This window comes from Streptomyces sp. NPDC001157, assembly GCF_053598255.1.
The window spans coordinates 795,103-837,863 of the sequence record NZ_JBSFJW010000001.1; the positions used below are offsets into that span (position 1 = coordinate 795,103).

The 42,761-nt window shown below is 70.7% G+C and carries 34 protein-coding genes and 1 pseudogene (1 of these 35 running past the window's edge); 12 read left to right on the top strand and 23 right to left on the bottom strand.

Annotated elements, in window-relative coordinates; all coding sequences use genetic code 11:
- A protein-coding gene (locus ACWDAG_RS03535) for a gamma-glutamyltransferase family protein (RefSeq protein WP_450693887.1) crosses the window boundary here: on the bottom strand, positions 1-1,193 show its 5' portion. It extends 658 nt beyond the left edge of the window; 1,193 of the gene's 1,851 nt are visible here — the first part of the coding sequence; its start codon is at positions 1,191-1,193; its stop codon lies off the left edge, out of view.
- 247 nt (positions 1,194-1,440) lie between these two features.
- On the opposite strand from ACWDAG_RS03535, the gene ACWDAG_RS03540 reads away from it, so the two are divergent.
- The 4 genes and pseudogenes from ACWDAG_RS03540 to ACWDAG_RS03555 all read left to right on the top strand — a co-directional run.
- Complete coding sequence (locus tag ACWDAG_RS03540) at positions 1,441-2,070, top strand: DUF6230 family protein (protein ID WP_450693888.1); 630 nt, start codon at positions 1,441-1,443, stop codon at positions 2,068-2,070.
- A gap of 124 nt (positions 2,071-2,194) precedes the next feature.
- Positions 2,195-3,106, top strand: a complete 912-nt coding sequence (locus ACWDAG_RS03545; RefSeq protein ID WP_450693889.1) for a DUF6230 family protein — start codon at positions 2,195-2,197, stop codon at positions 3,104-3,106.
- A complete protein-coding gene (locus ACWDAG_RS03550; protein WP_450693890.1) occupies positions 3,099-5,135 on the top strand; it encodes a DUF6114 domain-containing protein in 2,037 nt (678 codons plus the stop codon). The genes ACWDAG_RS03545 and ACWDAG_RS03550 overlap by 8 nt, the downstream gene beginning before the upstream one ends.
- Positions 5,136-5,198: 63 nt before the next feature.
- A pseudogene (locus tag ACWDAG_RS03555) lies at positions 5,199-5,645 on the top strand (Dyp-type peroxidase); the annotation flags it as partial.
- 30 nt (positions 5,646-5,675) lie between these two features.
- Here the strand turns inward: ACWDAG_RS03555 and ACWDAG_RS03560 are convergent.
- The 3 genes from ACWDAG_RS03560 to ACWDAG_RS03570 form a co-directional block, all read right to left on the bottom strand.
- Positions 5,676-6,038: a hypothetical protein gene (locus ACWDAG_RS03560; RefSeq protein ID WP_450693952.1), complete on the bottom strand. Its 363-nt coding sequence runs from the start codon at positions 6,036-6,038 to the stop codon at positions 5,676-5,678.
- 78 nt (positions 6,039-6,116) lie between these two features.
- Entirely contained in the window at positions 6,117-6,677 is a 561-nt protein-coding gene (locus tag ACWDAG_RS03565; protein WP_450693891.1) for a DUF6232 family protein, read from the bottom strand.
- Between the two features lie 15 nt (positions 6,678-6,692).
- Complete coding sequence (locus ACWDAG_RS03570; protein ID WP_450693892.1) at positions 6,693-7,904, bottom strand: SH3 domain-containing protein; 1,212 nt, start codon at positions 7,902-7,904, stop codon at positions 6,693-6,695.
- A gap of 238 nt (positions 7,905-8,142) precedes the next feature.
- On the opposite strand from ACWDAG_RS03570, the gene ACWDAG_RS03575 reads away from it, so the two are divergent.
- Entirely contained in the window at positions 8,143-8,508 is a 366-nt protein-coding gene (locus ACWDAG_RS03575; RefSeq protein WP_450693893.1) for a response regulator, read from the top strand.
- Between the two features lie 14 nt (positions 8,509-8,522).
- On the opposite strand, the gene ACWDAG_RS03580 is transcribed toward ACWDAG_RS03575, so the two are convergent.
- Both ACWDAG_RS03580 and ACWDAG_RS03585 read right to left on the bottom strand, forming a co-directional pair.
- Positions 8,523-9,269: a LuxR C-terminal-related transcriptional regulator gene (locus tag ACWDAG_RS03580; RefSeq protein WP_450693894.1), complete on the bottom strand. Its 747-nt coding sequence runs from the start codon at positions 9,267-9,269 to the stop codon at positions 8,523-8,525.
- Positions 9,266-11,113, bottom strand: coding sequence for a sensor histidine kinase (locus tag ACWDAG_RS03585; protein ID WP_450693895.1), 1,848 nt, complete (start codon positions 11,111-11,113; stop codon positions 9,266-9,268). The genes ACWDAG_RS03580 and ACWDAG_RS03585 overlap by 4 nt, the downstream gene beginning before the upstream one ends.
- 359 nt (positions 11,114-11,472) lie before the next feature.
- Between ACWDAG_RS03585 and ACWDAG_RS03590 the strand changes: the two genes are divergently transcribed.
- The gene (locus ACWDAG_RS03590; RefSeq protein ID WP_450693896.1) at positions 11,473-12,465 is read left to right on the top strand and encodes a phospholipase D-like domain-containing protein; all 993 of its coding nucleotides are present in this window, start codon (positions 11,473-11,475) and stop codon (positions 12,463-12,465) included.
- An 18-nt stretch (positions 12,466-12,483) separates the two neighbouring features.
- Here ACWDAG_RS03590 and ACWDAG_RS03595 read toward each other — a convergent pair whose 3' ends face one another.
- Complete coding sequence (locus tag ACWDAG_RS03595) at positions 12,484-13,311, bottom strand: class I SAM-dependent methyltransferase (protein ID WP_450693897.1); 828 nt, start codon at positions 13,309-13,311, stop codon at positions 12,484-12,486.
- A 339-nt stretch (positions 13,312-13,650) separates the two neighbouring features.
- Between ACWDAG_RS03595 and ACWDAG_RS03600 the strand changes: the two genes are divergently transcribed.
- On the top strand, positions 13,651-14,310 hold the full coding sequence (locus ACWDAG_RS03600; protein ID WP_450693898.1) for a hypothetical protein: 660 nt from the start codon (positions 13,651-13,653) through the stop codon (positions 14,308-14,310).
- Positions 14,311-14,355: 45 nt separating this feature from the next.
- Here the strand turns inward: ACWDAG_RS03600 and ACWDAG_RS03605 are convergent, their stop codons facing one another.
- From ACWDAG_RS03605 to ACWDAG_RS03645, 9 genes are all read right to left on the bottom strand, one after another.
- Positions 14,356-15,882, bottom strand: coding sequence for an NCS1 family nucleobase:cation symporter-1 (locus tag ACWDAG_RS03605; RefSeq protein ID WP_450693899.1), 1,527 nt, complete (start codon positions 15,880-15,882; stop codon positions 14,356-14,358).
- Between the two features lie 150 nt (positions 15,883-16,032).
- Positions 16,033-17,052 carry a TIGR03842 family LLM class F420-dependent oxidoreductase gene (locus tag ACWDAG_RS03610; RefSeq protein WP_450693900.1) on the bottom strand — a complete coding sequence of 340 codons (1,020 nt, stop codon included), beginning with the start codon at positions 17,050-17,052 and terminating at the stop codon, positions 16,033-16,035.
- 11 nt (positions 17,053-17,063) lie between these two features.
- Positions 17,064-18,467, bottom strand: coding sequence for a dihydropyrimidinase (hydA, locus tag ACWDAG_RS03615; protein ID WP_450693901.1), 1,404 nt, complete (start codon positions 18,465-18,467; stop codon positions 17,064-17,066).
- A 94-nt stretch (positions 18,468-18,561) separates the two neighbouring features.
- Positions 18,562-19,404 (bottom strand): nitrilase-related carbon-nitrogen hydrolase, encoded by an 843-nt coding sequence (locus ACWDAG_RS03620; protein WP_390696003.1) that lies wholly within the window; start codon positions 19,402-19,404, stop codon positions 18,562-18,564.
- Positions 19,405-19,559: 155 nt separating this feature from the next.
- Positions 19,560-21,125, bottom strand: coding sequence for a PucR family transcriptional regulator (locus tag ACWDAG_RS03625; RefSeq protein ID WP_450693902.1), 1,566 nt, complete (start codon positions 21,123-21,125; stop codon positions 19,560-19,562).
- A 24-nt stretch (positions 21,126-21,149) separates the two neighbouring features.
- The gene (locus ACWDAG_RS03630; RefSeq protein WP_450693903.1) at positions 21,150-22,436 is read right to left on the bottom strand and encodes an aspartate aminotransferase family protein; all 1,287 of its coding nucleotides are present in this window, start codon (positions 22,434-22,436) and stop codon (positions 21,150-21,152) included.
- Complete coding sequence (locus ACWDAG_RS03635; RefSeq protein ID WP_450693904.1) at positions 22,433-23,275, bottom strand: nitrilase-related carbon-nitrogen hydrolase; 843 nt, start codon at positions 23,273-23,275, stop codon at positions 22,433-22,435. The genes ACWDAG_RS03630 and ACWDAG_RS03635 overlap by 4 nt, the downstream gene beginning before the upstream one ends.
- 179 nt (positions 23,276-23,454) lie before the next feature.
- Positions 23,455-25,611: a hypothetical protein gene (locus tag ACWDAG_RS03640; protein WP_450693905.1), complete on the bottom strand. Its 2,157-nt coding sequence runs from the start codon at positions 25,609-25,611 to the stop codon at positions 23,455-23,457.
- 147 nt (positions 25,612-25,758) lie between these two features.
- Entirely contained in the window at positions 25,759-26,010 is a 252-nt protein-coding gene (locus ACWDAG_RS03645) for a helix-turn-helix domain-containing protein (RefSeq protein ID WP_450693906.1), read from the bottom strand.
- A 32-nt stretch (positions 26,011-26,042) separates the two neighbouring features.
- Between ACWDAG_RS03645 and map the strand changes: the two genes are divergently transcribed.
- The gene (gene map / locus ACWDAG_RS03650) at positions 26,043-26,822 is read left to right on the top strand and encodes a type I methionyl aminopeptidase (protein ID WP_450693907.1); all 780 of its coding nucleotides are present in this window, start codon (positions 26,043-26,045) and stop codon (positions 26,820-26,822) included.
- A gap of 180 nt (positions 26,823-27,002) precedes the next feature.
- Positions 27,003-29,540, top strand: coding sequence for an ATP-dependent Clp protease ATP-binding subunit (locus tag ACWDAG_RS03655; protein WP_450693908.1), 2,538 nt, complete (start codon positions 27,003-27,005; stop codon positions 29,538-29,540).
- Positions 29,541-29,622: 82 nt separating this feature from the next.
- On the opposite strand, the gene ggt is transcribed toward ACWDAG_RS03655, so the two are convergent.
- On the bottom strand, positions 29,623-31,431 hold the full coding sequence (gene ggt / locus ACWDAG_RS03660) for a gamma-glutamyltransferase (RefSeq protein WP_450693909.1): 1,809 nt from the start codon (positions 31,429-31,431) through the stop codon (positions 29,623-29,625).
- A 143-nt stretch (positions 31,432-31,574) separates the two neighbouring features.
- Between ggt and ACWDAG_RS03665 the strand changes: the two genes are divergently transcribed.
- A complete protein-coding gene (locus ACWDAG_RS03665; protein ID WP_450693910.1) occupies positions 31,575-32,333 on the top strand; it encodes a hypothetical protein in 759 nt (252 codons plus the stop codon).
- A gap of 116 nt (positions 32,334-32,449) precedes the next feature.
- Complete coding sequence (locus tag ACWDAG_RS03670; protein ID WP_450693911.1) at positions 32,450-34,015, top strand: CocE/NonD family hydrolase; 1,566 nt, start codon at positions 32,450-32,452, stop codon at positions 34,013-34,015.
- 36 nt (positions 34,016-34,051) lie between these two features.
- Here ACWDAG_RS03670 and ACWDAG_RS03675 read toward each other — a convergent pair whose 3' ends face one another.
- Together ACWDAG_RS03675 and ACWDAG_RS03680 are read right to left on the bottom strand one after the other, a co-directional pair.
- The gene (locus ACWDAG_RS03675; protein WP_450693912.1) at positions 34,052-34,828 is read right to left on the bottom strand and encodes an amino acid ABC transporter ATP-binding protein; all 777 of its coding nucleotides are present in this window, start codon (positions 34,826-34,828) and stop codon (positions 34,052-34,054) included.
- A gap of 130 nt (positions 34,829-34,958) precedes the next feature.
- Positions 34,959-35,366: a DUF6278 family protein gene (locus ACWDAG_RS03680; RefSeq protein WP_450693913.1), complete on the bottom strand. Its 408-nt coding sequence runs from the start codon at positions 35,364-35,366 to the stop codon at positions 34,959-34,961.
- Between the two features lie 165 nt (positions 35,367-35,531).
- Here ACWDAG_RS03680 and ACWDAG_RS03685 point away from each other — a divergent pair, with 165 nt between their 5' ends.
- Positions 35,532-37,298: an SGNH/GDSL hydrolase family protein gene (locus ACWDAG_RS03685; RefSeq protein ID WP_450693914.1), complete on the top strand. Its 1,767-nt coding sequence runs from the start codon at positions 35,532-35,534 to the stop codon at positions 37,296-37,298.
- 293 nt (positions 37,299-37,591) lie between these two features.
- Here ACWDAG_RS03685 and ACWDAG_RS03690 read toward each other — a convergent pair whose 3' ends face one another.
- From ACWDAG_RS03690 to ACWDAG_RS03705, 4 genes are all read right to left on the bottom strand, one after another.
- Positions 37,592-38,371: an exodeoxyribonuclease III gene (locus ACWDAG_RS03690; protein ID WP_450693915.1), complete on the bottom strand. Its 780-nt coding sequence runs from the start codon at positions 38,369-38,371 to the stop codon at positions 37,592-37,594.
- A gap of 66 nt (positions 38,372-38,437) precedes the next feature.
- On the bottom strand, positions 38,438-39,073 hold the full coding sequence (locus ACWDAG_RS03695) for an MBL fold metallo-hydrolase (RefSeq protein ID WP_450693916.1): 636 nt from the start codon (positions 39,071-39,073) through the stop codon (positions 38,438-38,440).
- Positions 39,074-39,145: 72 nt separating this feature from the next.
- The gene (gene pcaDC / locus ACWDAG_RS03700) at positions 39,146-40,456 is read right to left on the bottom strand and encodes a bifunctional 3-oxoadipate enol-lactonase/4-carboxymuconolactone decarboxylase PcaDC (RefSeq protein WP_450693917.1); all 1,311 of its coding nucleotides are present in this window, start codon (positions 40,454-40,456) and stop codon (positions 39,146-39,148) included.
- Positions 40,457-40,592: 136 nt separating this feature from the next.
- Complete coding sequence (locus ACWDAG_RS03705; protein ID WP_450693918.1) at positions 40,593-42,233, bottom strand: hypothetical protein; 1,641 nt, start codon at positions 42,231-42,233, stop codon at positions 40,593-40,595.
- Between the last annotated feature and the right edge of the window lie 528 nt (positions 42,234-42,761).

Below are 42,761 nucleotides of genomic sequence, written 5' to 3' on the forward strand. Positions count from 1 at the left end.
GGCACCGGGGACGTGGTCGGCTTGGCGACCGTCGGTTCCCCTGCACCCATCGGGTCGAACCCGGGGTCGTCGGTGACAACCACGCGCGCGTGCCCGCTCAGCCGCGGGGTCCGCCCGCCGGGGCTGCCGGGACGCAGCTCGTAGGAGGCCTTTTCACCGATGAGATCGCGCCGGGCCGCGTTGTAGTCCGTCGACAGCAGTTCGCCGAGCGGGACCTCGGCGGCGTCCCCGTACCAGGCCTCCCGGTCGGCCATGGCGAGCTTGCAGCCCTCGATGAGCAGATGGACGTAGTCGGCGGATCCGTACTCGGGCAGTTCGGGCGGGAGCAGAGCGAGCTGCTGGAGGAAGGCCGGGCCCTGGCTCCACGGGCCGGCCTTGCACAGGGTCCAGCCGTTCCAGTCGTACGTCGCCGGGGTCTCGTAGGTCGCGGACCAGCCGGCGAGGTCGGCGGCCGTGAGGGTGCCGCTGTGGCGCTCGCCGCTGGTGTCCATGGTGGGCCGCTGGGCCTGCCGTATCAGGGCCTCGGCGATGAACCCGGACCGCCAGACCTCCCGCGCCGCCTCGATCTGCGCGACCCGGTCCCCCGCACCGGCGACCTCGGCGAGCAGTCGCTTCCAGGTGGCGGCGAGGGCGGGGTTGCGCAGCAGTTCCCCGGGGCGCGGGGCCTTCCCACCCGGCAGATGGACCTCGGCCGAGGAGGTCCACTCCGTCTCGAACAGCTGCCGTACCGCCTCGACGGTCGCGCCGACGTTCTCCACGGGCGCGTGGCCGTGTTCGGCGTACCCGATGGCGTACTTGAGGACGTCGGCGAGGGGTTTGGTGCCGTGGTCGCGCAGCAGGAGCATCCAGGCGTCGAACGCGCCGGGCACGGCGGCGGCGAGCGGTCCGGTGCCGGGGACGAGCTCCAGCCCGAGCCCCCGGTAGTGCGCGACCGTCGCTCCGGCGGGCGCGACGCCCTGGCCGCACAGCACCCGCACCTCGCCGCCCGCCGGGGCGAGCAGGATCGGCACCTCCCCGGCAGGCCCGTTGAGGTGCGGCTCGACGACGTGCAGCACGAACGCCCCGGCCACGGCCGCGTCGTACGCGTTGCCGCCGTCCTCCAGGACGGCCATCGCCGACTGGGAGGCCAGCCAGTGGGTGGAGGACACCATGCCGAACGTGCCCTGGAGGGTGGGACGAGTGGTGAAATGCATCTCTGACCTCGATGTCTGCGGGCATGGGCCTGGCCCATCCAACCCCAGACGAAACCCGGGAGAAAGGGCACGCGAGGCGCACCGCACATCCCGGGGCGCCTGCAGGCCGGGCTGATCGCTGCGGTCCGGTTCCGGTTGCCGACCTGCACACCCCAGGTTGCAATGAGGCTGTGGCCCGACGGCCGCAGCCAGCGGCGCAGGTGGTGTCCCACCCCCGCTCGGCCCCGCCCGAGCCGGGGAGGCAGTGATGACGTTCCCTGAGCCCGACCCCCGCCCCGCGGGTCACACCCGGTGGGGACGGCTCGGCCTCGTGATGGTGCCGACGCTGGTGGTGTCCGCGCTGCTCCTGGTGGGGGTCGGCAGCGGAATACTCCCTGTCTCGCTCGCGGTCACGGCACAGTCGATGGCGATCTCCGGACAGAACCTCGAGATCACCGCCGACCGGCTGGACGGCACCGGGTTCACCCAGTACGTCGGGACGGATCAGTCGAAGTCCCGGACGTACCCGGAAGCCATCGCCGGGATCGACTCGGCCGACCTGTACAACCTGTGCCAGTCGATGGTCGTCAAGCTCCCCGTCGTCGGCGAAACCACGCTGCGGATCGGGGCCGGCGGTGGTGGCAAGCCCGCACACGCGGACCATCTCGTCGTCCACACCGACGACCTCGGCGGCGATGCGGAGTTCCACAACATCGTCATCGGCCAGGATGCCTCGACCTTCGAGAACGGCTCCGGTGACCTGGCGGGAGTCTTCGGGCAGTCGGCCGACACCGTACGCATCGATCACCTGCGGCAGTCGACCCGAGAGGTGAAGGCGGCGACCTTCCGGCTCACCGGCCTGCACCTCAGCGTGAAGGCCGGATCCAAGCCCTGCTAGTCAATCCCCCCTCCCCCTCCCCCCTCCCCGTCCCTTTGCCTGACCCACGCGGGTGAATGCGTCCGTCCATTGGGGTCCCGCTGCTGTTTCCCGGAGTCACCCGCGGGTCCCGCCGGAGTTGGCGATGCGTACCGCCCGAGACTCGGGAATTTGGGGCTTCTCGGCCCGCTCATGGGCCGGCCCGGATTGTCTGACGGGGAGAGGGATGACGAGCAACGCCGACAGTGCCACCCAGACCACCGTGAGCACACGGCTCACGGGCCACACCCGATGGAGGCGCCTGGCCGTGGCCATGGTGCCCACCTTGCTGGCGTCCGCAGGGCTGTGCACGGCGGTGGCGCGGGGCGCCCTGGCCGCGTCCTTCGGAGTGTCACCCAACTCGTTCACGGTTTCCGGCGAGAGCTTCCAGATCTCGGCCAGCACGCTCGACGGGCAAGGGTTCGTTCAGTTCGGTGTGCTGGACCGCGGCGCTCATGCCTCGTACCCGGAGGCTCTTTCCGGCATCCGGTCCGCGGACCTGTACGACCTGTGCCAGTCCGTCGTACAGGACGTCCCCGTCCTCGGACCCGTGACCCTACGGCTGACCTCGGGCAGCGGTGGGAGTCCCGCGCACGCCGACCGGCTCGTCGCGGACAGCCACGACCTGAAGGGCGACGCGCTCTTCCACAACATCAACATCGGTCAGGATGCCGCGACCGTGCAGGGGGTGCCGGGTGTGCACGGCGCGCCCGGCGGCTTCGGCGAGCAGGCCGACACCGTACGCATCGACAACCTGCGGCAGCAGACGCGTTCGGTGAGTGCGGCGACGTTCCGGCTGCCGGGACTCCACCTGAGCGTGCAGGTCGGCTCGAACCCGTGTTTCGATGCCGATGCGGATCAGGGGGACGACGACTCTTCCGGTTCGGATCACGAAGGCCACGGCTCTTCTGGTGCCGATCACGGAGGCCACCACTCCTCGGATGAGGATCACTCCGGTCACCACTCGTCCGGTGCGGATCACGGACACCACCACACTCCGGGGGATCGCAGTGAGTAGTGCGTGGCTGCACCTCGGAGGCAAGGGGAAGGGAGAGGCTGACGGGCAGCGGCGCGGTGTGTGGAACGCCTTCCGCGACTGGCGGCGCAGCCGCCCGTTCTGGGCCGGGGTGTGGACGCTGCTCGCCGGGGTCGAGATCCTCTCCATCCCGTTCGCGCCGCTGCCGGTCATGATGCATGAAGGCGTCGCCGGCGTGGCGGGGTCGCTCATGGGGATCTTCCTGGTGGTCCTCGCGCTCAGCATGTGGCTGTCGCCCGGGCACCGGGTGTTCGCGGGCATCGCGACGCTGGTGCTCGCGGTGGCCTCGCTCGTGCTCTCCAATTTCGGCGGCTTCCTGATCGGGTTTCTGCTGGGCATCACCGGCGGTGCGATGGCGGTGAGCTGGGTGCCCTACGCGAGGCCTCCGCTCCGGCCGCCGATCTGGCCGGACTGGCGTCGTGGAAACGGCTCGGGCGGCTCCGGAGAACCTGGCGGCCCGGAGGAGCCGGACGGTCCCGGTGGCCCGGGCGACTCGGGCGGTTCCGGTGGTTCCGGTGGTTCGGGCGGTCCCGGTGGGACCGATGGCTCCGGCGGTTCCGGTGAACCGGACGGCTGGGGAGGCGGCGGAGGTCATGCAGTCGGCGGCGGTCAAGCCGGCGGCACCCCGCGCCCGAACGGTCTGACCTGGCGCACCAGCCGTATGCGGGCGCTCGGCGTGCTTCCGATCGGGGCTCTGCTGACCGGCGGGCTGCAACCGGCCCCGGCACACCTCCCGCGGGTCGTGCCGAGCCGCGCCGAACCGCCCAGCGTGCTCGGGAGCACCGTCACAGACACCGCTCTCCCGCACCTGACCGTCTGCTCCTTGCTCGGCGGACTGCTGGCCGGGGCGACACCTCCCGCGCGCGGCAGCACCGCAAGCCGTGTCCCGGGCTCAGGCGCCGGAGCGGACGGCCCGAACAGGCCCCTCGTCCCCCTTGTGCCGAAGCCGCGTACCGAGACGAACGACAAACCCAGGGCCGGACACGGACCGGCCTCCGTCAAGCGTGCACCCGCTCCCGCACCTTCATCCGGAGGGAGCCTCCTCGGCTCGGTCTCCGATCTGCTCGGCCTGCACGGTTCAGACGACGCACGCGACAAGCAGGACAGGGGCTCGGCTGCCCGGCACGACCGTGAGACGTCCGGGCCGACCCGCCTCACCGGCCGGCCCCAGCACAGTAAGCCCGACCACGCCACCGGGCCGGGCGCGTCGGACAAGCAGTCGGGCGGGTCCGACGGCGTCGCCGGCAAGGTCCCGCCGTCCGTCCTGCGCCTGGACGTCCCTCCCCTGCCTGCCGACGGGCGGATGAAGGGGCCGCTGTCGCTGCTGCCGCTGCACATCGATCTGGGCGCGGGCTCCGACCACGACGAGAAGTCGCCCTGGTGCCTTCCGCAGCCCTTGATCTCTCTCAGGCTGGGTGTCGATGCCGCCGCGTACCGCGTACGCACCGCCGCCCAGCCGTTCCGGGTCGTCACCCCCCTGCTGGTGCTCACCGGCCTGACCTACCACGGCATCACCGAGGTGCCGACGGCCTACGGGCCCCAGGAGGTCCTGGTCTTCACCGCGTACCGGGTCGACATTGCGAGCCTGCGCCAGACCGCCCCTCTCCTGGCCCCCGGATGCGGCCGCAACCAGCCCCCGCCGCCCGCCCCGCCCTTCCACGGCCTGCCCGGCCTCCGGCTGCCGCTGCTCGACATGGGCATCCCCGGCATCGGCCGTGTGGACCCGTCCGCCCCCGGCCCCTGGTATCCCTGCCAGGGCACCCTGGAGACGGACGCCCCCTCCAGCACGACGGTGGCCACCGGGCGGCCCGTGGTCCTGCTGACCAAGGTCCTCAGCGGGAACCTCCTCGGCCTGCTCCCCGTCACGTTCACCCCGAGCATGCCGCCCCCACTGCCACCGGGGCTCACCCTTCCCATCCCGATCTTCTTCACGAACGTCACCGCGTATAACCAGTTCCTCCGCGCCGACGAGTTGGACGTTCCCGGTATCCACCAGACGGCGTCTCGCTGACTTCGTCGTTGTCGGCGGCAGTGCGGCAGCGCAGGATTTTGGCCTCGGAATTACCCTCTCGCGAAGGTGATCCGCATCATCCGCATGCCGGTGGAGTTCTGGGACCGGGTCTCGCTGAGCGAACAGGAGTTGATGTTCGGCCGCCGCAAGGACACCGGCGCCCCGCTCGACGGCGCCAAGGAGACCGACATCCCCAACCACGCCAAGGACCCGCACGGCACCGCGATCCCGCTGGACGCCCACATCCGCCGGGCAACCCGCGCACGTCCAGGACCGACAACTCCCGTACCCTGCACCGCGGTTACAACTACGACCGCGGCATCGGCAACGTCGGCAACCTCGGCATGGGCCTGGTCTTCTGCTGCTACCGGCAAGACGTCAAGCGCCAGTTCGAAGCCACCCGGACCCGCCTGATCGACGAGTCCCTGGTCGACTACATCTCCCCCCACCGGCGGCGGCTACTTCTACGCCCTGCCCGGCGTCCGTGACACCAAGGACTGGTACGGCCGGGGGGCTGCTCGCGACCTGAGGCGGGCCCGCTCACATCCCCTTGACGAGTGCCGTGACCAGCGTCGCCACCCCGCCCTGCACCACCGCCAGCACCGCGTCCGAGGCGCCGCCCGCCACAGCACGCCCGAGCGCCCGCAGGCGCTCGGGCCGGGAACGCACCGCCGTGACGACCGCACCGGCGTCGGTGACGCTGCCGTCCGCCGCCACGACTCCCTCCCGGGTCAACTGGGCCACGAAGGCCCGCAGTTCACCGACGGCGGCGTCCAGCTCGGCGGGCGAGACCCCCTGGGAGTTGTCGATCCTGAAGGTGTTGCCGCTGCCGCCGGTCTGGACGTTCTTGTCGCGGCCGATCTTGTCGCCACCGAACTTGTCCCCGTAGACGTAGTCGGACATCTCTGGCTCCTTCTTTTCTTGTCTTCGCGATGGTGACGGTGATGTTGTTGGTCATGCGGGGCTGGTCATGCAGGTCGGTTATGCGGGGGATCCGCTCTGTACGTTCTTGTCCCGGCCCACCTTGTCGCCGCCGAACTTGTCGCCGACGACGAGATCCCCTCCCACGTGCAGGATCCGTTCCGTGGCCGGCGGGTCCTCGATCGCGGCGACGATCTCCGCCTGGATGCGGTGGATCTCGTCGCGTGCCGTCCCGGACAGCGCGGTGTACTGCGTGCCCGCCGTCTCGATGAGCAGTGCGTACCGCTTGCGCCGGAACAGCAGCCGGTAGAGCAGCACGCACAGCAGGTACGCGGCCCGAACGGCCAGCAGCGCGACGATGGCCGCGCCGATCCGCCGTACGGTCTCGGCGTCCGCGCCGCCGAGCCGGGACCCGGCGCGCTGCAGGACCAGGGCGATCGCGCCGCCCAGGAGGAGCAGGGCGGTGATCTCGCGGAGCGGGTAGAGCGTCGCAAGCCTGCCGCGCCAGACCACGCGCAGGGTCTGCACCCGCGAGATGTTGGCGAGCGGATAGGTCTCGTGGCCGATGGTGACGATCCGCTTGGCGATGCGGATCTCGCCGACCTTCTTCTTTCTGCTCATCGCTGTTCGTCGTCCTCATTCGGTCGCGGTCGAAGTCGGGGTCGGGGTGCCGTCGGACGGAGTGACCGTCACCGGGGCCGGGGACGTCGTGTCCGGAGCCGGGCCGGAGGGCTCGGCACAGGCGGGGAGCGACAGGACGTCGGGGCCGCCGGTGAGCGCGGTGGCCGTGACCCAGCCCGTGCCACCGGTGGCGCGGAGCAGCTCGACCCACAGATCGCTGTCGTAGCCGTGCGCCTGCACGCGGTCGCCGTGCGCCGCGCACAGCGCCTGGTACGAGCCGCCCTCCTCGACGTGGCTGATCTGCGTGTCGGCGGTGCTGGGCCCCGTGCGTACGGGTGCCGTCACGGCGCCGGTGACGGTCGAGGTCCCGGGAGTTGTGGTGTCGGTGGGCGTGTCCGTCGGCGTCGGTGTCGGAGAGTCCGTCGGTGGGTCCGAGGGCGCGGGCGGCGTCGTCACCACGTACACCGTCGTCGGCATCCGTCGGCTCGCGGTCACCCGGTCGCCCGGCCGGGGCGCGGCGTCGTCGGCGGGCGGGAGTTGTACGGTGCCGGCGGCGCCGGCGGTCGGGATGACGACCCTGGAGACCGTGCCCTCCTCGACGCCGTCCGCGGGCTCGGCCGCGTACTGCACCTGGAGACAGTCGGCGGCCAGCTGCGCCACGGTGTCGTCGACGTCGGCCCCGGCGCTCACCTCGGGCAGGGTGATCCCGATGTCTGCGGTGCCGGCGGCACAGGAGGACGCCGAACTGGTCGGCACGGGAGAGTCCTGCTGTTTCGGGGCATCGGCGATCTGCAGACGCGTCACCTTGCCGGGCTGGGTACGGGTCGCGTCGACCAGTACCGTGCCGCCCTGCGCGAGGGCGAGGTCCCGCCCGTCCAGGGAGGGCTGGACATGGCGGCCCTCGGTGTGGATCTCGTACGCGGAGTAGACGTATCCCGCGCTCTCCGCGCCCCGTGCCTGGACGAACGCGGCGCTCCGGGTGGTCGTCGCGGGGTGCGCCAGATGCCGGATCAGGACCACCAGGTTCTTGCCGCTGACCAGTGGCTGCTGGAACCCGCCGACGGAGACCTCGCCGAGCGGGGTGACGATCTTCGCGTCGGCGGAGACGCTGATGTTGCCGGCCGAGTCGATCGTGAACGACACCGGCAGGAAGGCCGGTTTGACGGTCACCGATCCCTGGCCCGGTTTGCAGCCGGCCAGGCCGGCCGCGAGCAGCGCCGCAAGCACGACCAGAGCGAGCGGCCTGACAGGCTTCCCCCATGCCTTTCCGCGTGTGTTCCCCCGCATGATGTTCCCCCGATTCCCCCGGCTTCCGGCTTCCGGCTTGTGACTCCCTGATGAGTGGTCCGCCCAGTCTTCGCACGGTGGGGGCAGGGGACATCCAGGCGGGCACCGGTCCGCCGACGGGGACTTCTCAGGGTCTGCCCTGATGCCGTGGCCGCCGCGCGCCCGTCAGCATGGGGCCATGAGCCGCAGCGTGCTGATCGTCGACGACGACCCCGCCTACCGGGCCGCCGTCCGGGCCCTGTTGGAGGCGGACGGGGACTACGCCGTGACCGAGGCGGCGTCGGGTGCGGCGGCGGTCGCTGCGGTCGCCCGGGGACAGCGGCCGGACATCGTGCTCCTGGACCTGGGGCTGCCGGGCGAGAACGCCTTCGCCGTGACGCGGGAGCTGAACACACTGGCTGCCGACATGGTGCTCGTCCTGTGCTCGGTGCGCGAGGCCGACGAGTTCGCCGCGCACATCGCCCGCTCCCCGGCCGCCGGTTTCCTGGCCAAGGACCGGCTGTCGGTCAGGGCCCTGTCGGACCTCGTCGGCCGGGGACGGTGAACCGGGAGCGCACGTCAGGAGTCGCGGGACTGCAGGTACTTCAGGACGGCCAGGACCCGGCGGTGGTACTCCCCTTCGCTCTCGTCGGGCAGTTCGAGCCGCCGGAAGATGCTGCGGACGTGGGTCTCGACGGTCTTCACGGTGACGACGAGCTGTTCGGCGATCGCCGGGTTCGTCAGGCCCTGGGCCATGAGCCGGAGCACGTCCAGTTCGCGGGGGCTGAGCGTGGCCAGACCGCCGCGCCGGCGCGGTCCGTTGAGGAGCAGTTGCAGCACCTCCTGGTCGAACTCGCACTCCCCGTCCGCGATCCGGCCGACGGTGTCGAGGAAGTGCTCGTCGGCGACGCGCTCCTTGAGCAGGTAGCCGACGCCCCGGACATCGGATGCCGTCAACTCGGCGAGGTGGGTGACCTGGACGCTCTGGGACAGCAGCAGGATCCCCACGCCCTGGTGGGACTGCCTGATGTCCACGGCCGCCTGGAGTCCTTCCAGGCGTTTCGTCGGCGGCATCCTGATGTCGACCACGGCGAGGTCCGGGACCGTGCGGGCGACTGCCGCGCGCAGCGCGTCCGCGTCGCCGACCTGGGCGGTGACCTCGTGACCGCGGCTCGCCAGCAGTGCGGCGAGGGCGGCCCGGAAGAGGCGTTCGTCGTCGGCGAGCACGATCCGCAGAGGCCTGTGCGGGGGCGGAGCGCTCGTGATGTCTCCGCGTGGAGAGCTTCCCGGCCCCGGAAGGGTCTTCGCCGACTCGTGTTCCGTCACGCCCGTCCCCCCTCCGCCTCACCGAAAGCGCCGGAAGCCGCCTCGACCGAAGCCGCCGTAACGGCCAAGTCCCCGATGAGGAACGGGAGTTCCACCGACACCACGGTCCCCCGCCCGCGCTCGCTGCGGATCGTCATGGTGCCGTCGAACACCGCCAGCCGGTCCCGCAGGCCGAGCAGCCCGGTGCCGCCGCCCGGATCGGCGCCGCCGACGCCGTCGTCGGCCACCGTCAGGCGCAGCACTCCGTCCTCGGCGCGGTGGCGGACGTCGATGCCGATGGTCCGCGCCTGGGCGTGCTTCAGGGCGTTGGTGAGGGCCTCCGCGGCGACGAAGTACACGGTGGCCGCGAGCGGCGGCGGCAGTCCGGGAACGGTGCCCGCGGTCACCTCGACCGGACAGGGGGCGCGCGCGGCGAGCGTCTCCAGGGCCGCCACCAGGCCGGTTTCGGTCAGTACGGCGGGGTGGATGCCGTGCGCGAGGTCGCGCAACTGGTCGATGCCCTCGCCCATCAGCACCGCGATCCGGTCGAGCAGGCCGACCAGTTCGGGATCGGGCGCCTCCCGGCCGGCGCACCTCTGCCGGGCCAGCCGTAACGTGACCAGCGCGGTGACGAACGTCGTCTGTGCCCCGTCGTGCAGGTCGTGCTCGATCCGGCGGCGCTGCTCGTCCCCCGCCTCGACGATGCGGGCCCGTGAGGCGCGCACCTCGGCCAGCTGCGCACGCACCTCGGCGGCCAGGCGCTGGTTGTCCAGCTCCAGCGCCGCCGCGGAGACGACGGCTTCCAGTACGTAGCGGTCCTCGCGCAGCGCCGGGTCGTGGACGAGCACCCCGACCGGCTGACCGTCCCGCTCCAGCGGGCTGACCTGCCGCCCGGGCGCCACGGCGAGCACGGCGCCCCCACCGTCGACGTACCCCTCGGGGGCGGGGTAGCCGACCTGCACCGACGGGTCACGGAGTGCCCTCGCGAGCGCGTCGCGCAACTGCGCGCGGGTGGCGGTCGGCATGCAGCGCAGCAGGTCGGCCACGGCCGTACGCCCCATGCGGACGTGCCAGACGCCGGCCAGGAAGGCCAGTGGCAGCGCGAGCACCGCCACGTGCGCGACGGCGATGAGCGGTGGATGGGTCGGCGAGTCGGGTCCCGTGCCGAGTATCGCGTCGAGCGTGGACGCGAGCCCGCCGACCAGGCCCGTGGCGAACAGCGGCGCGAGCACCCGGCGCGCCGGACGTGTGGCCCTCACCCACCGGCCCAGCAGGACGGCGACGACGGCCGCGCTCATGACGAACTGGACCCTGTCGACCGCTTCGGGCAGCCAGAGCACGGGGTGCACCAGCAGCAGGTTCCGTACCAGCGAGTCGTAGAACAGCGTGCTCAGCGGGATCAGCCCGAACGCCGTCGCGTAGCCCGCGGCCACCAGGAGCCGCTCCAGCCGCGAGCGCAGCACCCCGTCGGGGAACATCAGCAGCAGCGGGATCAGGAATCCGCTCGACGCCGACCGCACCAGCAGGCCCACGGTGTGCGCCACCGGATCCGGGCTGATCTGCAGGTCCTCGGCGAACCACCCGATGCCCACCCACAGCATCAGCAGCCCGACCGGATTGCTCGGCCGCCGCATCCGCGCGAGCAGCCCCGCTGCGAGATACAGACCGCCGACCGCGCCCGAGAACCACGTCGTGGTGGTCGTGACATACCGCCCGGGGGCACTCACGACCAGCACATACGCCCCGAACACGACCCCGCCCACGGCCAGTGCGACCGCTTCCACCTCCGGTGTGAACCGAAGCCGCCCGCCCGGGGTCCCGGTCGCTCCGATGCCTGGCGCGGCCGCCTCCGCCGCCTCAACCATGAGCCGCCTCCCCCTGGCGCGCGCCCCACCGCAGGCCAACGGCCCGTCAGGAGAGTCATATTAGCGAGGCGAACCCCTCGGACCTGGTGGAACAGGGAGAAACCATCGCAAGCTCGACCGTCAAGGACTGAGTTGCCCGGTGCGGGTCGCTCGGCGGTCTGCCGCTACGAAGATTTTGCGAACTCGCGGGGACCGCATGAACCAGCTCCCACCTGCCTGAAGTCCCCTTTGTTCGCCCGTGCTCCGGGCCGGTAATCCCGTGTTCACCGACCTTCTCTTCCTGGTCGTTCTACGCGCGTGGTGTCATGCCCACGCTCACCCACCCCCCACGTGGGCATCAACTCGACCAGGAGTCACACATGCTGTGGAAGGTCATCGGGCGCGCAGGTGTCGCCCTGGCGGCCGGAGCCGCCGTCGTCGCCACCGCCGTCCCCGCGAACGCGGCGAGCTACTCCGCGTTCGCCTTCTCGCAGAGCGGCAGCCAGCCGAACATCTACGACTTCATCAACTCGGCCACCGCCTCCCTCGACATGACCATGTACGAGCTGGAGGACACCACGGCCGTCAACGACCTCATAGCGCTGGAGAACAAGGGCGTCACCGTGCGGGTGATCCTCGACCGCCAGCACCAGACCGCCAACAACTCGGCGTACACCGCCCTGACCAACGCGGGCGTGGGGGTGGTGTGGTCGTCGTCGAGATTCGTCTACACCCACCAGAAGACGATCACGGTGAACGCCACCAAGTCGCTGGTCCTCACCGGCAATCTCACCTCGCAGTACTACGCGACCGGCCGCGACTACGGCGTCTTCACCGACGACACCCGTGACGTCGCCGCGATCGAGAAGGTCTTCAACGCCGACTACGCGGGCACGTCGATCACCCCGACCGACGGTGACCACCTGCTGTGGTCGCCCAACGACTCCCGCAACCGCCTGCTGTCCGTGATCAACGCAGCCACGAAGACGCTCGACATCGAGGAACTGGAGTTCAGCGACAGCACGGTGGTCGACGCCATCGCGGCGAGAGCGAAGGCGGGTGTGGCCGTGCGGGTGGTGCTGGAGAGTCCGTCCAGCTACTCCAGCGAGGTCTCCGAGATCGAGGCCGCGGGCGGCACCGTCGTCGGCTACTCCGACCCCAACGGCTTCTACATCCACGCCAAGGCCATGGTGGCCGACTACGGGTTGTCCACCCAGGAGGTGGAGGCGGGCTCCATGAACATCAGCAGCAACTCTCTGTCGAACAACCGGGAGTTGGGCATCATCCTCACGGGGACCGGGGTGGCGCAGTCGGTGGCGACCACCGTCGAGACCACGTTCAACAGTGACTACGCGGGCGGCACCGTGGCGTAGAGCACCAAGGGCGCCCGCTCACGGCTGCCGTCTGCCCACCGTGAGCAGGTGTCCGCTCGCGCCGAGGAGCGTCGGCTCCGATTCGATGCGACGGGTCGCCGCCAGCACGGCCTCGCGCCGTTCCGGGTCGTCCAGCCAGTCCTCCACGCCGCCCATCAGCCAGGCGAGACCCTCCAGGCCGTACTGCCCCTGTGGGACAAGACCGGCGTCCGTGAACTCGCCGGGTACCTCTGCGGGTTGGGCGAAGAACGCGACGGTGAACAGACCGCCCTCGCCGCCATGCCGGCCGTCGCTGCTCGATGCGTCCGTGCGCGCCCGCTGTGCAGGGTCGAAGTAGCGCTCCTCGCGGAGCAGGTCGTGCAGCCCCGCGTAGCGGTTGATGGTGGCCGCCACCACGGGCCCGCCCGGGCGTACCACCCGCCGCGCCTCGGCCAACGCCCTTACCCGGTCCTCACGTTCGGGCAGATGGTAGAGCGGGCCAAGCAGCAGCACAGCGTCGTACGAGGCGTCCTCGTCCATCAGGGACCGCGCATCCCCGGATCTCGCGCTCACCCCGGGCAACCGACCGGCCTGCTCGACGTGCAGCGGCACGGGATCGACGAGGTCGACCTCGTACCCGTCCTGCGCCAGCCACTGCGCGTGCACGCCACTGCCTCCGCCGACGTCCAGGATCCGTGCCGGGGCCGCGGGCAGCACCCGCCGCAGCACGTCCTGGGTGCGCCAGTACTCCAGCCGCCCGGCAGGCGCGCCGCCCTGTCTGAGGCGGGCGTCCTCCTTGCCCTGGGCGTAGTAGGCGAGGATCTCCTCGTGGACGGCCGGGCCCTGCGCGCGTGTCGCCTCTGTCATCACCCCAGGTTGCTGATCTCCGGACGCGGCACGCAACGGGTTAACCGCCGCGCGGCGCCACCAGCCCCGACTCATACGCGAACACCACCAGCCGGTCCCGGTCCGGCCCCGTCCGGGAGGCACTGGACGGCTGGGAGAACATCCAGGTCGAGCCGTATGACGCATCCAGCTCGTCACCGCCGACCGGCCGCGCCGCATGCCGACCGATGTTGACTGAACAGTAACCGCGCGGCCACGGAGCGAGTTGACACTTCCGTCTCACAGGGACTCATGTGAGACTGGCGCCCCGTCCGCAGTGCGGACCCCCTCCGCACACCGTCCCCCACCGAAAAGTGTGCCGTGCGCGATTTTCCTCTGCCGCTCGCTCTGACCGCGCGTCTGTCCCCTGTCGTCGTGCTGGCCGCGGCCGGCTGGGCGCTGACGTCCGGCCCCGCGGCGACGACGACCGCCGAGCACAAGGAAGCACCGAAGACCGGCACCCAGTCGGCCTCCGCTCCCTCCACGACCGCGGAGTCCAAGACGTACGCCGCCGCCCCCGCACCGTGCGGCAGCGTGGCCACGAAGACGCTCAAATCGCTCGTTCCGGGCGCCAAGACGGCGGGCAAGGAGATCCAGTCGACGGACGAGAAGCTGCGGCGCACCTGCTCGTGGAACGCGCTCAAGGGCTATGACTACCGCTGGCTCGACGTCTCCTTCGAAGTCATGAAATCGGACGAAGCGGCACAGAACTCCTACAAGCAGCGAATCACTGACAAGAGCGGCGGAGGGGCGGTTCCCGGACTCGGGGACCAGGCCTACTCCGTCGTCAACCTCACCACCGAGGACAAGCAGCAGACCCGCGAGGGCATGGTGTTCGCCCAGGTCTCCAACGTGCTGGTGGTCGTCACGTACAACGGCAGCGACTTCGAGACGAAGAAGGCGCCCAGCACGGACGAGATCAACAAGGGTGCGATCGAGGCGTCGAGGGACGCCGTGACCTCACTGAAGGGCAGCCAGTAGGACCGGCTGCCCTCCGAGCGCGAAGGCGAAGGCAAGAGCGCAGGCTCAGGCCTCCAGGCGATCCCTTCCGCGCAGCAGCATCAGCACCACGTACAGGACCATCGAGGTGCCGAGGCCGACCGCCCAGCCGTAGTCTGCGAGCGGTTGCAGCGCCGGGATGGGCCGGCCGTCGATCAGCGGCTTGAAGCTGGCGCCGCCGATCGCCAGGACGCCACCGGCCACGAAGGCGACGACGGCCCGCCAGTTCCAGCCGCCCTCGTACCAGTAGCGGCCGCCCGCGCGGTACAGGTCGACGAGGTCGAGCTTGCCGCGGCGCAGGATCCAGTAGTCGGCGATGAGGATGCCGGCGACCGTGCCGAGCAGTCCGCCGACCAGGCCGAGCCAGGTGAAGATGTAGCCCTGCGGGTCGGAGTACAGCTTCCACGGGAAGATCAGCACGCCGATGACGCAGGTGGCGAGCGCGCCGGCCCGGAAACTGACCTTCCGGGGAGCGATGTTGGAGAAGTCGAAGGCCGGCGAGACCAGGTTGGCCGCGATGTTCACGGACAGGGTCGCCACCAGGACGGTCACCAGCGCGTACAGCAGGCCGAAGACGTTGTCCGTCTTGGCGGCGAGCTGGACCGGGTCCCAGACCGTCTGCCCGTACACGGCCTGCGAACCGGAGGTGACCAGCACGGACAGCAGCGCGAAGAGCGTCATGGTGGTGGGCAGGCCGAGGGCCTGGCCCCAGGTCTGCGCCTTCTGCGACTTCCCGTAGCGGGTGAAGTCCGGGATGTTCAGCGACAGCGTGGACCAGAAGCCGATCATGCCCATGAGGGACGGCCAGAACAGCTTCCAGAAGCCGCCGCCCCAGCCGAGCTTGGAGGGCTGGTCGAGCAGCGGGCCGAAGCCGCCGGCCTTGTTGCTCATCCAGATCAGCATCACCAGTGCGCCGACGATGACGAAGGGCGCCGCCCAGTTCTCGAACCGGCGGATCGTCTCCATGCCCCGGTAGATGATGGCGACCTGGATGACCCAGAAGATCGCGAACGACAGCCACATCGTCCAGGCGTAGCCGCCGACCTTCCCGGCGTCGGACCAGCCGTTGCCGATCAGCTTCCCGGCGAGGAAGTAGATCGCCTCACCGCCGATCCAGGTCTGGATGCCGAACCATCCGCACGCCACCAGCGCCCGTACGACGGCGGGCAGGTTGGCGCCGCGGATGCCGAAGGAGGCGCGGGCGAAGACCGGGAAGGGGATGCCGTACTTCGGACCCGCGTGCCCGGTGAGCAGCATCGGGATCAGCACGATCACATTGGCCAGGGCGATGGTGAGCACCGCCTGCTTCCAGTCCATGCCGACGGCGATCAGACCGGAGGCCAGGGTCCAGGAGGCCGTGTTGTGGGCCATGCCGACCCACAGGGCGGAGAAGTTGTACGTGGTCCAGGTGCGCTTCTCGACGGGGACCGGGAGCAGGTCCTCGTTGGCGTACGGGCCGCTGGGCAGCGGGGACCCCGGGGCGATCTCCACGCGACCGTCGGCGAGGGTGACTTGGGCTGTCGGCGGTATGGCCGTGGGAGCGGTGTCGGTCATGGGCAGGCCAATCAATGAAGGGTGGGTCCGGAAAGGCCGTGCGGGTCTCCGGTCCCCTCCCCGGGGACGGCCGGGGAGGGGAGAACTGGAGTGGGGGGATGGGGAGTTGAGCGGTTGCTACGAGGTGTTCCTACGAGGTTCTGGTGCGCGTCAGGCGTTGACCGCCGGGATGACCCGGGCGCCGTACGCGTCGATCGTGGTCTCCTGCGCGTCGTGCATGTCGTAGACGGCGAACTGGTCGACGCCCAGCTCGCGCAGCGCGTTCAGCTTCTCGATGTGCTTCTCGACCGGGCCGATGATGCAGAACCGGTCGACGATCTCGTCGGGCACGAAGGCGGTGTCGGGGTTGTCGGCGCGCCCGTGGTGGGAGTAGTCGTACCCCTCACGCGCCTTGATGTAGTCGGTGAGTTCGTCGGGTACGGCCGCGGAGTGCTCGCCGTACTTCGACACCAGGTCGGCGACGTGGTTGCCGACCATGCCGCCGAACCAGCGGCACTGCTCGCGGGCGTGCGCGAGCGCCTCGGGCGAGTCGTCCTCGGTGACGTAGGCGGGGGCGGCGACGCAGATCTTGACGTCGGACGGGTCACGGCCGGCGGCGACGGCCGCGTCCTTGACCGCCTTCACCATGTACTCGGTGAGGTAGAGGTCGGCGAGCTGAAGGATGAAGCCGTCGGCCTCCTCGCCGGTCATCTTCAGCGCCTTGGGGCCGTACGCGGCCATCCAGACGGGGAGTTCGGCGTCCTCCTTGATCCAGGGGAACTTGATGACCGTACCGCCGAGGTCGGCCTCCTTGCCGGAGCCGAGCGCCCTGATCACCTTCATGGCCTCGCTGATCCGGGCGAGGGTGTTCGGGGTGCGCCCGGCGACGCGCATCGCGGAGTCGCCGCGGCCGATGCCGCAGACGGTGCGGTTGCCGAACATGTCGTTGAGGGTGGCGAAGGTGGAGGCGGTGACCTCCCAGGTGCGGGTGCCCGGGTTGGTGACCATCGGGCCGACCGTCAACTTGGTGGTGTTCGCGAGGATCTGACTGTAGATCACGAACGGTTCCTGCCACAGCACGGCGGAGTCGAAGGTCCAGCCGTAGGTGAAGCCGTTGCGCTCGGCGCGCTTCATCAGGCTGACGACCTTCGAGGCCGGCGGGTCGGTCTGCAGGACGAGTCCGAAGTCCATGGGCGCCACTCCTAGTTGAGGTACTGACAGGTGGAGCGCGGGGTGTAGACGCCGTGCCCGGCGTGTCCGGTGTACTCCCGCTCGTTGATGACGACTTCGCCGCGCGAGAGGACCGTCTCGACCCGGCCGGTGGTGCGCTTGCCCTCGTAAGCCGAGTAGTCGACGTTCATGTGGTGCGTCTCGACGGACATGACCTGCTCGGCGTGCGGGTCGTAGATGACGACGTCGGCGTCGGCGCCGGGCGCGATCGTGCCCTTCTTCGGGTACATGCCGAACATCCGGGCCGGGGTGGCGCAGGCGATCTCGATCCAGCGGCGGCGGGAGATATGGCCCTCGACGACGGCCTGGTGGAGCAGGTCCATGCGGTTCTCGACGCCGGGGAGACCGTTGGGGATCTTGGAGAAGTCGCCCCGGCCGAGCTCCTTCTGGCCCACGAAGCAGAAGGGGCAGTGGTCGGTGGAGACCACCTGGAGGTCGTTGGTCCGCAGGCCCTGCCACAGCTTGGCCTGGTGCTCCTTGGGACGGAGCGGCGTACTGCACACGTACTTCGAGCCCTCGAAGTCCGGCTCGGCGAGGTTGTCGGTGGACAGGAACAGGTACTGCGGGCAGGTCTCCCCGAAGACCGGAAGACCCTCGTCACGCGCGCGTGCCAGCTCGGCCACTGCCTCCATGGCCGAGACGTGCACGACGTAGAGCGGGGCGCCCGCGACCTGGGCGAGCTTGATGGCGCGGTGGGTGGCCTCGGCCTCCAGCAGCGCCTTGCGCACCTCGCCGTGGTAGCGCGGGTCGGTCTCGCCGCGGGCCAGCGCCTGTTCCACCAGCACGTCGATCGCGATGCCGTTCTCGGCGTGCATCATGATCAGGCCGCCGTTCTCGGCGGAGCGCTGCATGGCGCGCAGGATCTGGCCGTCGTCGGAGTAGAAGACACCCGGGTAGGCCATGAACTGCTTGAAGGAGGTGACGCCTTCCTCGACGAGATGGTCCATCTCCTTGAGCGTCCCCTCGTTCACATCGGAGACGATCATGTGGAAGCCGTAGTCGATCGCGCAGTTGCCCTCCGCCTTGGCGTGCCAGGCGTCGAGGCCCTCGCGCAGGGAGTGGCCGACGCTCTGCACGGCGAAGTCGACGATCGTGGTCGTACCGCCCCAGGCGGCCGCCCGGGTTCCGGTCTCGAAGGTGTCGGAGGCGAAGGTGCCGCCGAAGGGGAGCTCCATGTGGGTGTGGGCGTCGACGCCGCCCGGGATGACGTACTTGCCGGTGGCGTCTATGGTCCGCTCGGCCGTCCAGGCCTCCGCGGCGGGGGTGCCGGACGCGGCGAGGGCGGCGATGCGGCCGTCCTCGATCAGGACGTCGGCATGGAGTTCGTCGGACGCCGTGATGACCAGGCCACCACGGATGACGGTACGGCTGCTCATTCTCCCTCTCCTTATGAAGGACGGTGCTGAAAGCCCCTTGTGCCCCGCAGGCCCGATCCCCGTACACCGGGCCCACGAAGGCTCACGGCGTGGGTCAGGGAGCGGTCAGCGGTGCGTACGCGTCGGGACGGCGGTCGCGGAAGAACTGCCAGCGGTCGCGGACCTCGCGGAGCTTGGCCAGGTCCAGGTCCCGCACGACGAGTTCGGTCTCCTTGTCGCTCGCCACCTCGCCCACGAACTGGGCCTCCGGGTCGACGAAGTACGTCGTCCCGTAGAAGTCGTTGTCGCCCAGTTCCTCGACGCCGACCCGGTTGATCGCGCCGACGAAGTACTCGTTGGCGACGGCCGCGGCCGGCTGCTCCAGCTGCCAGAGGTAGGCGGACAGGCCGCGCGAGGTGGCCGACGGGTTGAAGACGATCTCCGCGCCCGCGAGGCCCAACGCCCGCCATCCCTCCGGGAAGTGGCGGTCGTAGCAGATGTAGACGCCGATCTTCCCGACCTTGGTGTCGAAGACCGGCCAGCCGGCGTTGCCGGGGCGGAAGTAGAACTTCTCCCAGAATCCCGGGACCTGGGGGATGTGGTGCTTGCGGTACTTGCCGAGGTACGAGCCGTCCGCGTCGATCACCGCGGCCGTGTTGTAGAGGACGCCCGGCTGCTCCTCCTCGTACATGGGCAGGACCAGGACGATGCCCAGTTCCTTGGCGAGCGCCTGGAAGCGCTTGACGATCGGGCCGTCCGGGATCGCCTCCGCGTACTCGTAGAACGCCTTGTCCTGGACCTGGCAGAAGTAGGGCCCGTAGAACAGTTCCTGGAAGCACAGGACCTGAGCACCCTGCGCGGCCGCGTCCCGGGCCGCCTGCTCGTGTACCTGGATCATCGACTCCTTGTCGCCCGTCCACGCGGTCTGGAAGAGGGCGGCACGAATCACTCTGCTCATCGGGACCTCCGGTCGCTCGGTGTGCGAGAAGACTAGGAAGTCCGAAAACCGGCTTTGAGTTGCACGCTGTCACGTCTGCGGGCCTCGCGCGTGCCACGGTGTCACCCTCTCCCGCGCCCATGTTTCACCGCCGTTTTCCCAGGTCGTGGCATGTTTCAGCCTTGTTGCGCGTCGTGCGCGAGAAGCGCGATGTGCACCGAGGCGGCCTGCTCGAAGTCGTCGAGGTCCACGCCGAGGCGACCCTGTATGGCCTCCAGCCTGCGGTACAGGGCGGGCCGGGAGACGTGGTGGAGCTGGGCGGTGCGGGACTTGTTGCGGCCGGTGGCGAGATAGGTGCGCAGCACGGACAGCAGGTCGTCGTCGGCCGAGCACAGCAGCCCGTCGAGCTCCCGTTCCGCGAACGACTGCACATGCGGATCGTCCCGCAGCAGCCGGATCAGGCCTCGCAGGTGTACGTCCCTGAGGTGTACGACGGCCGGGAGGTCGAGGGCGGCCGAGGAGTCGGCGACCGCGTCGGCGACGTGCTGGGCCTCGCGCAGTCCGGCGGGCACGTCGTCCCAGGCGGTACGCGGGTCGGCCGCGGCCACAACTGTCTTCGTCGACCCGGATTCCGTACGGAGTCGGGCCGCGAAGTGCGTGGTGAGGGCCTCGGCATCCTGGTCGCGGGCGAGGCTGAGCAGCACAGCGGTGGCTTCGTCGGCGAGTTCCGCGACGAGCCCGGAAAGGCCCAACATCCGTAGGACCCGGTCGAGTTGGGCCGGTTCTCCGTCCCGCACGACCAGCGGCACGAAGGTGCGCCGGTTGACCGGCAGTCCGGCGGCACGCGCGCGCGGCAGCAGTTGCCTGGCCGGTACGACCCCACTGACCAGGTCGGTGAGCAGGCTCTGCGCGGACTGCTCCTCCCAGGTGTGCGCCGAGTTGCCGCCGAGCATGCGGTGCAGGACGAGGGATTCGGCGGCCCGGTCGGCGAGGAGGCGTCCGGTGGCGGTGTCACCGCGGTAGCCGCACAGCATGATCTGGCCCCAGCGTTCGCCGCGCCCGCCGAGTTCGGCGCGGATCCAGCCGTCGCCCTCGCTGCCGCCGGCCTGCCGGGCGATGCGCTCCCAGTCGCGCAGCACGTCGTCCACGGCCGGCCGCTCCCCGGCGGTGGCGAGGACGCGGTGGGCGAGGTTGGTGACGACGACCGGGCAGGCGCTGTGCTGGGCGATCTCGTCGAGGAGCCGTTGCAGCGGGGCGCCCGCGGTGATGAGGCCGGTGAGCGCCGTGCGGACGGACTCCGAGAGACTCACGGCGGCGAACTTCCGCCGTACCAGCCGGGACTGGACCTCCTCGGTCAGCTCCGCGAAGGGAAAGGGGCGGTGCAGGACGACCATGGGCAGCCCGCACCGCTCGGCGGCCCGGCGCATCACCTCCGGCGGGGACGGGAAGGCCCGTCCGAGGCCGAGCACGACGGCCGCGGCCTCCGCGCGGTGCAGGGACCGGATGTACTCGGCCTGCTTCTCGTCGTCGCCGGCGAGCAGCACTCCGGTGGTGAGCACCATCTCGCCGCCGCTGAGCATCACGCCCACGTCGGGCGCCTCGGCGACATGCACCCAGCGCACGGGCCGGTCGAGCTGGGCCGCGCCGGCCACCACCTCGGGCTCCCCTGCGAGGACCCGTTCCAGGGTCAGCACCTGGCGTACCGACAGGGCGGGTTCGAGGGTCCCGAAGGTGGTGGTCATGGCGGTCTTCCCTTGCTCAGTCCACTACTGCGTAAGGCTCCTCAGAGCGCGTTCGAGGATCGCGGCGCCCTCCTCGGCCTCCGCGACGGTCAGGGACAGGGGCGGGGCGATGCGCAGGGCGCTGGTGTTGTGGCCGCCACCCTTGCCGATGAGCAGCCCGTCCGCACGGGTCGCTTCGAGGACGGCGGTCGCGGCGTCCGGGTCGGCCTCGTCGGTCCCCGGCTTCACCAGCTCGATGCCGAGCATCAGGCCGCGGCCGCGCACCTCCCGTACGTGCGGGACCTGGGCGGCGACGGCCCGCAGCCGCTCGATGAGCAGCCCGCCGACGCGCCGGGCGTTGCCCTGCAGGTCGTGTTCCAGCAGGTAGGTGAGGTTGGCGAGACCGGCCGCCATGGTGATCTGGGTGCCGCCGAAGGTGGAGATGCTGTTGGAGTCGAGGCAGTTCATGATCTCGGCGCGGGCGACGACACCGCCGATGGAGCTGCCGTTGCCGATGCCCTTGGCGAAGGTGAGCATGTCCGGCGGGCCGCTCTGGCCGTGTGCCTGCCAGCCCCAGAAGTTGTCGCCGGTGCGGCCCCAGCCGGTCTGCACCTCGTCGGCGATCCACAGGATGCCGCGCTCGGCGAGCACCTCGCGGAAGGCCGCGTACAGGCCGTCCGGCCCGGAGGTGAAACCGCCGACGCCCTGGATGGGCTCGGCGATCAGGGCCGCGGGCGGGCGGGTGTGGCCGAGGAGGTCCTTGAGGTCGTCGACGCAGGCCGCGATGAAGTCGTCGTCGCTGAGCGAGGCGTACGGGCCCCGGGTGCGGACGCCGCCGTGGACGTACAGCGTCTGCAGCGGTGACAGCGAGGTGGGCGACCAGCCGCGGTTGCCGGTGATGCCGACCGCGCTGAAGGAGCGGCCGTGGTAGCTGTTGCGCATCGCCAGGACCGTGTTGCTCTGCCGGTAGGTGGTGGCGAGCAGCAGGGCGGTGTCGTTGGCCTCGGTGCCGGAGGTGGTGAAGAAGACGCGGGCGTCCGGGATGCCGCTCAACTGGGCGATGCGTTCGGCGAGTTCGACCATCGGCCGGTTGAGGTACAGGGTCGACGAGTGCAGGATCCGCCCGGCCTGCTCGCTGACCGCCTTGGTGACCTCGGGCAGCGCGTGCGCGGTCATCGTGGTGAGGATGCCGCCGAAGAAGTCGAGGTACCTGTTGCCGTCCGAGTCCCAGACGTACCGGCCCTCGCCGTGCGTGATCTCCAGCGGGTCCTCGTAGTAGAGGGCGAGCCAGTCGGGCAGTACCGACCTGTGGCGGGCGTAGAGGTCGGTCACGGCTGCACCAGCCCTTCGTAGGCGTCGGGTCGTCGGTCACGGTAGAACGCCCACTGCTGGCGCACTTCCTCGATCAGGTCGAAGTCGAGGTCGCGGACGAGGAGTTCCTCGGTCTTGTCGCTCGCGGTGTCGCCGACGAACTGGCCTCGCGGGTCGACGAAGTACGAGGTCCCGTAGAAGTCATTGTCGCCGTACTCCTCGACGCCGACGCGGTTGATCGCGGCGACGAAGTACTCGTTGGCGACGGCCGCGGCGGGCTGCTCCAGGCGCCAGAGGTAGGAGGACAGACCGCGGTGGGTGGCCGAGGGGTTGTACACCAACTGGGCGCCGTTGAGCCCGAGTTGACGCCAGCCTTCGGGGAAGTGGCGGTCGTAGCAGATGTAGACACCCACCTTGCCGACGGCGGTGTCGAAGACCGGCCACCCCACATTGCCCGGCTTGAAGTAGTACTTCTCCCAGAAGCCCTTGACCTGCGGGATGTGGTGCTTGCGGTACTTGCCGAGGAAGGTGCCGTCGGCGTCGATCACGGCGGCGGTGTTGTAGTAGAAGCCGGACTGCTCGACCTCGAAGACCGGCACGACGATCACCATGCCTGTTTCGCGGGCGAGGTCCTGCATACGACTCACGGTCGGTCCCTCGGGCACCGCCTCCGCCCAGCGGTAGTGCTCGGGTTCCTGGACCTGGCAGAAGTAGGGAGCGTTGAAGACCTCCTGAAACCCGATGATCTTCGCACCCTGTCGGGCCGCCTCGCGGGCGTGCTCCTCGTGTTTCGCCACCATGGACTCGGTGTCGCCGGTCCAGGTGGCCTGGACCAGAGCGGCACGTACGACGTTGGCCATGAGCTGCTCCTTCGGCGGGTCGTCAGAGCCTCTACGCCCGTAGAACAGGCCGTAGAGGGATGAACGTAAGCCTCCGGGAGAGCCTTGCCAAGACCATCGCCGTTAACCCGCGGAGTCGATCACGTTTCGCACTCCGGTGGAGGAGCGTAGGGGCCGGTGGGAGGGGTGGTGGGGGTGAGTCAGGCGGTGAAGCCGGCGACCCGGAGGGCGTGCACCAGATCCCAGTGTCGCTCGTCGGAGACGCCCTGCGCGGCCTCCAGCAGGAGCGGTACGAGGGCCTGGGGATCGGGCTCGGCGCTGCGGGCCGCCTCCTCGGGGGTGCGGACGCGGACGTAGGCGTCGAGCAGCGCGCGCACCTCGCGGTGGCGTCCCTCGCCGGTCAGTGCCAGTACGGCCTGCCCGATCTCGGTGGCGGGCCGGGCCACGCCCTGCCGCAGGATCTGCTCTCCGTCCCCCCCGCGCCCGGCCGCGACCAGCGCGTCCGCGGCGGCCACGAGCCGGTCGACGGGCAGCGAGGCGGCCTCCCACAGCAGGCTCGCCCAGTCGGCGCCGAGACCGGCGCGCTGCAGCTCCGCGGCGAGCAGCGGGAAACGGGCGGCGGGCCAGTAGGCGGCGTCGACGAGCAGGGCGTGCGCCTCGCCGCTGCGCCCCTCGGAACGCAGCCGCACCAGCCGCTCGACGGCCCCGGAGACCTCCCGCGGCCCTGCCGTGTCCAACGGCTCGGCCTCCGGCTGCTGCGGCCGCTCCGCCACCTCGGCGACCCCCGCGAACCGCGCTCCGCGCGGGGTACGCCCGGTGGCCTTCGGAGTGGACAGGACGGGCACGGCGGTCGGCGGCACGGCGACGGGAGCGGCCTCCTCCTCGGCCATACCGGCAAACCGGGCACTGCCTCGACGTCGCTTGCGCTGCTTGGGGGCAGGGGCTTCGGTGGCCTGGGGTTCAGGGGCGGGCTGTGCCGCGCCGGAGGGGGTGGCGTGCGCGTCGCGCTGCTGGGCCGCGCTCGGGACGTCACCGTCGTACGAGACGGGACGCGCCGCGTCGAACGGGGAACGGTGCTGTGACCCACCGCGGGCACCGGACTGCCCGTCCACGGCACCCGAACGCGCCCCCGCCGGACCGGAGTCCCACACCTCTTGCCCCGCCCCTGCGGGACCCGGGCCGTACGAGTCGTAGGACCGCCCCTCATCGGAGGCAGCCGCCCCATAGGAACCGCCCTGCAGCCCCTCAGCGACACCGCGCTCGTACGAACCGCTGCCCGCCCTCGCCGCACCGGAGCCATACGCATCTGGCCCCGCCCCCGCAGAACCACGGTCCTGCGGTTCGTACGACCGCCCCGCACCAGAGGCAGCCGCCCCATAGGAACCGCCCTGCAGCCCCTCAGCGACACCGCGGTCCTGCGAGCCGTGCCCCACCCCCGCCGGACCGGAGCCATGCGAGCCCTCCCCCGCCCTCTCAGAACCACGACCGTACGAGTCGTACGACGACCGCCCCGCACCGGGGGCAGCCGCTCCATAGGAACCGCGCTGCTGGCCCTCTGCGACACCGTGGTCGCGCGAGCCGCTCCGGGCCCACGCAGGGGCGGCGCCGTGCGAGTCCGGCGGCTGCGTGCCGCCCGGGGCGCCCGCCTCGAACCGTCCCCGTGGACCGTCTGTGGGAGCAGCGTCGTATGAGCCGCGCTGGTGCGGGAAGCCCAGGCTGTGGGCCTCGTCGCCGTCCGAGGGGATGTCGGTCGGCGGTGTCTCGTCCGGGGTGAACTCCCTGTCGATGCGGTAGATCCCGCCTTCCGCGATGCGGGCCCGGCGAATCGCCGCTGCTCGGCCGTCCGTCGTGCGGCTGTCCAAGTCGGCCATGCGGGCGCGGAGTTCGGCGCAGCGGGCGGTGGCCCGCTCGTGGTCGTCGTGGGCCCAGGCCAGGTCGAGGCGGAGGGCGTCGGCCTCCTGCCGGCTGGTGGCGGAGGCGAGCCTGCGGCCCAGTTCCACCTGGCGTTCGGCGGCGTAGCGCTGCTCGCGGAGCATGACGTCGAGCCGGTCGCCGAGGGCGTCCCGGCCGCCGGGCCGGGCGTCGTGTGCAGCGAGCGCGGCGGTGTGCAGCCCTCGGGCCCGCTCCTTCTCCTGGGCCGCGGCGCCGGGACCGTACTCCGCGGCGAGGTCCTGGAGGAGCGCCTCCACCACGTCCCAGGGCGGCACTTCACGCCCTTCGAGACAGGCCCGCATCCCGTCGGGGTCGCGCTGCCAGAAGACGGCGCACCAGCCGCCGCCCTGATCCAGACGCGCCAGCAGGCCGTTCAGGTAGTTCACGAACTCCCGTACCCGGCCCGGGAGTTGATCCACAGCCATCGCCCAACTCCCGCCAGACCGGAGCACTCCGGTCCGTTAGACAACACGAGCCGTGTTACGGGAGCGCTACGAGAAGTTTTCCGACGGGACGCAGAGTACGCCCTTCCTGCCGGAACGTGACGTGCGCGGGGGCAGCTCTCGCCGGACTCACACCACGACCGGCGCGCAGGCCCCCGCGAGTTCGTCCATCGACAGGCCGAGCGCCCGGGCCAGCGCGGCGACCGTGAAGAAGGCCGGCGTCGGGGCTCGGCCCGTCTCGATCTTCCGCAGGGTCTCCGCGGAGATCCCGGCGTCCGCCGCGACGTCCGTCATGCTCCGTCCGCCGCGGGCCTCGCGGAGCAGTCGCCCGAGCCGCTCGCCGCGTTCGCGCTCTTCGGGGGTGAGAGGGGTGCGCACCATGCCGTCATTCTAATACCGGTATAGTAATTGGCATGGTGGAGCTGAAGACAGACACATCGATCGACGCCATGTACGAGGCGGGACAGGTGGTCGGGCGCGCCCTGACAGCCGTACGAAACGCCGCCGACGTGGGCGTTTCCCTGCTGGAGCTGGACGAGGTGGCCCGCGGGGTGCTGCGGGAGGCGGGAGCGTCCTCCCCCTTCCTCGGGTACCGCCCCTCCTTCGCCCCCGTCCCCTTCCCGGCCGTCATCTGCGCCTCGGTGAACGACGCGATCGTGCACGGCATCCCGACCGGGTACCGGCTGCGCGACGGCGATCTGGTCTCCATCGACTGCGGCGCCGAACTGGGCGGCTGGGTCGGCGACTCGGCGACCAGTTTCGTGGTCGGCGAGCCCCGCCCGGCGGACGTACGGCTGATCGAGACGGCGGAGCGGGCACTGGCGGCGGCCATCGAGGCGGCGGTGGTCGGCAACCGCATCGGCGACATCGCGCACGCGATCGGCACGGTGTGCCGCGCGGCGGGCTACGGCATCCCCGACGGCTTCGGCGGGCATGGCATCGGGCGCCGTATGCACGAGGACCCCGGGGTCCCGAACGAGGGCCGTCCGAGGCGTGGCCTGCCCCTGCGCCACGGCATGGCCCTCGCCATCGAGCCGATGCTCATCGCGGGCGGCGGGGACGGATACCACGCGGCGGCGGACGGCTGGACCCTGCGCACGAACGACGGCTCGCGCGCGGCCCACGTGGAGCACACGGTGGCGATCACGGACGCGGGACCACGGATCCTCACGGCGCGGGAGCAGACGAACTGACACAGCTCGTTCCGGAGCCGTTCCTGTCGTGGCACGCCTGCATGCGCTTCTGGACGTGCCCCCGTCCGGCGGTCGTGCGAAGGTGGTGTGACCGGGCCCTGTTGGGGCACCCGCACGGGCCGGCACGTCGATCAGCGAGCGCGTCCCGGTCCGCCCGTCGGGACGCCGGAACGGAAGGCCATGACCAGCGGCTTCAGTGGCCCTGAGGGCTACGACCCCTTCGGAGAATTCCTCGCCCGCTTCTTCGGGGGCCCGCGCCCGGGCCCCCGGCAGATCGACATAGGGAGGCTGCTCAGTCAGCCCGCCCGGGAACTGGTCCGTGGGGCCGCCCAGTACGCGGCCGAGCACGGCAGCCGGGACCTGGACACCCAGCATCTGCTGCGGGCCGCGCTGGCCAGCGAGCCGACCCGGAGTCTGCTCAGTCGCGCCGGCGCGGACCCCGACTCGCTGGCGTCGGAGATCGACGAACGCTCCGGCCCCGTCCAGCACACGGCGGAGGAAGCGCCGCCGCCCACCTCGCTCTCCCTCACCCCCGCCGTCAAGCGGGCCCTGCTCGACGCCCACGACCTGGCGCGGGCCAGCGGCGCCGGTTACATCGGCCCCGAACACGTGCTCAGCGCCCTGGCCGCGAACCCCGACTCGGCGGCCGGTCACATCCTCAACTCGGCCCGTTTCGCGCCCACCGGACTGCCGCCCGAGGCGCCGGACGCCACGCAGACGCGTACCGAGCACGCGCGCGCCACCGGCACGCCCACCCTGGACAAGTACGGCCGCGACCTCACCGAGTTGGCCCGCGAGGGCCGTATCGACCCGGTGATCGGCCGGGAGGACGAGATCGAGCAGACCATCGAGGTGCTGTCGCGGCGCGGGAAGAACAACCCGGTGCTGATCGGTGACGCGGGCGTCGGCAAGACCGCCATCGTCGAGGGGCTCGCGCAGCGCATCGCCGACGGCGACGTGCCCGACGTACTGATCGGGCGTCGGGTGGTCGCCCTGGACCTCACCGGTGTGGTCGCGGGCACCCGCTACCGCGGTGACTTCGAGGAACGCCTCAACAACATCGTCGGCGAAATCCGCACCCACTCCGACCAGTTGATCGTCTTCATCGACGAGTTGCACACGGTTGTCGGCGCCGGCGGAGGCGGCGAGGGCGGGGCGATGGACGCCGGGAACATCCTCAAGCCGGCGCTCGCCCGCGGCGAGCTCCACGTCGTCGGCGCCACCACGCTGGAGGAGTTCCGCCGGATCGAGAAGGACGCGGCGCTGGCCCGCCGCTTCCAGCCGATCCTGGTGCCCGAACCCTCCGTACCGGACACGATCGAGATCCTGCGCGGCCTGCGCGACCGCTACGAGGCCCACCACCAGGTCCGCTACACCGACGAGGCCCTGGTGGCCGCCGTGGAGATGTCCGACCGCTATCTCACCGACCGCCGGCTGCCCGACAAGGCCATCGACCTCATCGACCAGGCCGGCGCGCGGGTACGGCTGCGGGCGCGCACGAAGGGCACCGACGTACGGGCCCTGGAGCGCGAGGTCGAGCAACTGACCTGTGACAAGGACCAGGCGGTCGCCGACGAGCAGTACGAGCAGGCGACCCAACTGCGCGACCGCATCACGGAGTTGAAGCAGCGGATCGCGGACACCACGGGCGGCGACGAGGCCGACGAGGGGCAGCTGGAGGTGACCGCCGAGGCGATCGCCGAGGTGGTGTCCAGGCAGACGGGCATCCCGGTCGCCAGCCTCACCCAGGAGGAGAAGGAGAAGCTGCTCGGCCTGGAGGAGCACCTCCACGAGCGCGTCGTCGGTCAGGAGGAGGCCGTCGCCGTGGTCGCCGATGCCGTCATGCGCTCCCGCGCCGGACTCGCCAGCCCCGACCGGCCGATCGGCAGCTTCCTCTTCCTCGGCCCGACCGGCGTCGGCAAGACGGAACTGGCACGCGCCCTCGCGGAGGCCCTCTTCGGCAGCGAGGAGCGCATGGTCCGCCTGGACATGAGCGAGTACCAGGAACGCCACACCGTCAGCCGCCTGGTCGGCGCCCCGCCCGGCTACGTGGGCCACGAGGAAGCGGGCCAGCTCACCGAGGTCGTCCGCCGCCACCCGTACTCGCTCCTGCTGCTCGACGAGGTGGAGAAGGCTCACCCGGACGTCTTCAACATCCTGCTCCAGGTCCTCGACGACGGCCGTCTCACCGACTCCCAGGGCCGCACCGTCGACTTCACCAACACCGTCATCGTGATGACCAGCAACCTGGGCTCCGAGGCGATCACCCGGCGCGGCGCCGGCATCGGCTTCGGGGCGGGCGGTGCCGACGCCGACGAGGAGGCCCGCCGCGAGCAGATCCTGCGTCCGCTGCGCGAGCACTTCCGCCCCGAGTTCCTCAACCGCATCGACGAGATCGTCGTCTTCCGCCAGCTCACCGGCGACCAACTGCGGCAGATCACCGACCTGCTGCTGGAGAAGACCCGCCGCCTGCTACAGGCACAGGGCGTCACGGTCCAGTTCACGGCCCCGGCCGTCGACTGGCTCGCCGAACGCGGCTACCAGCCCGAATACGGCGCCCGCCCCCTGCGCCGCACCATCCAGCGCGAGGTCGACAACCAACTGTCGAGGCTGCTGCTGGACGGCCGGGTCGGGGAGGGCGGCCGGGTGACGGTGGACGTCGAGGACGGGCGACTGGCTTTCCGGACGGAGGACCTGCCCATCGCCCCCGAGTTGTGACGCGCCCTGAAGGGGCGCGGGGCAGTATCGATATGCGGCTCCGCCGCGTGCGCGCGACCAGCCCCCACGCACCCGAGGACGACTATGGCGCGGGATACACCACCATCGCCGAGCCGCCACCGCGCCGTACCTTCTCAGCGGCCGCCAGCCACTCCCCGTTCGCCAACCGCTGCACACCCGTAGCCGCCCCGATCTCGGGATTCAGCTTGAACGAGTGCCCGATAGCCTCGAGCCGGGCGCGCAGACCACCCGCACTGGTGTCGTTGTAAAGCGCCGGCTCCAGCTCCGTCTGCGCGGCATTCCGCTGACTGGCCCGCGGCGCCGCGATCGCGTCGACCAGCGGCAGACGGCGGTCGAGGAACTCGGTGAGCGTCTGCAGCACGGTGGTGATGATGGTCGCGCCACCGGGCGAACCCAGCGCCACCACCGGCTTGTTGTACTTGTCGAGCACGATCGTCGGCGAGATCGAGGACCGCGGCCGCTTGCCCGGCCCCGGCAGGTTCGGGTCGTGCACGGCCGGGTTCGCCGGGGTGAAGGAGAAGTCGGTCAGCTCGTTGTTGAGGATGAACCCACGCCCGGGCACGGTGATCGCACTGCCGCCCGTCTGCTCGATGGTCAGCGTGTAGGAGACGACGTTGCCCCACTTGTCGGCCACGGTCAGGTGCGTGGTGTTCTCACCCTCGTACGTCGTCGGGGCCGCCGTGCCTCCGGAGGCACACGCCGCCGGGTGGCGCGGGTCCCCCGGCGCCACCGGGCTGGTCAGCACCGCGTCGTCCTTGATGAGGCACGCCCGCGAGTCGGCGTACTTCTGCGAGAGCAGTTCCTTCGTCGGTACGTCCTCGAAGGCCGGGTCGCCCACCCAGCGCCCGCGGTCCGCGAACGCGATCCGGCTGGCCTCGATGTAGTGGTGCAGGTATTGGACCTCGCTCGCCTTCGAAAGGTCCGTCTTCTCAAGGATGTTGAGGGCTTCGCCTACCGTCGTGCCACCGGAGGAGGAGGGCGCGATGGAGTAGACCCCGAGTCCGCGGTACGAGGTCTTCGTGGGCGCCTGGAGCTTGGCGCGGTAGGCCGCGAGGTCCTTGTCGGACAGCTTGCCGGGGCGAGCGTTCCAGCCCGAACCCGGGTCCACCGGCGGGTGGTTCACCGTACGGACGATGTCGTCGCCGAGGTCACCGTCGTAGATCGCACCGACGCCCTTCCGGCCCAACTCCTCGTAGGTCTGGGCGAGATCGGGGTTCTTGAAGGTGGATCCGACCACTGGAAGCTGCCCGCCCGGCAGGAACAGCTTGGCCGTGTCCGGGAAGTAGCGGAACCGGGTCTCGTTGGAGGCGGTCTGCGAGCGGAAGGTGTCGTCGACCGTGAAGCCGTCGCGGGCGATCCGCTCGGCGGGCCTCAGCACCGTGCCGAGTCTTCTGCTGCCCCACTTGTCGAGCGCCGTCTGCCAGGTGGCGGGCGTGCCCGGGGTGCCGACGCTCAGGCCGCTGCTGACGGCGTCGGCGAAGGCGAGGGGCTTGCCGTTCTCCACGAAGAGGTTGGAGTCGGCGGTCAGCGGCGCGGTCTCGCGGCCGTCGATGGTGTGCACCTTACGGGTCTTGGCGTCGTAGTAGACGAAGTAGCCGCCTCCGCCGACCCCGGAGGAGTAGGGCTCGGTGACGCCGAGCGCGGCCGCGGTGGCGACGGCCGCGTCGACCGCGTTGCCGCCCTTCTTCAGGACCTCGATGCCGGCCGCGGAGGCGTCCGCGTCGACGCTTGCGACGGCGCCGCCGTAGCCGACGGCGACGGGCACCTTCTGCGGTGTCGTCGCGGCCGTCGGCGGTGCTGCCGCCCCGACCGACACCACGGCGGCCGAGACCGCAAGGATCGACAGTTTCCGCGCGACAGGACGACGCATCCGTACCTCCAGTCAGGGGCGTCCGCGCAGCGTAACCGCATCATCCGGGGCCCCAACACCCCCATTCCGGCAGCTGTCATACGAATGCCATGGATCGAACACCGGTACGTACCAGTCATGTCGGCCCGCTAGCATGCGCGCCCATGAATGACGACGTGCGCAACATCGTTCTCGGCGTGGTCGCGGCCGGCATCAGTGCCGCGCTCGGCTGGCTGGCCCGTACCTACCTGTGGAAGCGGAAACTCCGCCGCAAGCAGGCGTTCTTCGGGCTGCCCGACCACTCCGAGTCGCTGCTCGTCGTCAACCGCGACGCCGGCAGCCCCGATCTCGCGGTGCACCGCTACGACGTGTTCGCGCTCCTTGAACTCGCCGCCCTCATCAAGGACTGCGGCGCGCACGCCGAGGTGATCACCCAGGACGCGGCCCGGCAGGGCTTCGGCGAGCGGACCGAGTTCTGTGTCGGAGGACCGGGCTCGAACCGGCGCATGGCGGCCCATCTGCACGCCATGCTCCCCGGGGTGCGGGTGAACACCGATCCGGAACCGGGCCCGGACCGGCTGGCGTTCCAGATCGGCAGCGAGCGCTACCGCATGGAGAAGGGCCTGTCCGAATATGTGCTGCTGGCCCGGCTGACGGCGGGACAGCCCGGCCTGACCCGACCCGTCTTCCTCTTCAGCGGGCAGACCGCGATCACCAACCAGGCCGCGACCCGCTACCTCGCCCGCAACCACGAGCGACTGGCCCGCAAGTACGGCAACAACACGTTCGTCCTGCTGCTGAAGGTGGTCAACTCACAGGCGTACGGCCCGGACGTCGCCGAGCTGGTCGCGGACGTGACCCGGGCGGCACAGGCACCCCTGCCGACGCCCGCCGGTCCCCGCAACTCCCACCGCGCCTCCTGAATTCATTCACACGACAACAATCGTTACTGGCACGTAACTTACCGACGGGTTACCTACGGTACAGGGGCGAGGTTACCGTCTGGTCACTTTGCACTGACACGAGTGAGGAGTGACCCGTGGGAACCCATCGCAAGGCCCTGCGTACGACCGCCGTGGGCGCCGTCTCCGCGACTCTGATCGCCGGTAGCGCCCTCGGGCTCGCCCCCGCCGCACAGGCCGCGGACGCCGTCCGCTTCGTCGACATCACCGGTGACGGCGGCACCGTCCTCAAGGCGAACGTCCTCATGCCCGCCGGTGCCGACGGCACGCACCGCTACCCGCTGCTCGTGCTCCCCACGAGCTGGGGCCTGCCCCAGGTCGAGTACCTCGCCCAGGCCCAGAAGCTCGCCGACTCCGGCTACATCGTGGTCAGTTACAACGTACGGGGCTTCTGGCAGTCCGGCGGGGAGATAGAAGTGGCGGGACCTCCGGACATAGCCGACGCGTCCAAGGTCATCGACTGGGCGCTCGCCAACACCCCCGCGGACTCGGCCCACATCGGCATGGCAGGCGTCTCGTACGGCGCAGGCATCAGCCTGATCGCCGCCGCGCACGACAAGCGGATCAAGGCGGTCGCCTCCCTCAGCGGCTGGGCCGACCTGATCGACTCGATCTACTCCGGCCGTACCCAGCACGTCCAGGCCGGGGCCCTGCTGGACGGCGCGAGCCTGGTCACCGGCCGACAGAGCCCCGAAATCCGCGAGATCTTCGACAACTTCTACGCCTCCAACCTCTCCAAGGAACAGGAGATGATCGATTGGGGGAAGAAACGTTCGGCCGCAACATACGTGGATCAACTGAACAAGAACGGCGCCGCGGTCATGATGGCCAACGCCTGGGGCGACACGGTCTTCGCGCCCAACCAGTACGCGGACTTCTACGAGAAGCTGACCGGCCCGAAGAGACTGGAGTTCCGCCCCGGCGACCACGCGACCGCCGAGCTGACCGGCCTGTTCGGCCTGCCCAACGATGTGTGGACGGACACCGAGCGCTGGTTCGACCACTACCTCAAGGGCGAGGACAACGGCATCAACCGCGAGGAACCGGTGCAGCTCAAGCCCCGTTCCACGGGCGGCTACGAGGGCTACCCGGACTGGAAGTCGGTGGCCGCGACCGAGCGGAAGATCGCGCTCGCGGGCACGACCACGATCCACACCAACGTCGACTCCGGGGCGGACGGCGGGATCGTCTTCCTGTCGAGCATCCTCGACCAGATCGCCCAGCTGCCCCCGATGGCCTCGATCCCCCTGCTCCCCCGCCGCTGGGCCGCCGTCTGGCAGTCGGAGAAGTACGCCGCCGCCCAGCAGATCCGCGGTACGGCCGAGTTGCACACCACGGTCACCCCGACCAAGGAGAGCGGCACCCTCGTCGCCTATCTCTACGACGTGGGGCCACTCGGCCTCGGCAAGCTGGTCAGCAACGCGCCGTACACCTTCCACGGGCGCACACCCGGAGAGCCGTTCGGTCTCGACCTGGATCTGTTCTCCACGGCCTACGACGTCCCGGCAGGGCACCGGCTGGCCCTGGTCGTCGACACGGTCGACCCGCTCTACATCGAGCACAACCCGTCCGGCGCTCAGCTGACCTTCTCCTCGCCGGCGAACGACCCGTCGTACGTGTCGATTCCGCTGCGCAAGCAGTGATCTCCGGCTGCCGCCGGCCGGGCATGGCTCTCTCGCTCAGCGCTTGAGGATCTTGGAGAGGAAGTCCTTGGCGCACTCGCTCTGCGGGCTGGTGAAGAACTCCTCGGGGGCACGGTCCTCGATGATGCGGCCGTCGGACATGAAGACGACGCGGTCGGCGGCAGAACGGGCGAAGCCCATCTCGTGGGTGACGACGAGCATCGTCATGCCGTCGTGGGCCGGCTGCCGCACGACCTCGAGGACCTCGTTGATCATCTCGGGGTCGAGGGCGGAGGTGGACTCGTCGAACAGGAGCGCCTTGGGCTCCATGGCGAGGGCGCGGGCGATGGCCACCCTCCCCCGGCGCCTGAAGGGCCTGGGAGGTACCCCCAGCTGCCGGCCGCCGGAGAGCCGCGCGGGGCACTTGGGCGCCTGGCGGGCGAGTCCGACGCGGTCGAGGAGCCGGCAGGAGCGCCTGTCGGCTTCTTCCTTCTTGCGTCCGCGGACCTTGACCTGCCCCCGCGAGACGTTCTGCAGGACGGTCTTGTGGGCGAACAGGTCGAACGACTGGAAGACCATGCCGACGTCCGTGCGGAGCCGCGCGAGGGCCTTGCCCTCCTCGGGCAGCGGCTGCCCGTCGAGCAGGATCCTGCCGGACCGGACGGTCTCCCGCCGGTTGATCGCCCTGCACAGTGTCGACTTTCCCGACCCGGACGGGCCGATGACCACGACCACCTCCCCCTTGCCGACGGTGAGGTCGATGTCCTGCAGGACATGCAACTCCCCGTAGTACTTGTTGACGTCATGCAGTTCGATCAGCGGATCGACGGCCATTCGCAGCCCTACTCACTCTCAGCTGTGTCGTGGTTGCCGCAAACTATCCGGACCCGAGTTGACTTACCTCACGACACGCACTTTTCGGGCATAAGCCGTATTTACGTCGATCTTAGGTCGGTCGCTCCCCTCATGTCTCCGCGACCTCGGCGTACAGCTGCGAGAGCTCCGGCACCCCGCTGGCCGCCCACTCGTGCCCGGAGGTCACGACGTCGAACTCCCGCCCCGAGGCGAGCCGTACGACGGGCTGGCCGTCCGGCCAGATCTCCCAGGCGGCGCCGGGCACGGTACGCACGATCACGGTGCCCAGATAGAGCCCGGCATCGTTGCCCAGCCAGTGCAGCACCTCGGGGTCGTCCCGCCAGCGCGGCAGCAGTTGGTCGAGCGCCTCCAACGAGGCGGCGGAATCGTCTAGTTGGACGCCCTCCTGGGACGCCTGCGAGCGGAGCAGTTCGCACTCGGCGAGGAGTTCGGCGATGCCCTCCGGGTCGGGGATGCCGTGCTTCTCATGCCGGTGGCCCAGAAAAGGGATCTTCATACCTCCAGCGTGTCATTCGCACCGGAGTGCGCACCACAGGCGCGCGGGCGCTCACTTCGGGGCGATTTCGCGCCGACTCCGTGCATGGCGCGTTGACGCGTCCCTCACGTCTCTCTAGCTTCGCGATGCATCTTTCGTCCCACCGGTGAGCGGGAGGAGTCGGCCGTGCGTCGACGTGTGCGGGGATTCGCGGTTGCCATTGTCTCGTTCGCCCTCCTGGCGCCGGCCGTTTCGGCACGGGCCGCTGCCGACGACGGGGCCCAACCACAGCCGCTGGAACGGCTCTTCGACAACATCGCGGTCAGCGACGACGCCCGTCCGGGCCCGGCGAACCTCGACGGCTACGGCGGTTCCCTGTCGGCACAGGACCTGGCGGCCGCGGGCTGGACGCCCGGCCGTGCCCTCACCGTGCAGGGGGCCCGGCTGACCTGGCCGCGGCGGCTGCCGGGCGAGCCTGACAACGTTCTCGCCGACGGACAGTCCGTGCGCGTCGGCGGACGCGGCGACGCGCTCGCCTTCCTGGTGGCGGGCACGGGCGGGGCCGCCGCGAGCGGCACGGGCTCGGTCTCCTACCGGGACGGCACCCGCTCCTCGTACGCACTGACCGCGCCCGACTGGCGTGTCGGCCCGCTCGCCACCAAGGCAGTGGCACTGCCGCACATCAACACACCCGGCGGTCAACTCACCGAGCAGACACGGCTGTACGTGGTGACCGTGCCGCTGGTTCGGGGGCTCCAGGTGGCCTCCGTCCAGCTGCCGCGCGCTTCCGGTCTGCATGTCTTCGCGCTGGCCGTGCGGTCCTCGGGCGCGGGCTGGACCGGCAGTTGGGCGGCGGCGACCTCGGGTGTCCGGGCCGTGGGGCCGTGGAGTGACCGGACGGTGCGGCTGGTGGTGCACACATCGGTGGGCGGGTCGCGGGTACGGCTGCGGTTCGACAACACGTTCGCGGCGGCGCCGGTACGGATCGGTGGCGCGACGGTGGCCGTACAGAAGGCGGGGGCGATCGCGCGGGACGTGCCGGTGCCGCTGGCGTTCCGGGGCGCGCGGGGGACCGAGATCCCGGCCGGGGCTCAGGAGTTCAGCGATCCGCTCGGCTTCGTGGTGCCCTCGGATGCGAATCTGCTGGTCAGCTTCCATCTGCCCGGGCCGGTGGCGGCGGCGCCCGTGCACCAGCTGGCGATGCAGCGCTCGTATGTGAGCACGGCGGGCGACCATACCGCGGAGGGCTCCGGGGCGGCGTACACCACGACCCTGTCCAGGTGGCCGCTGCTGACCGGTGTGGACGTGGGCGGTGGGCCGGGGTCGGTGGTGCTGCTCGGGGACTCGATCACCGACGGGGACAAGTCCACGACGGGCGCGAACCGGCGGTGGCCCGACGTGCTGGCCGCACGGCTGCTCAAGCAGCGTGGGGTCCCGCGCTATGGGGTGCTCAACCAGGGGATCTCCGGGAACCGTGTGGTCACCGACCGGTATCCCGGTGACGGGGTCTCCACGGACATGGGCGGGGTCAGCGCCCTGCACCGGTTCGACCGCGATGTCCTCGCCCAGACCTCGGTGCGCACGGTGGTCGTCTTCGAGGGCGTGAACGACCTGCGGGCGCAGACCACGGCGCAGCAGATCGTCGCGGGGCTGCGGGAGATCGCGGACCGCGGGCATGCGCGGGGCCTGCGGATGCTGGCCGCCACGATCCTGCCCTGCGGGGGCGAGACGCGGTGCACGGCTGCCGTCGATGCGGAGCGCTCCGCGGTGAACGCGTGGATCCGGGACTCCGGGGTGTTCGATGCCGTGCTCGACTTCGATGCGGCGGTGCGGGATTCGCAGCATCCGGTTCGGATGCTGCTCGCTTATGACAGTGGGGATCATCTGCATCCGGGGGATGCGGGGCTCGCTGCGATGGCCCGATCCGTGGATCTGCACGCTCTGGTGCCGTGACCGCCCTGGGGGCTGCGCCCCCAGACCCCGCTTCGGCCTGAACGGCCTCGTCCTCAAACGCCGGACGGGCTGGCAGTGGCTGAGGCGGTCTCGTCCGTGCGGGCCGGACCGGCTGGAAGTGGCCGAGGCAGTCCCGTCCGCGCACGCCAGACCAGCTCGAGACGATGGAAGTGGCCCAGGTGGTCTCGCCCGCGCACGCCAGACCAGCTGGAGAGGGCCGACGCGGCCTCGGCCGTGCTCACCCGACGAGTGCCCATGCGCGCCCGAGGGCCGAAGGCCCCGAAGGCTTTGCTCTACACGTCCAGGTCGACCACCACCGGCGCATGGTCCGATGCGCCCTTGCCCTTGCGCTCCTCCCGGTCCACGTAGGCGTCCGTGACCGCCTTGGCGAAGGGCTCGTTGCCGTAGACCAGGTCGATGCGCATGCCGCGGTTCTTGGGGAAGCAGAGCTGGCGGTAGTCCCAGTAGGTGAAGGGGTGCTCGTACTTGAGGGGGCGGGGGACCACGTCCGAGAGGCCGGCCTCGCGCAGGGAGGCCAGGGCCGCGCGCTCGGCGGGGGTGACGTGGGTGAGGCCCTCGAAGGCGGCCACGTCGTAGACGTCGTCGTCCGTCGGGGCGACGTTGTAGTCGCCGAGGACGGCGAAGGGGCGGCTGCCGGCCGCGTCGCCGGCGACGGCGGCCTTGAGGGCCTCGAACCACTGGAGCTTGTAGGCGTAGTGGGGGTGGTCGACCTCGCGGCCGTTCGGCACGTACACCGACCAGACGCGGACCGGGCCGCAGGTCGCCGAGATGGCTCGGGGCTCCTCGCTGCCGTCGTAGCCGGGGTCGCCGGGCAGGCCCTTGACCACTTCCTTGAGGCCGACGCGGGAGAGCACCGCCACGCCGTTCCACCGGCCCGTCGCGTTCACCGCCGCCTCGTAGCCCAGTTCGCGCAGTTGGTCGAACGGGAACTGCTCCTCGGCCAGCTTGGCCTCCTGGAGGCAGAGCACGTCCGTGCCGCTGCTCTCCAGCCAGGCCAGGAGCCTCGGCAGGCGGGCGGTGATCGAGTTCACGTTCCAGGTCGCAATGCGCATGCCTCACAACCTACCGGGCCGGTCTGACAACGCGGCCGGGCCCGCCTGCCGTCCCTGGGCGCGGGCTCAGACCTCCGCCGACTCACCCGGGGTCAGGCGCAGGTGATCGGAGCCGCCCAGAGTGCCGATCTGGCGGTCGTAGATCGGGCGGGCGAGGTCCGTGAGCAGGGCGTCGTGGATGTCGTAGGCACGCTGCGGTTTGACCTCGCGGACGTACTCGATGACCTCGGCGATCTTGTTCCATGGGGCCATGACCGGGAGCATCAGCGTCTCGACCGGGTGGTCGGGGACGGTGAGGGCGTCGCCGGGGTGGAAGACCTTCCCGCCGTCGACGAGGTAGCCGACGTTCGTGATCCGCGGGATGTCCGGGTGGATGACGGCGTGCAGCTCGCCGTGGACCTGGATGTCGAAGCCCGCGGCGGTGAACGTGTCGCCGTGGCCGACGGTGTGCACGCGGCCCGGGAAGGCGGCCGAGATCTGCTCCGCGACGGAGGCGAGGGTCCAGATCTCCGTGGCCGGGTTGGCCTCCATGGCCGCCCGCAGCCGACCCTCGTCGAAGTGGTCGGGGTGCTCGTGCGTGACGAGGATCGCATCCGCGCCGATCGCGGCGTCCTGCTCGCTGAACCCGCCGGGGTCGAGGACGAGCGTGCGCCCGTCCTTCTCGAGACGGACGCAGGCGTGCGACTTCTTCGTGAGCTTCATGGCTCCCATCCTGCCCCGTTCGCCAGGAGCACGGGGCAGCTGAGACTGGTGCTTTCGGTGCCTGGCTGACGATCAGTCGGTGGGGGTCGTTTCCTCTCTTATGACCTGCTGGGCCACCTTGAACGCGCTGTTCGCCGCCGGCACGCCGCAGTAGACGGCCGACTGCATCAGCACTTCCTTGATCTCGCTCGGCGTGAGGCCGTTGCGCAGGGCTGCGCGGGTGTGGAAGGCGAGCTCCTCCAGGTGGCCGCCCGCGACCAGGGTGGCCAGGGTCACGCAGCTGCGGGCACGCCGGTCGAGACCGGGACGGTCCCAGATCTCACCCCACGCATACCGGGTGATGAACTCCTGGAAGTCCCCGGAGAACTCGTCCGCCTGCGCCAACGCACGGTCGACGTGTGCGTCGCCGAGCACCTCGCGGCGCACCTTGATGCCGGTGTCGTAGGGGTCGGGACGTCCGTTCACCGGTGGGGGCACGACGGCGGCCGGGGCTATCTCGGCGATCGGCGCGGGCTGGAGGGGCTGCGGGGACGGCGCGAGTACGGGCTTGGCGGGGGTCGCCGGGATGGCGATCTGACCCGTGGACGACTCGACGTAGCCGGGCTGCCAAGCGGTGGAGAAGTGCCGGACCAGCAGGTCGGTGACGGCGGCGGGCTGCTCGACCGGCACCAGGTGGGAGGCGCCGGGGACGACGGCGAGGCGCGCGTCGGGTATGCCGGCGACCAGGGTGCGGGCCTCGGCGGGACCGGTGACCTTGTCCTCCGAGCCGACCAGGACGAGGGTGGGCACGCCGACGCGGCCGAGTTCGGGCCGTACGTCGAACGCGGCGAGGGCCTCGCAGGCGGCGATGTAGCAGCCGGGGTCCGTGGTGCGGACCATCTGCACGGCCCAGTCGGTGATCGCGGGCTGCGCGGCGGCGAACCCGCCGGTGAACCAGCGGTCGGGGGAGGTACGGGCTATGGGGTCGAGCCCGTTCGTACGCACTATCACCCCGCGCTGCCGGAACTCGTCGGCGGTGCCGAAGCGGGGCGAGGCGGCGATCACCGCGAGCGAGGCGAGCCGCTCCGGGTGGCGTAGGGCCAGCTCCAGACCGATCGCACCACCGAGCGCGCAGCCCGCATAGCCGAAGCGCTGCACGCCGAGCCCGTCGAGCGTGGCCAGCAGCCGGGAGGCGAGTTCGCCGACCGAGCCCACCGGGTGGGCGGGCGCGCCGCCGTGCCCCGGCAGGTCGAAGCGGAAGACGCGCCACTGCTTCGTCAGCTCGGGCACCTGGCGGTCCCACATGTGCCAGGTCGTGCCGAGCGAGGGACCGAGGATGAGGACCGGGGCGTCTTCCGGGCCGTCGAAGCGGTACTGGAGGGCAGGGGTCTTCGTCTCACTCACCGCTCCACGCTAACCGCCTTTTCCTGCCTCCCGGACGTGGGACCCCACGTCCTTGCACCTCACTCCCGCGGATCACCGGTGAACCCTCACACCGCCTTCACCGGATGCCGGGCGGGGCGCGCCTCGCGTCTGCCGTTCACCGTTTCGACGGCGGTGCGGGCGGGATGTGTGCCGTGGTGATCGTCATGGGGGTGCCGGTGACGGCGATGAGGTAGGTGCGTTCATGCGCGTTGTTCGGGAGGGCGCGGAAGCCTCCTTGTGGTTCGACGACGTATTCGGCCCAGGCGTGCGGGGCCAGGGCGGCCGGGCCGGAGGTGATGGTCCACCAGTTGGAGGCGCCCTGACCGGTGCGGCTGGCGAAGTGCGGGACGAGGGTCGTGCCGGTGGTGTTGACGGCCCGCACGTCGATGGCGGTGATCCCGGCGCGCGCGTGGTGCGTGGCGTAGCGAGGGGCGAGGCTCATGCGCAGGGGCGGCGGGCTCGCGGCGGCGACCGTCACACAGGCGAGGGCGGGCAGGAGGAGACCCGCGGCCACGGCGGCCTTGGCGCGGCTGCCGGTGACGCCGGGCAGACGTGGCTGCCAGGCGGTGGCGAACGCGGTGGCCGGGACGGTGGCGGCGGCCGCGAGCCACAGCGGGGTCATCATCAGGAAGTAGCCGTCCTGGGAACGCGTGGCCAGGTAGAACGCGCACCAGGGCAGCACCGTGATCGCGGGGCCGAGGCGCCGGACGAACAGCAGTGTGGCGGCGAGCAGGCCGAAAAGCAGCAGCAGGCTGCCGTAGGAGTAGTAGTCGAGACGGCTGCTGCCGGCGGTGAAGTAGTAGGAGATGCCCATCAGGCCCTGGCCGTGCAGGATCGCCTTCTGGTCCAGTGGCAGCAGCAGACCGTGCAGCCAGGCGGAGAACTCCTGGACGACGAAGTAGGCGTTGACGGCGGTCCAGGCGAATACGGCCGTGGCGGCGTACCGGGCGGTGACGGCAAGGGCCCGCCGCGGGCCGAGTTCGCCGCGTCGGACGGCGTACAGGCCGATCAGGAGGAACGGCGTGAGGAACCAGGCGAGTTGCTGGGCGGCACAGGCCGCGCCCAGACAGGCCGCGCGCAGCACTCCCCTCCCTCCCAGTTGACCGCCCGCGCCCGTGTCCGGCCAGCGCACCACCACGGGGACGAGGAGGGCGAGGGCCGTGATCGCCGGGTAGCCGGCGTAGGCGTAGTGGGGGAGGAAGCCGAAGCCGAGACAGACCGCTGTGGCCGCGGACCGCCAGGGCACCGGCAGCAGGAACCACAGCAGGACCGAGGAGACCAGGAGCGCGCCGGTGGTCACCAGCGTGGCGGCCGCCGCCGAGTGGAGAACGGCCAGCACCGGGGCGACGAGCAGGGGCGTCAGCGGCGGGTAGCCGTAGGTGTAGTCGGCTCCGCCGGACATGGTCTTGGTGATCCCGACCCGTGCGCTGTCGAAGAGCCAGGGCCAGGACTGGCCGTAGACCGGATGGCCGTGCAGGATCTGGCTCGCGGCCTGGGCGGTCAGCACGCCTTCGTCGGTGCCCGCGTGGTCGAGCAGATAGCCGCAGGTCACCAGCGCCACAGCGGTCAACAGCACTGCCGCGTCCACCCGGACCAGCGCCCGCCGGGTGCGCACGAAGAGGGTGAGCACGGCGCAGACCAGGATCGAGCCGTAGCAGACGGAGATCGCCGCGGCGACGGCCGGACGGGATTCCATCGCGGCGGTCCAGGCGTCACGCGTCCCGATGAACAGGCTGATCGTGGCCAACAGCGTCATCCCACGATGCAGTTGCTGGGGACCTGCCTCCGGAATCGCGAGCACGGCAGTCCGGGGCGGAGGCGGCGCCATCAGGTCCGTCCCGGCACTCCCCGGGAGTTCGACGCCTGTTCCGGCGCGATGGGCATCCATCACCCGACCGCCTCCTCTGCCTCGCCTCCATTGGGCGGCACTCACGCGTGTTCGGCCAGTCAGCACCAACTACTACAACGTGTAGGTAAGTGCTGGGCGGGCGAAGTCTCAGAGGATCAGCGGCCATCCGTCGACTGACGTTGTACGGCCTCGCGTGACGCTGTACGGCCTCGTGGAAGGGCAGGCTTCTTCTCACCCACCTCTCACCCTACAAACCGTAGGGTGAGAGGTGATGGTCTTCCGTCACCTGCGCTTGGTGGGGGTCTCGGAGGGTTCGGGGCCCGAGGCGCTGACCGAGGTACGGCCGGGTTTGTGGTGGCGGGGCACGACGTCCTGGGGGAAGGTCAGCTGCTGGTTCATCCACTTCAGGGTGGCCGGCATCTCCCGTACCCAGGT

Bases quoted from the DNA above. Each gene is read 5' to 3' on its own strand.
- ACWDAG_RS03540 (WP_450693888.1), top strand. From the start codon at position 1,441: ATGACGTTCCCTGAGCCCGACCCCCGCCCCGCGGGTCACACCCGGTGG.
- ACWDAG_RS03545 (WP_450693889.1), top strand. From the start codon at position 2,195: ATGCGTACCGCCCGAGACTCGGGAATTTGGGGCTTCTCGGCCCGCTCA.
- ACWDAG_RS03560 (WP_450693952.1), bottom strand. From the start codon at position 6,038: ATGTCCGACTACGTCTACGGGGACAAGTTCGGTGGCGACAAGATCGGC.
- ACWDAG_RS03565 (WP_450693891.1), bottom strand. From the start codon at position 6,677: ATGAGCAGAAAGAAGAAGGTCGGCGAGATCCGCATCGCCAAGCGGATC.
- ACWDAG_RS03575 (WP_450693893.1), top strand. From the start codon at position 8,143: ATGAGCCGCAGCGTGCTGATCGTCGACGACGACCCCGCCTACCGGGCC.
- ACWDAG_RS03585 (WP_450693895.1), bottom strand. From the start codon at position 11,113: ATGGTTGAGGCGGCGGAGGCGGCCGCGCCAGGCATCGGAGCGACCGGG.
- ACWDAG_RS03590 (WP_450693896.1), top strand. From the start codon at position 11,473: ATGCTGTGGAAGGTCATCGGGCGCGCAGGTGTCGCCCTGGCGGCCGGA.
- ACWDAG_RS03595 (WP_450693897.1), bottom strand. From the start codon at position 13,311: ATGACAGAGGCGACACGCGCGCAGGGCCCGGCCGTCCACGAGGAGATC.
- ACWDAG_RS03605 (WP_450693899.1), bottom strand. From the start codon at position 15,882: ATGACCGACACCGCTCCCACGGCCATACCGCCGACAGCCCAAGTCACC.
- ACWDAG_RS03610 (WP_450693900.1), bottom strand. From the start codon at position 17,052: ATGGACTTCGGACTCGTCCTGCAGACCGACCCGCCGGCCTCGAAGGTC.
- hydA (WP_450693901.1), bottom strand. From the start codon at position 18,467: ATGAGCAGCCGTACCGTCATCCGTGGTGGCCTGGTCATCACGGCGTCC.
- ACWDAG_RS03620 (WP_390696003.1), bottom strand. From the start codon at position 19,404: ATGAGCAGAGTGATTCGTGCCGCCCTCTTCCAGACCGCGTGGACGGGC.
- ACWDAG_RS03625 (WP_450693902.1), bottom strand. From the start codon at position 21,125: ATGACCACCACCTTCGGGACCCTCGAACCCGCCCTGTCGGTACGCCAG.
- ACWDAG_RS03635 (WP_450693904.1), bottom strand. From the start codon at position 23,275: ATGGCCAACGTCGTACGTGCCGCTCTGGTCCAGGCCACCTGGACCGGC.
- ACWDAG_RS03640 (WP_450693905.1), bottom strand. From the start codon at position 25,611: ATGGCTGTGGATCAACTCCCGGGCCGGGTACGGGAGTTCGTGAACTAC.
- ACWDAG_RS03645 (WP_450693906.1), bottom strand. From the start codon at position 26,010: ATGGTGCGCACCCCTCTCACCCCCGAAGAGCGCGAACGCGGCGAGCGG.
- map (WP_450693907.1), top strand. From the start codon at position 26,043: ATGGTGGAGCTGAAGACAGACACATCGATCGACGCCATGTACGAGGCG.
- ACWDAG_RS03655 (WP_450693908.1), top strand. From the start codon at position 27,003: ATGACCAGCGGCTTCAGTGGCCCTGAGGGCTACGACCCCTTCGGAGAA.
- ggt (WP_450693909.1), bottom strand. From the start codon at position 31,431: ATGCGTCGTCCTGTCGCGCGGAAACTGTCGATCCTTGCGGTCTCGGCC.
- ACWDAG_RS03665 (WP_450693910.1), top strand. From the start codon at position 31,575: ATGAATGACGACGTGCGCAACATCGTTCTCGGCGTGGTCGCGGCCGGC.
- ACWDAG_RS03675 (WP_450693912.1), bottom strand. From the start codon at position 34,828: ATGGCCGTCGATCCGCTGATCGAACTGCATGACGTCAACAAGTACTAC.
- ACWDAG_RS03680 (WP_450693913.1), bottom strand. From the start codon at position 35,366: ATGAAGATCCCTTTTCTGGGCCACCGGCATGAGAAGCACGGCATCCCC.
- ACWDAG_RS03690 (WP_450693915.1), bottom strand. From the start codon at position 38,371: ATGCGCATTGCGACCTGGAACGTGAACTCGATCACCGCCCGCCTGCCG.
- ACWDAG_RS03695 (WP_450693916.1), bottom strand. From the start codon at position 39,073: ATGAAGCTCACGAAGAAGTCGCACGCCTGCGTCCGTCTCGAGAAGGAC.
- ACWDAG_RS03705 (WP_450693918.1), bottom strand. From the start codon at position 42,233: ATGACGCTGTTGGCCACGATCAGCCTGTTCATCGGGACGCGTGACGCC.